Below are 57,671 nucleotides of genomic sequence, written 5' to 3'. Positions count from 1 at the left end.
TATATAGACTAAGGATTAAACTTTTACTTTTTTTATAAAAATTTGACCAGATTGCGAAACAAGGAAAAACGTTATTCGCATTTATCTCAAGTGGAAAAATGAAACATTAGTTTATATTTTCACATCACAATTATCGATAAGCAGTCAGTTATTGTATTTGTTTAGGATAACTGTGGTAACCTGAATATAACCAACTTAGGAAGAAGGTGATCCCATGCCAAACAAAAGTAAACCCAATAGATTAATCAATGAGAAATCACCATACCTACTCCAACACGCCCACAACCCTGTGGACTGGTTCCCTTTGGGAGAAGAAGCATTTGAGAAAGCGAAACGCGAAAACAAGCCGGTTCTGGTCAGCATCGGTTATTCGACTTGTCATTGGTGCCACGTGATGGCTCACGAAAGCTTTGAAGACGAAGAAATCGCGCGTCTTCTCAATGAACGGTTTGTGGCGATTAAAGTCGACCGGGAAGAGCGGCCTGATGTGGATTCTGTTTATATGAGAATCTGCCAGCTGATGACCGGGCAGGGCGGCTGGCCGCTGAATGTGTTTATCACGCCTGATCAAAAGCCGTTTTACGCGGGTACATATTTTCCAAAGACGAGCAAATTCAACCGTCCCGGTTTTGTTGATGTGCTTGAGCATCTGTCTGAGACATTTGCGAACGACCGCGAGCATGTCGAGGATATTGCGGAGAACGCCGCTAAACATTTGCAGACCAAAACAGCCGCCAAATCAGGCGAAGGCCTTAGCGAGTCAGCGATTCACCGGACATTCCAGCAGCTTGCCAGCGGGTTTGATACGATCTACGGCGGTTTCGGGCAGGCACCGAAATTTCCGATGCCCCATATGCTGATGTATTTGCTTCGTTATCATCACAATACGGGGCAGGAGAACGCTTTATACAACGTGACGAAAACGCTGGACAGCATGGCGAATGGCGGCATTTACGATCATATCGGCTATGGGTTTGCACGCTATTCGACCGATGACGAGTGGCTCGTTCCCCACTTTGAAAAAATGCTGTACGACAATGCGCTGTTGCTGACCGCTTATTCAGAAGCCTATCAGGTCACGCAAAACAGCCGCTATAAAGAGATTTGTGAGCAGATCATTACGTTCATTCAGAGGGAAATGACTCATGAAGACGGAAGCTTTTTCTCTGCTTTAGACGCGGATACAGAAGGAGAAGAAGGAAAGTACTACGTGTGGTCAAAGGAAGAGATTCTGAAAACGCTCGGGGACGATCTCGGAACGCTGTATTGCCAAGTGTATGACATCACTGAAGAAGGAAACTTTGAAGGCAAAAATATTCCTAACCTCATTCACACAAAGCGAGAACAAATCAAAGAGGATGCCGGGTTAACCGAAAAAGAGCTCAGTCTCAAACTCGAAGACGCAAGACAGCAGCTCTTGAAGACACGCGAGGAAAGAACCTATCCCCATGTCGATGATAAAGTGCTGACCTCATGGAACGCGCTGATGATCGCGGGTCTTGCGAAAGCGGCAAAGGTATACCAGGAACCGAAATATCTCAGCCTAGCGAAAGACGCCATCACATTTATTGAAAACAAATTAATCATCGACGGCCGTGTGATGGTCCGATATCGTGATGGCGAAGTGAAAAACAAAGGCTTTATCGACGATTACGCTTTTCTCCTATGGGCTTATCTGGATCTCTATGAAGCTTCGTTTGATCTTTCTTATTTACAAAAAGCGAAGAAACTGACAGACGATATGATCAGCTTATTTTGGGATGAGGAGCATGGCGGATTCTACTTCACCGGACACGATGCAGAAGCCTTAATCGTACGGGAAAAAGAAGTGTACGACGGCGCCGTGCCTTCCGGAAACAGTGTGGCAGCTGTTCAGCTGCTGCGTCTCGGGCAAGTCACAGGCGACTTATCACTGATCGAAAAAGCGGAAACGATGTTTTCCGTGTTCAAGCCAGACATCGACGCGTATCCGAGCGGCCATGCTTTCTTTATGCAAAGTGTGTTAAGGCATCTAATGCCTAAAAAAGAAATCGTTATTTTTGGCAGCGCAGATGATCCAGCCAGAAAACAAATCATAGCGGAGCTTCAAAAAGCCTTTAAGCCCAACGACTCCATTCTGGTAGCAGAGCTTCCTGATCAATGCAAAGACATTGCGCCATTCGCTGCAGACTACCGCATCATAGACGGCAAAACAACCGTTTATATTTGTGAAAACTTCGCCTGCCAGCAGCCGACAACGAATATCGAAGAAGCCATCCACACGTTAATAAGCAGCAGGGATTAAGACCCTTGCTGCTTACTTTTTGATTTCTTATGGTACCATAAAGCGATCCCCGCAAACACAAGGTTGACCGCTATCGTAAAGAAAGCCTCCCACATCGGGTTCCCCCGCGTAACCGTAAACAGAGAAGGAATTCCTCCATACACACTGTTTTTTTCTGTAATAAACATACACAAAAACATATTATTCGCGGCATGGGCGCCAAGTGATATTTCGATGCTTCCAGTTTTAATCGTGTAATAGGTCCACACAAAACCAAATGTTAAATACTCAATTCCTGCCCAGACAGCGCCATTGTTCATTTCTGGATTCGCAAAATGCAATACGCCAAACAATCCTCCGACAATCAGTGTCAAAAATAGAGGATTTTTCGTCAATCTCCCGAAAGCTTGAAGCAAAAATCCCCTGAAAAACAGTTCCTCAGCTGATGTCTGAATCGGAACCAAAATGAGGGCAGCCACTAGCAGCCAGATAAAGCGTGAGGCATCAAAGGCTTGCATTGAATAGCTATCAGGATGAATCGCAAAATCAATCAATTGTACGGCGATCATCAGCAAGAAATAAGCAATAAAACCAAAGGAAATTCTCCGCCAATTCATCTTTGAATTTGGTGTAATCACCGTTCGGAAAGGCCGCTTCAAAATAAAGCGCACAGCCAGCCAAACTCCCGGAATGGCGAATAAATAAATCACATGGGACAAATAAAGATCTACGAGGGGATCACTCAGTACAGCTTCATCCAAATCAAACGTGATATTGGGATTCACAATAACGGTGAACAATATAGCGAAAAGGTAAGCTATATTCCCGAATACATATAACCCTACCATCACCAAAAAAGCGAAAAAATATCTCCACAACGTATTGTTTCCTTCTATAGGACGGATAAATGAATTCATTCCTTCTATGTCTCTTCCTTTCAATGAGAATATTACTATATATTTGCATAAATTGGTCTATGAATCTACTGTTTTGGAAATCTTTTAAGCAACATTAAAATATAAAGTGTGAATTTAGTTCTTCCATCTAGTGATTTGAACTCTGTTGCCAATGAACCAAGATACTTATAATAGTCCCAAGAGGGGAATTTTCAGTCTTTTCTTACTACTAAAAGGGGGTTTTTTATGAATACGATCTTCAAACAAAAGAATACACATCCTTTCTCAAACGCAGCGAATCGTTTAGACCGCCTTCCGATTTCACGCGTTCATTTCCAAGTGTTAACCGCTCTCGGCATTGTTTATTTCTTTGATCTCGCAGATTTATTTACCCTCAGCAATGTAGCGCCGGCGCTGATCGAGCATTGGGGCATCCCGCTTTCAACTATTGCTAACGTAACGGCTGCTTCGTTTTTAGGCATGTTTTTAGGCGCTTCACTGGGCGGACGGCTGTCCGATCGAATCGGCCGCAAAAAAGCCTTAAATCTATTTGTCTTTGTTTTCTCAATCGCATCGCTATGCAATGCTGCGGCATGGGACATTCCATCTTTAATGACATTCCGTTTTCTCACCGGATTTGGCGTTGCAGCCGCCATGGTCATTACGAATAGCTATTTGGCGGAATTTTTCCCTTCAAGTGTACGTGGAAAATATATTTCTTTTTGTGCCATGATTGGATTGATCGGGGTGCCGATCACCAACATTGTGTCTGCCTTTGTCATTCCTCTTGGTTCATGGGGATGGAGGCTAGTATTTGTATGGGGTGCCGTCGGCCTTATTTATTTTTTCTTTATTCGACGGCTGGAAGAGTCGCCTCGCTGGCACGAAAATCGCGGGGAATATGCGAAAGCCGATGCGATCCTCAACCGAATTGAGGCACAGGTTGAAAAGGAGAAAGGCCCGCTTCCGGCAGCATCCCAGCCTAAAGTAAGCGAAACTGTTAAGCAGAATGCAGGTTATGCCGGCTTATTGAAAGGCAGAAACCTCAAAATCACCATCGTATTATCTGCTGTATGGATTTTTGAAACGTTTGGGTTTTACGGATTTGCCTCATGGGTTCCAAGCCTGCTAAAAAGCAATGGCGTCACCATGGAAAATACATTGTGGTATAACGTATTGCATTCCGTCGGCGCTCCGCTTGGCGCACTGCTCGGCTCCATGATTTCCGAAAGATTTCAAAGAAAATGGATTTTAGCTGCGAGTGCGTTTCTGACGGCCATCGCCGGGCTCTTATATGGTATGACTTTTATTCCCATCATGATCATTGTATTTGGTTTTATCGTGAATATCACAGAACGGGTCTTTACCTCGAACTTATACGCCTATACATCTGAACCTTATCCGACTGAATACCGCTCGTCTGGCAGCGGTTTAGCCTATGGTCTTGGCCGTTTTTCAAACATTTTTGGCTCATTGCTTGTTGGATTTATTGCCGTTCAGCTCGGCTATATCAGCGTCTTCTTATTTATTGGGGGCTGCTGGCTCGCATGCTCCTTGCTGTTAATCTTCTTCGGTCCTAATACGAATGCAAAACAGATTTAAAAAAGTCAGTGCGGATCTGCCGCACTGATCTCATTACAATTGCTTCAAAATCCTTGCGGGGTTTCCGCCTACAACAGTATTAGCGGGTACATCCTTAGTGACAACAGATCCAGAAGCAATCACTGCGTTATCACCGATTGTCACTCCCGGGTTAATCACCGCCCGGCCTCCAATCCAAACTTGATCTCCAATTGTCACAGGCTTACCGAACTCCTTCCCGGATTTCCTTTCGATCGGATCAAGAGGATGACCGGCCGTGTAGATATGTACACCTGGCGCAATCAAACAATGACGGCCGATACGCACCTCACACACATCTAAAATGACACAGTCAAAATTAACAAATGTATGATCTCCGATATGAATGTGATAGCCATAATCACAGCGGAATGTCGGCAAAATGGTGACTTGATCCCCAACCGAACCGAGCAGCTCCTTCAAAAGCTCTGTCCGCACTATATCATCTTCCGGTGTTTCGTTATATTGTCTAATCAGCTGTCTCGCATGCTTGCGTTCTAGTAATAGTTGTTGATCTTCCGAATTGTATAATTCTCCGGCTGCCATTTTTTCTTTTTCTGTCCTCAGCATTTAAGTCACTCCATGTCAGATTGTAATCTCGATCAAATTTCCTTCATCATCCTCAATCACACTTTCATAGTAGCCGTCTCCTGTTGTCCGCGGGCCGTTGACGACGGCAAAACCATCCGCCTTCAACCGAGCAGTCAGTTCATCCACTTTCTCCCGGCTCCCAACGGAAAAGGCAATATGTGCCCAGCCTGTCATTGTTTGTGAGGGCGGATCGGTCACATTTCCTTTTTTCATAATCTCCAGCCTTGCTCCGGAACCAAACGTAATAAAATAAGACTTAAAATCTTTTTTCTCATTATGATACAAATCATTCGCTTTGCCATTAAAATACGTTTCATAAAAAGACTTCATTCGCTCTAAATCATTAACCCAGATCGCTGTATGTTCAATCTGCATTTCTTCCTCCTCCTTCGCCTTCAATGAAGTTATAAGGTATGAAATGCATTTCAGTTCAAGCTTTTTTCTTAAATTTATGCTGAATTTTAATATCAGCGGGTTCATCCTGCAAAAATAGAGAAAATGCTGCGATGCCGAGCTGCTCAAGATTCAAATCAAGCGACGGAAAACCAAGAACACGGCTGATAGAAGTATTCCCCTCGCCTATGATTTCAACATCCCAATTATTCTTTTTGGCAAATAGATGAATTCCAGCTGCCACTTCATCACTATTTGCATAAATAGCAGTCGGAACCCGCCCGCTCATATAAAAATGTTCAGCTGCCAGCTCACCATCATTCATATCGTTGCATCCGGACAGCATATGGCGGTCTTCCAACCTTCCGCAGACAGCTTTATAGGCCGCAGCTTTATCAGCCGTGCTCGGGCTCCTATCAGCTCCTCTGACACACGTAAAAGCAATATTCTCATGTCCGCGGCTCTTTAAATAGCGAAAGCTCTCTGCATAAGCAGCTTTTCTGTCATTAAAAGCACAAGGTACATCAATATCTCCGGTATCCTCACAAGCGATGACCGGCCCATATTCCTGATAAGCTAAAATGCTGTCCCAATGATTGGCGCGGGAAGTAATGATGAGACCGTCTATTTTCTTCGTTCTTAACAGCTCTAAATATTTGATTTCAATATCGGGGTTATAATTGGTGGGGAGAAGGGTCGTTGCATACTCATGCTGAAAAGCCGCCTTGGTGATTCCGTTAACGATTTTATCAAAGCAGGGATGATCGCTATAAGGCAGAATCACACCGACCGTATGGGTTTTCCCGCGAATGAGATCGATTGCGGTTCGATTTGGTGTATAATCCAATTCCTTCATGACTTGATGAACAAGCTTTCTCTTTTCTTCAGACACATACGGATGATGATTCAATACACGCGAAACAGTCGAAACAGATACATTTGCCAGTCTTGCGATCTCTTTTATATTTGCCATCTCTTTCTCCTTTTTCATATAAAAAAAGCAGTAAGTGTAAAATCCTTACTGCTATCTCATCATATATTGATGATAAGTTCAACAGGACAATGGTCGGAACCCATGACATCCGCTGATATGCTGGCATCTTCAATCTGTTCCTTAAGGCTTTCAGAAACAACAAAATAATCAATGCGCCATCCAATATTTCTGTCCCGGGCACCAGCACGATACGACCACCAAGAATAAGCGCCTTCAAGATCAGGATAAACATGACGAAAAGAATCAACAAAGCCAGCTTCTAAGAAACGAGTGAATGCCTCTCTTTCTTGATCTGAAAATCCAGCGTTATTCCGGTTCGCCTTTGGATTTTTCAAATCAATCTCCTGATGGGCTACATTCAAATCACCGCATAAAATCACTGGTTTTTTCTGATCCAATTCAAGAATATAAGACAATAAAGCCTCTTCCCATTGCATGCGGTAATCAATCCGCTCTAATCCCCTTCTGGAATTGGGCGTGTAAACAGTCATCACATACACGTTTTCAAATTCCAGCGTAATCACTCTGCCTTCTTGGTCATGCTCTTCTACTCCGATACCGTAGATGACCTGCAGCGGTTCTTGCTTAGAAAAAACAGCTGTGCCGGAATATCCTTTTTTCACTGCATAATTCCAGTACACATGATAGCCTTCAGGCTGGAGATCAACCTGGCCGTCCTGTATCTTCGTTTCCTGAAGACATATAATATCTGCATCCTCTTCTTTCAAATAAGAGAGGAAATCCATTTTTCTCATCACAGCCCGCAGGCCGTTTACATTCCATGAAATCAACTTCATGTTTCATCCTCCCCCCTATAAAAAAGAGCAAGAACCCGAAGGTCCTTGCTCTTTACGCATCAGCTTACTCACCGCTTACGTATGGAAGTAAAGCCATTTGACGTGCGCGTTTGATCGCTGCAGTCAATTTACGTTGGTATTTAGCGTTTGTTCCAGTTACACGACGTGGTAAAATTTTACCGCGCTCAGAAACAAACTTTTTAAGAAGATCTACATCTTTGTAGTCGATGTGCGTGATACCGTTAGAAGTGAAATAACACACTTTACGGCGTTTCGCACGACCGCCTCTGCGTCCTCCTGCCATTGTCATTTCCCTCCTTTCTTTTTCATTTTAGGCGATAATCACATTAGAATGGAAGATCATCATCCGAGATGTCAATCGGTTTGCCGTCGTTGGCAAATGGGTCATCATTAAAGCTGTTCCCCTGATTGCGTCTCTGGTTGTTTTGATTTCCCCCAAATGGATTATCATTTTGGCCTCCGCCAAAGTACTGGCCTCCGCCGCTGTTTCCTTCGTTGTATCCACCTGAACCAGAACCGCCGCCGTTTTTCGGCTCAAGAAATTGAACACTTTCAGCTTGGACCTCTGTCACGAAGACACGCTGTCCTTGCTGGTTTTCATAGTTTCTTGTTTGTAAACGGCCATCTACGCCTGCAAGGCTTCCTTTTTTCAAGAAGTTTGCAACGTTTTCGGCTTGTCTTCTCCAAGTGACACAATTAATGAAATCGGCCTCACGTTCTCCGGACTGGTTCGTAAATGTACGATTCACAGCAAGAGTAAACGTAGCAACAGCCGCACCGTTTGGCGTATAACGAAGCTCTGGGTCTTTTGTCAGTCTTCCGACTAATACAACTCGGTTAAGCATAAGAAAGACCACCTTTTACCATTATATATTTCAAAATTGCTTATTCTTCTTCTTTAACAACAATGTGGCGAATGATATCGTCACTGATCTTAGCTAGACGGTCAAATTCTTGAACTGCCGCAGCGTCAGATTGAACGTTTACGATTTGGTAGAAACCGTCGCGGAAATCGTTGATTTCGTAAGCAAGACGACGTTTACCCCAATCCTTTGTTCCAGTGATCTCCGCACCGTTAGAAGTCAGAACGTTGTTGAAACGCTCGATAACTGCTTTTTTAGACTCTTCGTCAATGTTTGGGCGGATAATGTACATAACTTCGTACTTTCTCATCTGTTTGCACCTCCTTTTGGACTAAGCGGCCCATAATGGGCAAGGAGCAATAATTCTATTACTCACAATTTTATATTATACCAAAGCTCTTGTCCCTTTACAACTGCATCCTATACATTAAATCGGAAATGAATAACATCTCCGTCTTGGACCACATATTCTTTCCCTTCAAGGCGGACTTTTCCTGCCTCTTTAGCTCCTGCCATACCGCCGCCCGCAAGAAGATCCTCATAAGCAACTGTCTCAGCACGAATGAAGCCCCGCTCAAAGTCACTATGAATAATTCCTGCACACTCAGGGGCTTTCATGCCTTTTTTGAATGTCCAAGCTCTGACTTCCTGTTCTCCGGCTGTGAAATATGTTGCGAGGCCTAGAAGAGAGTAAGACGCTTTGATCAGCTGATCAAGACCTGATTCTTGAATGCCCAGCTCTTCCAAGAACATTTGCTTTTCTTCGCCTTCAAGCTCAGCGATTTCAGATTCGATTTTTGCACATACAACGATAACTTCTGCATTTTCGCCGGCAGCGTACTCGCGAATCTTCGCTACATTTTCATTGCCAGATGGATCAGCAACTTCATCTTCACTTACGTTGGCCACGTACAAAATAGGCTTCGAAGTCAGTAAATGGAGCTGCTTCACAAGCTTTTGCTGCTCTTCAGTGAATTCTACAGATCGAGCAGGCTTTTCACTCTCAAACGCTTCTTTCAGTTTAGATAAAATCTCAAACTCAAATACAGCGTCTTTATCTTTTTGCTTCGCAAGCTTGCTGACGCGTGTAATCCGCTTTTCAACCGTTTCCATATCAGCGAGGATCAGCTCAAGGTTGATCGTTTCAATGTCATCAATCGGATCAACCTTTCCGGAAACGTGTGTAATGTTGTCATCGGAAAAAGCACGGACAACGTGGCAAATCGCGTCAACTTGGCGAATATGAGATAGGAACTTGTTGCCGAGTCCTTCTCCTTTAGATGCGCCCTTTACAATCCCTGCAATATCAGTGAATTCAAAAGCAGTCGGCACAGTCTTCTTCGGGTTGACCAGCTCAGTCAGCTTTTGCAGACGATCATCCGGCACCTCTACAATTCCCACGTTCGGATCAATTGTACAGAACGGGTAGTTGGCTGATTCGGCACCGGCCTGTGTAATTGCGTTAAATAGTGTTGATTTTCCGACGTTCGGCAAACCAACAATTCCAGCTGTTAAAGCCATTCTTTCATCTCCTCTATATAAAACCGTCATTGTATGAGCGTATTTTGAACCTAGAGCAATTATAAGGAGGTTCACTGGAAAAGACAAGCTGACAAAAAAGCATTTTCAGCCTGCCAATCCCTTTGATTATGCTTTTTTCAAGCCTACTAAACAGTCAAAAAGCGTACTTCCCATTCCATTATCAGAATTTGTATCATTTGTCAGTGCATTGACTGACCCTCCAAAAGCCGCCCACATGCCTTCATCTATATTAATCGTCTTCGCATGAGCCTGTTTCATCACTTTCACCTTGCCCTTCAAGCGTCCGCGGTCATTAAAGATGACAACCTCGTCTCCATCCTGAAGATCCTGCTCAGCCGCTATATCTGGAGAAATATCGACCTGAACGTGCTGAAGCTTTTCAATAAACGGCACATGCTGTGAATGATTGGAACGCTGCGGATGAATGGATAAGAGCGTATAAGGGTACTTTCCAGCTAACTCCTCATTATGGAAAACAGATTCTTCGGGCACATTTAATTGAAGCGAGCCGCTAAATCCTTTTTGCTCAGCAAGCGACGAAGTAAATTCAAATTTTCCACTCGGCGTCAAAAACTGATAATCATCCCACGGCACCTGTTTTACTGGAAGAGGGAGGTGGCCTTTTTCTTTTAAACGCTCAAGTGTCACATCCTCTGCTTCCAATGAAGAAAGCCCCATCTCTAAAAATTCTTGAGTGCTGTATTCAAACAGCTCGCCAAACCCAAGACGTTTTGCAAGCTCTGACCAGATCCAGCTGTCCGATTTCGCTTCACCCTGCGGCTCCACAAGCTTCTTCCCGTACTGAACATAATGATGATACATACTGGAATAGTAGATATCTTCTTCTTCAAAAACAGTGGCAGTCGGCAAAACATAATCACACAGCTCTGCGGTATCCGTCATAATGGAATCAATCGCGACCGTCATTGGAACCTTTTCAAATGCTTGTCTCACCTTATTTGTATTCGGCACCTGAGTCAGCGGATTTCCGCACGTCACAATAATCATCTCAATCGCAGGATCAGCAGCGGTCAACACTTCTTCAGCCTGCGTCATCATTGAAAAAGAACGTGATGTTGTTTTTAATTCCGGCAACGTCAGCTTTGTTTTTGCAAAGCTCTCGCCAATCTGGACATTTCCGAAATTCGCGCCGCCGCCCTTAATTCCGACATTTCCGCTTGCCGCAACAAGTGCATCAATCCAACGAATCGTTCCCCCGCCGTTTTTATATCGCTGCATGCCAAGCCCCATAAAAGTAGACACCGGACCATCAGCATACAAACCGGCCAGATACTCCAGCTCCTCCATAGAAGTTTCTGTTTTCACAATAAACTCTTCCAGAGAAACAGTTTTCAAAAACTCTTTCACATCATCAAAACCGACAGAATGCTCAGAAATAAACGTTTCATCCGTTCTTCCCGTCTCAATCAGAACCTTCAAAACGGCTGCCGCAAGCCAGCCGTCCATTCCAGGCTTTACAGAGATATAGCGGTCAGCAAGCTTAGCAGTCGGGTTGAAGATCGGATCAATCACCGTAATCGTGGCGCCCTTCTTTTTCACCTGCTGCAAGTGGTGGTATAAGTGCATATTTGTTCTGGATACATTTCTTCCCCACACAACAACATGCTTGCTGTTGTAAATATCAAGCGGGCCGTGACCGTACGAACGGCCAAAATCCCAGCTTTGCGCCTCGATGCCGGAGCCCCAGCATATGCTTCCGACGATTTCGGTCACGCCGCCATATCCATTAAAAAAACGCTGATCAAGCGCTTTTAACAGACCGTTATTCGCATAATCATGGCTGTGCAAAACAGCAGTCGTCTCCGACGTTTCCTTGATTTCCCGAAGTTTATCGGCAATTTCATCAAGTGCCTGCTCCCAAGAAATCCGCACAAACTCGCCATTTTGTTTTTTCATTGGATAGCGAAGCCGATCAGGCGAATTTGTTTTTGTCTCAAGCATTCTGCCGCGGCCGCAGATTTTACCTTCCGTAATCGGATGGTTTGGATCTCCGTCCACTTTTGTTACCTTTCCATCATCAACAGTCACCAAAAAGCCGCAGCTGTCCCAACAATTCAGCGGACATGCCGACTGATGCACTTTGCTCATCGCCGTCTTCTCCTTACCTTCTATATGAAAAAGCATGAGTGTCGGCCTATTTATGAAGTAGGCTCCTCATGCTTGACTAGTACTTTTTTTAGTTTTCTTTCAAATTCTCTTCTCGGAATCATAACACTGTGAGAGCATCCCTCACACTTAATTCGAATATCCATTCCCATGCGTATAATTTTCCAGCTGTTCGCTCCGCATGGATGCGGTTTTTTCATTTCTACGATATCATTCAGGCCAAAGTCTTTATCCGCCAAGACCCTTCACCTCTTTTCCTAAACTGCTGTATCTATTGTACAAAAAAACTGATCATAAGAGCAATCAAGATACCCGAAAAGAAATACATCCTCTTATTTCCATTTACTCAAAATAGGATATAAGAGCAGACAAACTAACAAATACAAATTGAGCATCCCATATATCGGATACAAGAACGCGATCAAATCAGAAAATCCGAAAGAAGTAAAAGGTACCATTAAGACTAACAAAATCAACACAATCATCCATCTCGGCATATGAATAAACGCCATCAGCCGGCTGGACAGCCCCAGCAAACCAGCTACCGTCGTCGTGTAAATCGCCAGGCACAGCACCGCCGTCATACATAAAAAAAGGAAATAAGGCGCACCCTCCAGAACGGCAAACAGCGGTATTTCAAACTGAGAAAGGGAGCCCGCCAGCTCCACCAACGTTTCATTATAAACAAATGAGATCACGCCAAAAATAAGACCGCTTGCCACACTTGCGATTTTTGCTTCTCCGAGCCCTTTCATCTCTTTCCCAACAGAGGATAAAATCGCAACAACTGAAAGGATGTTTAAAGAGGTAAACGTAATGCTCGCAGGCCAGTTATACTGCTGGGACAAATCAATCGTCCACGTATGGTGATGTGTGCTCTGAAAGGAGATCAGCGCATATAAAAGCCCCGCTACTAACACAGGAATCAAAATACTATTTATAGATAATATTCCTTTCACATCCCACAAAAACAAACACACTGTCACGATGCAAATCAGCGTGATTCCCCACCAGAAAGGAAGCTTGTACATTTGCAGGGTCACACCGCCTCCGGCAATCATCACCATAGTCGTCGAAAACAAATAAAAAATGATGAGGACATCATAAATTTTCGCCAGCCATGGCCCCATTAAATGCTCCAGAACCGGCAGAAAATGAGTGGATTGAACCTTAAAACTGATTTTCATCACAATATAAGACGAGAAAATGAACATAATTGTAAACAGCACAATAGCAAGTCCGCTTTCCGCCCCAAAAAACTGCCATATCTCCTGACCGCTCGCATATCCGGCCCCGATCAGGCTCCCTAATATGAGCAGCATCCACTTCATTCCGGCTCTCCACAACACTATCACCTCATAGACAAAGTTCAGCTTGTTCCCGTTATTGTTACTATATAAATAAAGGAAAGCAAACATGCCATATTTTCATAGACATTTGAACACAAGGTGAAATTATCATACGAAATACACATAAAAAAAAGACTGCTAATGGAGGCAGTCTAAAAATATATCATTTTGCAGTGGAATGAAGGAATGAACCTCATTAACCATTCCTATCTATAAAGTGTTTCATAAGCAGACAATTGCTTGATCATGATCGAGGCAATGAGGGACAATACTTGTAATCGCCCACTAACCATTCATATCATGCCCTCTACTTTTTTAAAATCTCCGGTGCCATACACAAAGCATAAAAAACCATACTGCTGGATATACTGTAAACAACCTTACATAACTACACACACCATAGCAATTCTGTTACCTACTATAACAAGGAAGTGAAACCCATGAATCGAAAAGGCGGGCTTTTTTCCTCTCAGGAACGAGTAAAGCAATATGTTTCACATACAGATGCTGCAGCGGCAAAACAAATCCAAACCATCCTTTCTTCATCCTTACGTAAAGCTGCCGGCAAACCAATTGTCGTGGTTTGTATCGGAACAGACCGTTCAACCGGTGACTCATTAGGCCCGCTCGTAGGAATGAAACTCAAACAGATGCAGCTCACCAGATTCCATGTCTACGGAACCTTATCTGACCCCGTCCATGCTGTGAACATGAAGGATAAAATCAATGACATTCATAAATTACATAAAAACCCATTTATTATAGCAGTCGATGCATGCTTAGGCCGCGTTAAGAGTGTGGGTTCATTTCAAATCGGGGACGGGCCATTAAAGCCCGGCGCCGGTGTACAAAAAGACCTTCCTGAAGTGGGAGATCTTCATATTAACGGAATCGTGAATGTGAGCGGTTTTATGGAATATTTTGTATTGCAAAATACTAGACTCAACTTGGTCATGAATATGGCCAATGTTCTCGCGGAAGGATTGAGTTTAACAGATCGGACAGAGTGGAGGCAAGAACGCCTTAACCCGTTGCAAAGACTCACTGGGCGCATATAAAACAAAAACCATCTTTGCTTGAAAGATGGTTTCTTCATTTACGATTCTCGTTCAGACAAAAGCTCTAAAATCCGGTCAAGGTCTTCATTAGAGAAAAATTCAATTTCGATTTTGCCTTTTTTCTTCTGTCTTTTAATATTAACTGTTGTTCCAAAATAATTTTGGAGATAGGATTCCCGTTCTTTTAGAACCGCATCTTTCACAAGTTCTTTTTTCTTTGTTTCACGTGGAACATTCTGATTCAATTGCTGAATCAGCTGCTCAAGCTGGCGAACATTAAGCTGCTCCGCAATCACTTTTTGTACCAGCGGTTCAAGCTTATTTTTGTTTTTCAAGCCAAGGAGCGTGCGTCCATGTCCCATAGAAAGCGTACCTTCGGCAATAAGCTGCTGAATATTTTCTGGCAGTGTCAGCAGTCTTAAATGATTCGCAATATGCGGTCTGCTTTTCCCAAGACGTTTGGCGAGCTGCTCTTGTGTGAGATCTAAGTGTTTCAACAAGGAGTCATATGCCTGAGCCTCTTCAAGCGGAGATAAATCTTCACGCTGAAGGTTTTCTAATAGAGCAATTTCCCTCATTAACGCCTCTGATAATTCACGGACAATAGCCGGAACTGTATCTAAACCTGCCAGCTTTGCCGCTCGAAAACGCCGTTCACCCGCAACAATATCATAGCCTTTTAAAGATTTTCTGACGATAAGCGGCTGAAGAATGCCATGCTGCAGCACAGATTCTTTTAGTTCAGCTAATGCCTCGTCATCAAAGTGTTTTCTTGGCTGATAAGGATTAGGGCGTAAATCGGCAATTTTAATTTCTTCAACTGTCTCTTCAGACAAATCTACCTGATTAAATAACGCATTAATCCCTTTTCCAAGGCCTTTAGCCATTCGCAGCCACTTCCTTTGCTAAATCTAAATATACTTCCGCACCTCTTGACCGCGGATCGTATAAAATGATGGGTTTTCCGTGACTCGGTGCCTCACTCAGACGGACATTACGCGGAATAACTGTCTTATATACTTTATCCCTAAAATACTTTTTAACCTCTTCAATCACTTGAATGCCAAGGTTTGTCCGGGCATCAAGCATTGTCAGCAATACACCTTCAATCATTAAATCAGTATTCAAATGCTTTTGCACAAGACGTACTGTATTTAATAACTGGCTGAGACCCTCCAAGGCATAATATTCGCACTGTACAGGAATCACAACGGAATCCGAGGCTGTAAGGGCGTTAATCGTCAGCAAGCCCAATGACGGCGGACAATCAATGATAATATAATCATAATTTTGCTTTACTGCTTCAAGCGCTCTCTTCAATCTCACTTCTCTTGATATTGTAGGAACCAGCTCGATCTCAGCCCCTGCAAGCTGAATCGTCGCAGGAATCACATCCAAGTTCTCTACTGTCGTTGCTTTAATAATATCTATTACATCTGCATCATCTACTAAAATATCGTACACACACTGCTCTACATCGGCTTTTTCAATCCCTAATCCGCTTGTCGCATTTCCCTGCGGATCAATATCTACCAGCAGAACCCTTTTCCCTATGTAAGCCAAACATGCCCCAAGGTTGACAGACGTCGTTGTTTTGCCGACCCCGCCTTTTTGGTTCGTAATTGCTATGATTTTTCCCACGATGTCACCTACTTTCACATGAACATGTACTATCTTGCTTCTATTCTATCAAAAAAAGATTAAAGCGTTTCATTTTTTTCATCATTTTGTTCCGAATCAGAAGGGAAATAATTGAAAATTCAAGCACGCTTTATGCTTTCTCTTATAAATTCTGCAATTTCTATGTTTTTTTGACTTAAAAAAGGAATTTCTTAAAGAAAAAAAGAAGAAGTCACAGTACAGAACGTGGAAACAGGATGGTGAGAAAATGGTTTATCAAACGAAGAGAGATGTACCCGTTACGCTGATGATTGTGTTTCTCATATTACTGATACAAGCAGATGCCATTGTTCCTTTTGTGCTGGGAAATATGAGAGTTTCCGGCTGGATCATTTTTATTCTGCTGACTCTTTTAAATGGACTCATCATTTGGAGCTTTATTGACCTAAAATATGTATTGAAGGAACACCATCTGATCATTAAAGCCGGATTGATCAAACATCAAATTCCTTATGAAAAAATCGATAAAGTCGTTCAAAAAAAGAAACTATGGTCCGGTTTTCGTCTGATCGGCTCTCGCCATGCCATCACAATATATTATCAGGAGGGATGGGGACATGCAGTAATTTCACCGCAAAAATCTGAAGAGTTTATCCACAAACTCAAAGAAAAGAATTCTAATATAATAATTTTCACTAAAAGTAAGTGATTACCTTTTATTGAAAATATAAAAAGCTCTCCTGCTTTTCAGGAGAGCTTCTATTTTGGTATGCGAATCGTTAATTGAATATATTCTTCAAATTCTTCTTCTTCTGTATTCAATTTTACACCGCTGTCTTCCACCATTGATAGTGACTGGCGAATCGTGTTCATCGCAATTCTTGTATCTCTGCTGAATGCTTTGCGTCTCGGCTTTGGCTTTCTCTTGCCTTGCTCCAGCATTTTCACCACGCGGTCTTCCGTCTGCTTTACATTTAAACTTTTCTCAATAATCTCTGTGAGCAGTGTGACTTGGAGCTCAGGCTGTTTCAGCGGAATCAGCGCTCTGGCATGGCGCTCGGTGATTTTCTTCTCCATAATCGCCTCTTGGACCGGCTGAGGCAGCTTTAATAACCGAAGCTTATTCGCGATTGTAGACTGCCCTTTTCCTAAGCGCTGTGCGAGTGCCTCCTGTGTTAAATCATGCAGCTCAAGCAGCCTAGCATAAGCATGCGCTTCCTCAATAGAAGACAGTTCTTCCCGCTGCAAGTTTTCGATTAACGCCACAGAAGCGGTTTCCGTGTCGGAAAAATCCTTAATAATTGCCGGAATCTTTTCCCACTCAAGCGATTGCACCGCTCTCCAGCGTCTTTCACCTGCAATGAGTTCGTATTGGCCTTCTTCTTCTGTATGCCTAACAACAATCGGCTGAATAATGCCGTGTGTATGAATGGTCATTGCTAACTCTTTGATTTTTTCATCTGAGAAAATGGTGCGTGGCTGAAAACGGTTGGGAACGATAGCATTTACCGGTATTTCCAGAATCTCTTCTTTATTTGTATCATGTTCAGCAATCTCCGGCTCCTGTTCCTTCTCACCAAGCCCGAAGAAACGAGAGAATGAATGCTTCATGTACCTACACCACCTTTAAAAACTGCCATTTTTATAATTCTATTTTCTCATGGTTTTTCCTGCTGTACATCCATCAATTTTGATGAAAATATGATGGTATTGTCATATCAGGCTGTCTAAATTACCCTTCAATTGGCGATTTATTAGGAGTTCCCGGTTTTCTTGGATACTTCTTAGGTGTATTTTTTATTTTGCGTATCACCATAATATTACGATCGCTTTCTTCAATAGGCAGCTTAAAAGAATGGATATTCTCAAGTTCTCCTCCAAGCGTCGTGATTGCTTTTTTGCCTGCATTCAGTTCTTCTTCTGCTGATGCGGCTTTTAAAGCAACAAATAAACCGTTTTTCTTCACCAGAGGCAAGCAAAGCTCACTCAAAACAGATAATCTCGCAACTGCTCGCGCTGTCACAATATCATAGCTTTCACGCACGTCTTTCCGTTGCCCGAACGTTTCAGCTCTGTCATGGCAGAATGTTGTATTCTCCAATTGCAAAGCCTCAGATAACTTTTCTAAAAACGTGATCCGTTTGTTCAGTGAATCCACGATTGTGACATTGAGGTGCGGAAAGCATATTTTTATCGGCAGACTTGGAAAACCCGCTCCCGCTCCAACATCACAAATCGTGTTCACCTGATTGAAGTCGACATAAAAAGCAGCTGTAATGGAATCATAAAAATGCTTTAAATACACTTCTTTTTTCTCTGTTATTGAAGTGAGATTGATTTTTTCGTTCCATTCAACCAGCATGTCGTAATACAGCTCAAATTGCTCCAGCTGACGGGGAGAAAGGGAGATCCCTTTTTCCGCCAAACCAGAAGTGAATTCTTCAATATTCATGCCGTCATCCTTTCTATTCGGCTATCTTCGCAATGCGTCCCTGCTCTAAATACACCAATAGAATTGAAATGTCCGCCGGGTTTACACCGGAAATGCGGGAAGCCTGGGCAACAGACAAAGGCCGTACATTTTTCAGTTTTTGACGCGCCTCGGTCGCAATCCCCTTAATTGCGTCATAATCAATTCGGTCTGGAATTTTTTTATTTTCCATCTTCTTCAGTTTTTCCACTTGCTGAAGAGATTTTTCAATATATCCTTCATATTTCACTTGGATTTCTACTTGTTCTGCCACGTCTTGAGGAACCGGCACTTCTGGCGGCGCCAGTTTTGTGACTGTTTCATAGTTCATTTCAGGACGTTTCATCAAGTCTGTGCCGCGAACTCCATCTTTCAATTCGCTTCCGCCAAGAGAACGGATATATTCTTGATTTTCCGGAGACGGCTTGATAATTACAGAATGAAGACGTTTTTTCTCCGCCTCGATCGCCGCTTTTTTCTTCTCAAAAGCCGCATAGCGCTCATCAGAAATCAATCCAATGCGATGTCCGATTTCTGTCAGACGCAAATCAGCATTGTCATGGCGAAGCAGCAATCTGTATTCCGCACGTGATGTCAAAAGACGATATGGCTCATTGGTACCTTTTGTCACAAGGTCATCAATCAGAACACCAATATAGGCGTCAGAACGGCTTAAAATCACTTCTTCTTTTCCAAGCGCTTTTCGTCCTGCATTGATTCCCGCCATAATCCCTTGTCCCGCAGCTTCTTCATAACCGGAAGTTCCGTTAATTTGGCCTGCAGTGTAAAGGTTTGTGATTTTTTTTGTTTCAAGTGTCGGCCAGAGCTGTGTCGGTACGATTGCATCATACTCGATCGCATAGCCGGCTCTCATCATTTGCACGTTTTCAAGTCCAGGAATCGTTGCAAGCATTCTTTGCTGTACGTCTTCTGGAAGACTTGTAGATAAACCTTGGACATAGACTTCCTGTGTATTTCTGCCTTCCGGCTCAAGGAAGATTTGGTGACGCGGTTTATCATTAAATCGTACAACTTTATCTTCAATGGACGGGCAGTATCTTGGGCCCGTACCTTTGATCATACCGGAATACATCGGTGAACGGTGAAGGTTGCTGTCAATAATTTCATGTGTCTCAGGGCTTGTATATGTTAGCCAGCAAGGGAGCTGATCTGTGATATATTCCACTGTTTCATATGAGAAAGCGCGAGGCACATCGTCACCAGGCTGAATTTCCGTTTTGCTGTAATCAATCGTGTCGCTTTTAACGCGAGGCGGCGTACCTGTTTTAAAACGAACAAGGTCAAAACCAAGTTCCTCCAAATGCTCAGAAAGCTTAATAGAAGGCTGCTGGTTATTCGGGCCGCTTGAGTAAGACAGATCGCCAAGAATGATACGTCCTCTTAAATATGTCCCTGTCGTCATGACAACTGCTTTCGCACGATAATGTGCGCCGGTTTGTGTAATAACGCCTCGGCATTCGCCGTCTTCAACGATCAGCCGCTCCACAATTCCTTGCAGCAATGTTAAGTTTGGTTCTTTTTCAAGCGTATTTTTCATTTCGTGCTGATATTGGAATTTGTCTGCTTGCGCACGCAATGCACGAACCGCAGGACCTTTTCCTGTATTCAGCATTCTCATTTGAATATGCGTTTTATCGATGTTTCTTCCCATTTCTCCGCCGAGCGCGTCAATTTCGCGGACGACAATCCCTTTTGCGGGGCCGCCGACAGACGGATTACATGGCATAAATGCAACCATATCTAGGTTGATGGTCAAGACAAGCGTTTTGGCGCCTTGGCGTGCAGATGCGAGGGCAGCCTCAACACCGGCATGCCCGGCGCCAATCACAATCACATCGTATTGGCCTGCTTCATACCCCATGATTCTAGTTCCTCCTTTTATTATTTTCCTAAACAGAATTGTGAAAAGAGCTGATCAATTAAGCTTTCGTGGACAGAATCTCCAATGATTTCCCCTAAAAGCTCCCAGCATCTTGTAAGGTCAATTTGCACCATGTCGATCGGGACATCCTGTTCGATGCCGCTAAGCGCATCTTCAATGGCGCGTTTTGCTTGCTGTAAAATAGAGATGTGACGTGTGTTGCTGACATAAGTCAGATCACCGCTTTCAATGGCACCCGTGTAGAACAATGATTGAATCGCTTCTTCCAGATCATTGATGCCTTCCTCTTTTAAAAGAGATGTCGTAACAACTGGACGTCCATTGGCAAGCTCACGGACACGTTCAGTGTCAATCTTCGCCTCAAGGTCAGTCTTATTCAAAATCACGATAACATCCATGCCCTCAACGGTTTCAAAAAGCTTCACGTCTTCTTCAGAAAGCTCTTCACTATAATTAAGCACAAGTAAAATCAGGTCCGCTTCCTTTAGGACCTGGCGAGAACGTTCAACACCGATTCGCTCAACAATATCCTCTGTTTCACGAATACCTGCTGTATCAACCAGACGAAGCGGGACGCCCCTTACATTCACGTATTCCTCAATCACATCCCGCGTCGTTCCGGGAATATCGGTTACAATGGCTTTTGCCTCATGAACGAGGCTGTTCAGAAGAGATGATTTTCCTACGTTTGGCCGGCCAATAATGACGGTAGAAAGACCTTCACGCAAGATTTTTCCTTGCTCAGAAGTCCTCAGCAACGCCTCAATTTCCTTTTTCACGGCGGTTGCCTTTTCGACTAAAATCTGATGCGTCATTTCCTCTACATCATCATACTCCGGATAATCGATATTCACCTCAACATGGGCCAGTGTTTCTAAAATCTCACTGCGCAAACGGCGCACCAAAGCAGAAAGACGCCCTTCCATTTGATTCATAGCAACGTTCATTGCCCGGTCCGTTTTCGCTCTGATTAAGTCCATAACCGCTTCCGCCTGTGAAAGATCGATTCGGCCGTTTAAAAACGCACGTTTCGTAAATTCACCAGGCTCTGCCAGTCTCGCTCCCTCTCTCAATGCAAGCTGAAGCACTTGGTTCACAGTCACAATTCCCCCGTGACAGTTAATCTCGATGACATCTTCTCGTGTAAAAGTTCTCGGTGCTTTTAACACTGATACCATTACTTCCTCAACGACACGATCCGAAGGTCTGTCTACGATATGACCATAATGAATCGTATGTGATTCGACCGAGCTGAGTGTTTTCCCCTTCGGTCCCTTATAAATTTTATCTGCGATTTGAATGGCTTCTGGTCCGCTCAACCGTACAATCGCAATCGCGCCTTCTCCCATCGGTGTGGAAATTGCCGCAATTGTATCCATGTTGTTCACCTCTCTTTACTTATACTTCATCTATATAAAAAAATTTTTATTATGCCAAAACTAAAAGATAACATAGTTTGGTTCGAAGTGGAAGATTTGTTATCCACAGAAATAGAAATTCGTCCCTTATTACTTTAACTTATCCACATGTGAATAACAATTAATTTTATTTCCTGAACTTCCTTTTTATCAACAGGATACACCTAAAAAGAAAAAACTTAAACGGCAAAACCTTGATATTACTAGGAAAAGTAGATTTTTCGGATACAAAAAAACCGAAATCCAATTTTTATCGGACTTCGGTTTTATGCTATCTTTTATGGGAAATAACGAGATGACGATTTTCGCCTTCACCCATTGAATATGTTTTGATCTGGTGGTTTGCATATCCAGAAAGAGTATCGTGAATAATTTTTCTTTCGCTGGACGGCATGGGCTCAAGCTGGATGGATTTTTTCGTTTTCAAAACCTGGTCAGCAAGCTTGATGGCCAGCTGGCTCAGTGTTTCTTTTCTTTTCAAACGATAGTTTTCTGCATCCACCGTCACATTTTTATATTGGCCTGGATAACGGTTAAGGGCAAGCTGTGTCAAAGTTTCAAGGGCGTTTAAGGTTTGTCCTCTTTTCCCAATCAACAATGCTGCCTTTTCACCTGTTATATGATATCTCACTGTCTTTTTGCTTTCTTGAACAGTCACATCAGACTTCCCGGCAATGGCTTCGGCAATCGTTTGAAGATATAACTTCGCTTGCTGAATCGGATCAATCTTTTCAACCAGCTTTACGATCGCAGGCTTTTTACCGAAAATGCCGAGAAACCCTTTGTTTCCCTCTTCAATAACAGTAATTTCTACCTTATCCTTCGTTAATCCCAGCTCTTGCAATCCGGACTGTACTGCTTCATCGACATTTCGCCCTGCAGCAGTCACATTCCTCACTTTTTCTTTCCTCCGGCTTTTTGCGGCTCAGGATTTTTTTTAATATCAGGTCCTTTAATGAGGAAAGTTTGCGCAATCATAAACAAGTTACCAACTACCCAATAAAGAGAAAGAGCCGCCGGGAAGTTGATCGCAAATACGATAATCATAATTGGCATAATCCAAAGCATCATCGCCATTTGCGGATTTTGCTGCGCATTGCCAGCCATCATCAGTTTTTGCTGAACAAATGTAGCGACACCGGCAACGATAGGAAGAATATAGTAAGGATCTTTTTCTCCTAAGTCAAACCATAAGAAGCTATGCTCTGAAATCGCCTGGGTTCTCATGATCGCATGATAGAATCCAATTAAAATCGGCATCTGGATCAAAATCGGGAAACATCCCGCCAATGGATTGACACCATGCTTTTGGAATAAAGCCATTGTTTCCTGCTGAAGCTTTTGCTGCGTTTTTTGATCCTTTGAGCTGTATTTTTCTTTAAGCTTTTGCATTTCCGGCTGTAAAGCCTGCATCGCTTTCGAACTTCTCAGCTGCTTAATCATCAGCGGTAAAATTAATAAACGAATTAAAATGGTAACTAGAATTATTGAAAGCCCGTAGTTATCTCCCGTCAATTTCGCTACATACGTAATGAGCTCAGACAATGGATATACTACGTACTTGTCCCAGAAATGCGGACTATCTGCAGTGATCGGCTCTTTCACACTCGAGCATCCAGCCAAAAGCATGAATACGCCAACCATACTTAATAGCAACCCTATTCTCCTTTTCAACAACATTTCCTCCTATAATTAATCTTTACACTCTTTTATTGCAAAGCATACTTGTATGTATTTTAGCATCTTTCAGTTTTAAATGGTGTCTTTTTCTGATCAACCAGAAAGGAAGCGCTTTTAAAAGTTGTAAGAAAGCAGTGGTGATGCCTACTTTGACGAAGATTTCTTATATAATGAAGACTTTCTGAATAGATGCTGCAGACTTTTTTTCGTTTCCTCATATGTCAGCTGGCTCGCCGGTTTTCTGGCAATAATGATGTAATCCTTTTCCTTCAGTCTCTCTTTCTCCTCAAGAAAGGCCTGCCGAATCAAACGTTTGATCCGATTTCGCATCACAGCATTGCCAATTTTTTTGCTGACGGAAAGCCCGACACGCAGTTCATCATTTTCAGGCTGATCAAGCGTATATAAGACAAACTGGCGGTTTGCAACTGATGTCCCATGTTTAAACACTTTTTGAAAATCTTCATTTTTCTTTAAACGATTTCGCTTCTTCAAATGACTCACTCCGATACTGGCTGGCAGAAACTTTTAAAATTTATTATGAACATGAGATGCATCTGAACCAGGAAGCATGCCCCGGTTCATACGCATCACATCTATCTTTTCCCATAACGTGAAAAAAGACCACTGACATTATTCAGTGGCCTAAGCTGATAATACTTTTCTGCCTTTGCGGCGACGGCGTGCTAAAACTAGACGACCGTTTTTTGAACTCATACGGCTTCTGAAGCCATGAACTTTGCTGCGTTTACGGTTATTCGGTTGGAATGTTCTTTTCATTTATGACACCTCCCTCGAGGAATAGCTGTTAAAGACAGTCTTACTTATTATATTTGCGTTACCTATTCATTGTCAACTTCACTAGTGCTTTTATTTCTTGCAACCATAATAGGATACCATACCTTTTCAACTTTCGAAACCTTATTTTTTAGATTCCTTAATTTTACGGAAAAAAGACAAATTCAAACAATTTGCCCCTAAAATCACGCATGTGGATATCTTTTTCGGCTTTTTTTAGTATCCACAGAGGTTATCGACAACATTTTCACATTACCAACCCCTGTGGACAAGGTTTTTTCAACAGGTTGTCCGCTTTGTGGATAAGATTGTGACAACCATTGCAAGCTCTCGTTTATTTTGGTATTATATTTGTGTTTTAACTCTTGATTACTAATCCTACCTTTCCTCTTTATCCACAAAGTGTGGATAAGTTGTGGATTGATTTCACACAGCTTGTGTAGAAGGTTGTCCACAAGTTGTGAAATTTGTCGAAAAGCTATTTATCTACTATATTATATGTTTTCAACATTTAATGTGTACGAATGGTAAGCGCCATTTGCTCTTTTTTTGTGTTCTATAACAGAGAAAGACGCCATTTTCTAAGAAAAGGAGGGACGTGCCGGAAGATGGAAAATATATTAGACCTGTGGAACCAAGCCCTTGCTCAAATCGAAAAAAAGTTGAGCAAACCGAGTTTTGAGACTTGGATGAAGTCAACCAAAGCCCACTCACTGCAAGGCGATACATTAACAATCACGGCTCCCAATGAATTTGCCAGAGACTGGCTGGAGTCCAGATACTTGCATCTGATTGCAGATACTATATATGAATTAACCGGGGAAGAATTGAGCATTAAGTTTGTCATTCCTCAAAATCAAGATGTTGAGGACTTTATGCCGAAACCGCAAGTCAAAAAAGCGGTCAAAGAAGATACATCTGATTTTCCTCAAAATATGCTCAATCCAAAATATACTTTTGATACTTTTGTCATCGGATCCGGAAACCGATTTGCACACGCTGCTTCCCTCGCAGTAGCGGAAGCGCCCGCGAAAGCTTACAACCCTTTATTTATCTATGGGGGCGTCGGCTTAGGGAAAACGCACTTAATGCATGCGATCGGCCATTATGTAATAGATCATAATCCTTCTGCCAAAGTGGTTTATCTGTCTTCTGAGAAATTTACAAACGAATTCATCAACTCTATCCGAGATAATAAAGCCGTCGACTTCCGCAATCGCTATCGAAATGTTGATGTGCTTTTGATAGATGATATTCAATTTTTAGCGGGGAAAGAACAAACCCAGGAAGAATTTTTCCATACATTTAACACATTGCACGAAGAAAGCAAACAAATCGTCATTTCAAGTGACCGACCGCCAAAGGAAATTCCGACACTTGAGGACAGATTGCGCTCACGTTTTGAATGGGGACTTATTACAGATATCACACCGCCTGATCTAGAAACGAGAATTGCGATTTTAAGAAAAAAAGCCAAAGCAGAAGGCCTCGATATTCCGAACGAGGTTATGCTTTACATCGCGAATCAAATCGACAGCAATATTCGGGAACTCGAAGGAGCATTAATCAGAGTTGTCGCTTATTCATCTTTAATTAATAAAGATATTAATGCTGATCTGGCCGCTGAGGCGTTGAAAGATATTATTCCTTCCTCAAAACCGAAAGTCATTACGATAAAAGAAATTCAGAGGGTAGTAGGCCAGCAATTTAATATTAAACTCGAGGATTTCAAAGCAAAAAAACGGACAAAGTCAGTAGCTTTTCCGCGTCAAATCGCCATGTACTTATCAAGGGAAATGACTGATTCCTCTCTTCCTAAAATCGGTGAAGAGTTTGGAGGACGTGATCATACGACCGTTATTCATGCGCATGAAAAAATTTCAAAACTGCTGGCAGATGATGAACAGCTTCAGCAGCATGTAAAAGAAATTAAAGAACAGCTTAAATAGCAGGACCGGGGATCAATCGGGGAAAGTGTGAATAACTTTTCGGAAGTCATACACAGTCTGTCCACATGTGGATAGGCTGTGTTTCCTGTCTTTTTCACAACTTATCCACAAATCCACAGGCCCTACTATTACTTCTACTATTTTTTATAAATATATATATTAATACATTATCCGTTAGGAGGATAAAAATGAAATTCACGATTCAAAAAGATCGTCTTGTTGAAAGTGTCCAAGATGTATTAAAAGCAGTTTCATCCAGAACCACGATTCCCATTCTGACTGGTATTAAAATTGTTGCATCAGATGATGGAGTATCCTTTACAGGGAGTGACTCAGATATTTCTATTGAATCCTTCATTCCAAAAGAAGAAGGAGATAAAGAAATTGTCACTATTGAACAGCCCGGAAGCATCGTTTTACAGGCTCGCTTTTTTAGTGAAATTGTAAAAAAATTGCCGATGGCAACTGTAGAAATCGAAGTCCAAAATCAGTATTTGACGATTATCCGTTCTGGTAAAGCTGAATTTAATCTAAACGGACTGGATGCTGATGAGTATCCGCACTTGCCGCAGATTGAAGAGCATCATGCGATTCAGATCCCAACTGATTTGTTAAAAAATCTAATCAGACAAACAGTATTTGCAGTGTCCACCTCAGAAACACGCCCTATCTTGACAGGTGTAAACTGGAAAGTGGAGCAAAGTGAATTATTATGCACTGCAACGGATAGCCACCGTCTTGCATTAAGAAAGGCAAAACTTGATATTCCAGAAGACAGATCTTATAACGTCGTGATTCCAGGAAAAAGTTTAACTGAACTCAGCAAGATTTTAGATGACAACCAGGAACTTGTAGATATCGTCATCACAGAAACCCAAGTTCTGTTTAAAGCGAAAAACGTCTTATTCTTCTCACGGCTTCTGGACGGGAATTATCCAGACACAACCAGCCTGATTCCGCAAGACAGCAAAACAGAAATCATTGTGAACACAAAAGAATTCCTTCAGGCCATTGATCGTGCATCTCTTTTAGCTAGAGAAGGACGCAACAACGTTGTAAAACTGTCCGCAAAACCGGCTGAATCCATTGAAATTTCTTCCAACTCCCCGGAAATCGGTAAAGTTGTGGAAGCAATTGCTGCGGATCAAATTGAAGGTGAGGAATTAAATATCTCTTTTAGTCCAAAATATATGCTGGATGCACTAAAGGTGCTTGAAGGAGCAGAAATACGCGTAAGCTTTACAGGCGCAATGAGACCTTTCTTAATTCGCACGCCGAATGATGAAACGATTGTACAGCTTATCCTCCCTGTCAGAACCTATTAATCCGATACACTGCTGCCGACCCGTCGGCAGCTTTTCTATTCGGTATCTGCTCCGACAAGTTTTCCCTTTCCCTAATTCGTTTTTTTTTAGTACAATTAGATATTAGTGATATTTGAAAGAGGTCGATATAATGGCAAATCCGATTTCAATTGATACAGAGATGATTACACTCGGACAATTCTTAAAATTAGCCGATGTGATTCAGTCTGGCGGTATGGCGAAGTGGTTTTTAAGCGAGCATGAAGTGCTTGTGAACGATGAGCCGGACAACCGCCGGGGCAGAAAGCTGTATGTTGGAGATGTGGTAGAGATTGAAGGATTTGGTTCATTTCAAGTCGTCAATTAAAGCGGGTGACACTGATTGTATATCCAGAACTTAGAACTGACATCTTACCGCAACTACGACCATGCTGAACTTCAATTTGAAAATAAAGTAAATGTGATCATCGGAGAAAACGCCCAGGGGAAGACAAACCTCATGGAGGCGATCTATGTCTTGTCCATGGCGAAATCGCACCGGACATCAAATGACAAAGAACTTATACGGTGGGACAAAGACTATGCTAAAATAGAGGGAAGAGTGATGAAGCAAAACGGGGCGATCCCGATGCAGCTCGTCATCTCCAAAAAGGGTAAAAAGGGCAAGGTCAATCATATTGAACAGCAAAAGCTCAGCCAGTATGTCGGGGCCCTCAACACCATTATGTTCGCGCCGGAAGATTTAAATCTTGTAAAGGGAAGCCCTCAAGTGAGAAGGCGGTTTCTTGACATGGAAATCGGACAGGTTTCTCCCGTCTACCTTCATGATCTTTCTCTTTACCAGAAAATCCTTTCCCAGCGGAATCATTTTTTGAAACAGCTGCAAACAAGAAAACAAACTGACCGGACGATGCTCGATGTTCTGACCGATCAGCTTGTAGAAGTTGCAGCAAAAGTCGTCGTAAAACGCCTGCAGTTTACAGCACAGCTCGAGAAATGGGCGCAGCCCATCCATGCAGGCATTTCAAGAGGGCTTGAAGAACTGACCCTGAAATACCATACAGCTCTTGAGGTATCAGATCCCCTAGATTTGTCGAAAATAGGAGATAGCTATCAAGAAGCGTTTTCTAAATTAAGAGAAAAAGAAATTGAGCGTGGTGTGACGCTGTCAGGGCCACATCGCGATGATGTTCTTTTCTATGTGAACGGACGCGATGTGCAGACGTATGGTTCTCAAGGACAGCAGCGAACGACGGCGTTGTCCCTTAAGCTGGCGGAGATTGACCTGATCCATGAAGAAATCGGAGAATATCCCATTTTACTATTGGATGATGTACTGAGTGAACTGGATGATTATCGCCAGTCACACTTGCTTCATACGATCCAAGGCCGTGTACAAACGTTTGTCACAACGACAAGCGTTGATGGCATTGATCACGAAACCTTACGTCAAGCAGGAATGTTCCGTGTGCAAAATGGTGCGTTAGTGAAGTGAAGAAATGAGGTGAGCAATTGTATATTCATTTAGGTGATGACTTTGTGGTTTCAACACGAGATATTGTCGGCATTTTTGACTTTAAAGCCAACATGTCGCCTATTGTTGAAGAATTTCTGAAAAAACAGAAACACAAGGTGGTGCCTTCCGTAAACGGCACGCCCAAATCTATCGTAGTCACGGTTCAGAATATATATTACTCTCCCTTATCTTCCAGCACATTAAAAAAACGTGCGCAATTTATGTTTGAAATAGATTCTTAGAAATTTTTTATCACGAATATATCGTTTAGAAAAGTGTAGGTGAATGACGTGGCTATGGAACAGCAGCAAAACAGTTATGATGAAAATCAGATACAGGTACTAGAAGGATTGGAAGCTGTTCGTAAAAGACCGGGGATGTATATCGGTTCGACAAACAGCAAAGGCCTTCACCACCTGGTATGGGAAATTGTCGACAATAGTATTGACGAAGCCCTCGCCGGTTATTGTACGGATATCAATATCCAAATCGAAAAAGACAACAGTATCACGGTTGTAGATAATGGCCGCGGTATTCCAGTCGGTATTCATGAAAAAATGGGCCGTCCTGCGGTAGAAGTCATTATGACGGTACTTCATGCCGGAGGAAAATTTGACGGAAGCGGCTATAAAGTATCCGGAGGATTACACGGTGTAGGTGCGTCTGTCGTAAACGCACTATCAACAGAGCTTGATGTGACGGTTCACCGTGACGGTAAAATTCACCGCCAAACTTATAAACGCGGAGTTCCGGTTACAGACCTTGAAATCATTGGCGAAACGGATCATACAGGAACGACGACACATTTTGTCCCGGACCCTGAAATTTTCTCAGAAACAACCGAGTATGATTATGATCTGCTTGCCAACCGCGTACGTGAATTAGCCTTTTTAACAAAGGGCGTAAACATCACGATTGAGGATAAACGTGAAGGACAAGAGCGCAAAAATGAATACCATTACGAAGGCGGAATTAAAAGTTATGTAGAGTATTTAAACCGCTCTAAAGAGGTTGTCCATGAAGAGCCGATTTACATTGAAGGCGAAAAGGACGGCATTACGGTTGAAGTGGCTTTGCAATACAATGACAGCTACACAAGCAACATTTACTCGTTTACAAACAACATTAACACGTACGAAGGCGGTACCCATGAAGCTGGCTTCAAAACGGGCCTGACTCGTGTTATCAACGATTACGCCAGAAAAAAAGGGCTTATTAAAGAAAATGATCCAAACCTAAGCGGAGATGACGTAAGGGAAGGGCTGACAGCGATTATTTCAATCAAACACCCTGATCCGCAGTTTGAGGGCCAAACGAAAACAAAGCTGGGCAACTCAGAAGCACGGACGATCACCGATACGTTATTTTCTACGGCGATGGAAACATTTATGCTGGAAAATCCAGATGCAGCCAAAAAAATTGTCGATAAAGGCTTAATGGCGGCAAGAGCAAGAATGGCTGCGAAAAAAGCCCGTGAACTAACACGTCGTAAGAGTGCTTTGGAAATTTCAAACCTGCCCGGTAAGTTAGCGGACTGCTCTTCAAAAGATCCGAGCATCTCCGAGTTATATATCGTAGAGGGTGACTCTGCCGGAGGATCTGCTAAACAAGGACGCGACAGACATTTCCAAGCCATTTTGCCGCTTAGAGGTAAAATCCTAAACGTTGAAAAGGCCAGACTGGATAAAATCCTTTCTAACAACGAAGTTCGCTCTATGATCACAGCGCTCGGCACAGGTATTGGGGAAGACTTCAACCTTGAGAAAGCCCGTTACCACAAAGTTGTCATTATGACAGATGCCGATGTTGACGGCGCGCACATCAGAACACTGCTGTTAACGTTCTTTTACAGATATATGCGCCAAATTATCGAGAATGGCTACGTGTACATTGCGCAGCCGCCGCTCTACAAGGTTCAACAGGGGAAACGCGTTGAATATGCGTACAATGACAAGGAGCTTGAAGAGCTGTTAAAAACTCTTCCTCAAACCCCTAAGCCTGGACTGCAGCGTTACAAAGGTCTTGGTGAAATGAATGCCACCCAGCTATGGGAGACAACCATGGATCCTAGCTCCAGAACACTTCTTCAGGTAACTCTTGAAGATGCAATGGATGCGGACGAGACTTTTGAAATGCTTATGGGCGACAAGGTAGAACCGCGCCGAAACTTCATAGAAGCGAATGCGAGATACGTTAAAAATCTTGACATCTAATCATAAAAAGCCTTATTTCCAATAAGAAATAAGGCTTTTTTCTGAACAAGATCAGATGCAGCAATGCTTGCAGTACCTATATATTCTAGCAATTTAATGTGTATAATCATAAGTTTATTGATATAATGGAGAATAGTGAAATCGTATTGAAGGTCATAATGGACAATCTACTCCCACATATTTCATGTGATACTTCAGGGAGGTTTTTTAATGAGTGAACAAAACACACCACAAGTTCGTGAAATAAATATCAGTCAGGAAATGCGTACGTCCTTCTTGGATTACGCAATGAGCGTTATTGTGTCTCGTGCTCTTCCAGATGTTCGTGACGGTTTAAAACCGGTTCACAGACGGATTTTATACGCAATGAATGATTTGGGCATGACAAGTGACAAACCTTATAAAAAATCCGCGCGTATCGTTGGAGAAGTTATCGGGAAATACCACCCGCACGGTGATTCAGCGGTATATGAATCCATGGTCAGAATGGCTCAGGATTTCAACTACCGTTATATGCTCGTTGACGGTCACGGAAACTTCGGTTCTGTTGACGGAGACTCAGCGGCGGCCATGCGTTATACAGAAGCAAGAATGTCTAAAATCTCAATGGAGATTCTTCGTGACATCACAAAAGACACAATCGATTACCAGGATAACTATGACGGGTCAGAAAGAGAACCTGTCGTTATGCCTTCAAGGTTCCCGAATCTGCTCGTGAACGGTGCTGCCGGCATTGCGGTAGGTATGGCAACAAACATTCCTCCGCACCAGCTGGGAGAAATCATTGACGGTGTACTTGCTGTCAGTGAGAATCCGGACATTACAATTCCAGAGCTTATGGAAGTCATTCCAGGGCCTGATTTCCCGACCGCGGGTCAAATCTTGGGACGCAGCGGTATCCGGAAAGCATACGAATCAGGCCGAGGCTCTATCACGATCCGGGCAAAAGCTGAGATCGAACAAACATCTTCGGGTAAAGAAAGAATTATCGTTACAGAGTTACCTTACCAAGTAAATAAGGCGAAATTAATTGAGAAAATTGCTGATCTCGTAAGGGACAAAAAGATAGAGGGTATCACAGATCTGCGTGATGAGTCAGATCGTACAGGTATGAGAATTGTCATTGAAATCAGACGCGATGCCAATGCGAATGTCATCTTAAACAATCTGTACAAACAAACTGCTCTACAAACATCTTTTGGCATCAACCTGCTTGCACTTGTTGATGGCCAGCCGAAAGTTTTAACTCTTAAGCAATGTTTGGAGCATTACCTTGACCATCAAAAAGTGGTCATTAGACGCCGTACTGCTTATGAATTGCGTAAAGCAGAAGCGAGAGCTCATATCTTGGAAGGATTGAGAGTTGCACTGGATCATCTCGATGCAGTTATCTCCCTTATCCGTAATTCTCAAACGGCTGAAATTGCGAGAACAGGCTTAATTGAACAATTCTCACTGACAGAGAAGCAAGCACAAGCGATCCTTGACATGAGGCTCCAGCGTTTAACGGGACTGGAACGTGAAAAGATTGAAGAAGAATACCAATCTCTTGTTAAATTAATTGCAGAGCTAAAAGACATCTTGGCAAATGAATATAAAGTGCTTGAGATCATTCGTGAAGAACTCACGGAAATCAAAGAGCGTTTTAACGATGAAAGACGTACTGAGATTGTCACTTCTGGACTGGAGACAATTGAAGATGAAGATCTCATCGAGAGAGAAAATATCGTAGTTACTCTGACGCACAACGGATACGTCAAACGTCTTCCTGCATCAACTTACCGCAGTCAAAAACGGGGCGGAAAAGGTGTACAAGGTATGGGAACAAACGAAGATGATTTCGTTGAACATTTGATCTCTACGTCAACTCATGACACGATTCTCTTCTTCTCGAACAAGGGGAAAGTGTATCGTGCAAAAGGGTATGAAATCCCTGAATACGGCAGAACGGCAAAAGGAATCCCGATTATTAACCTGCTGGAGGTAGAAAAGGGTGAGTGGATCAACGCGATTATTCCAGTCACGGAATTCAATGCGGAGCTTTACCTTTTCTTCACTACAAAGCATGGGGTTTCAAAACGAACATCGCTATCTCAATTCGCTAATATCCGCAACAATGGTCTAATCGCTTTGGGTCTTCGTGAAGATGATGAACTGATGGGTGTACGTCTGACTGACGGCACAAAACAAATCATCATTGGAACGAAAAACGGTTTACTGATCCGTTTCCCTGAAACAGATGTCCGGGAGATGGGAAGAACTGCGGCGGGCGTAAAAGGCATCACCCTGACGGATGACGACGTTGTTGTCGGCATGGAGATATTAGAGGAAGAATCACACGTCCTTATCGTAACTGAAAAAGGGTACGGAAAACGAACTCCGGCTGAAGAGTACAGAACCCAAAGCCGGGGCGGAAAAGGACTCAAAACAGCGAAAATCACCGAGAACAACGGCCAACTAGTAGCAGTGAAAGCTACTAAAGGTGAAGAGGATCTAATGATTATTACAGCTAGCGGCGTACTCATCAGAATGGACATCAATGATATCTCCATCACCGGACGTGTCACTCAAGGTGTGCGTCTCATCAGAATGGCAGAAGAAGAGCATGTTGCTACAGTAGCTTTAGTAGAGAAAAACGAAGAAGATGAGAATGAAGAAGAACAAGAAGAAGTGTGAGAAAAAGCGCAGCTGAAATAGCTGCGCTTTTTTGTGTCATAACCCTTTACAGTCATAAAAATTATGGTATAATCATTTCTGTTGTCTTTTTAAAGACACAAACATGACCATTATGACTAGTAAAAACTTTTTCAAAAAAGTATTGACCTAGTTAACTAAAAATGTTACTATTAAGTAGTCGCTTCGAGAGAAGCACGCAAAGTTCTTTGAAAACTAAACAAGACAAAACGTACCTGTTAATTCATTTTTATAAATCGCACAGCGATGTGCGTAGTCAGTCAAACTAGGGCCTGCACGACGCAGGCCACACAGGTGTCGCCGCAGGATGCGGTGAACTTAACCTGTGATCCATTTATCGGAGAGTTTGATCCTGGCTCAGGACGAACGCTGGCGGCGTGCCTAATACATGCAAGTCGAGCGGACAGATGGGAGCTTGCTCCCTGATGTTAGCGGCGGACGGGTGAGTAACACGTGGGTAACCTGCCTGTAAGACTGGGATAACTCCGGGAAACCGGGGCTAATACCGGATGGTTGTTTGAACCGCATGGTTCAAACATAAAAGGTGGCTTCGGCTACCACTTACAGATGGACCCGCGGCGCATTAGCTAGTTGGTGAGGTAACGGCTCACCAAGGCAACGATGCGTAGCCGACCTGAGAGGGTGATCGGCCACACTGGGACTGAGACACGGCCCAGACTCCTACGGGAGGCAGCAGTAGGGAATCTTCCGCAATGGACGAAAGTCTGACGGAGCAACGCCGCGTGAGTGATGAAGGTTTTCGGATCGTAAAGCTCTGTTGTTAGGGAAGAACAAGTACCGTTCGAATAGGGCGGTACCTTGACGGTACCTAACCAGAAAGCCACGGCTAACTACGTGCCAGCAGCCGCGGTAATACGTAGGTGGCAAGCGTTGTCCGGAATTATTGGGCGTAAAGGGCTCGCAGGCGGTTTCTTAAGTCTGATGTGAAAGCCCCCGGCTCAACCGGGGAGGGTCATTGGAAACTGGGGAACTTGAGTGCAGAAGAGGAGAGTGGAATTCCACGTGTAGCGGTGAAATGCGTAGAGATGTGGAGGAACACCAGTGGCGAAGGCGACTCTCTGGTCTGTAACTGACGCTGAGGAGCGAAAGCGTGGGGAGCGAACAGGATTAGATACCCTGGTAGTCCACGCCGTAAACGATGAGTGCTAAGTGTTAGGGGGTTTCCGCCCCTTAGTGCTGCAGCTAACGCATTAAGCACTCCGCCTGGGGAGTACGGTCGCAAGACTGAAACTCAAAGGAATTGACGGGGGCCCGCACAAGCGGTGGAGCATGTGGTTTAATTCGAAGCAACGCGAAGAACCTTACCAGGTCTTGACATCCTCTGACAATCCTAGAGATAGGACGTCCCCTTCGGGGGCAGAGTGACAGGTGGTGCATGGTTGTCGTCAGCTCGTGTCGTGAGATGTTGGGTTAAGTCCCGCAACGAGCGCAACCCTTGATCTTAGTTGCCAGCATTCAGTTGGGCACTCTAAGGTGACTGCCGGTGACAAACCGGAGGAAGGTGGGGATGACGTCAAATCATCATGCCCCTTATGACCTGGGCTACACACGTGCTACAATGGACAGAACAAAGGGCAGCGAAACCGCGAGGTTAAGCCAATCCCACAAATCTGTTCTCAGTTCGGATCGCAGTCTGCAACTCGACTGCGTGAAGCTGGAATCGCTAGTAATCGCGGATCAGCATGCCGCGGTGAATACGTTCCCGGGCCTTGTACACACCGCCCGTCACACCACGAGAGTTTGTAACACCCGAAGTCGGTGAGGTAACCTTTTAGGAGCCAGCCGCCGAAGGTGGGACAGATGATTGGGGTGAAGTCGTAACAAGGTAGCCGTATCGGAAGGTGCGGCTGGATCACCTCCTTTCTAAGGATGTTATACGGAATATAAGACCTTGAGTCTTATAAACAGAACGTTCCCTGTCTTGTTTAGTTTTGAAGGAACTTTGTTCCTTGAATAAGTTAAGATGGGCCTGTAGCTCAGCTGGTTAGAGCGCACGCCTGATAAGCGTGAGGTCGGTGGTTCGAGTCCACTCAGGCCCACCATCTTATATAACGGGGCCTTAGCTCAGCTGGGAGAGCGCCTGCTTTGCACGCAGGAGGTCAGCGGTTCGATCCCGCTAGGCTCCACCAACGTGTTCTTTGAAAACTAGATAACAGTAGACATCACATTCAATTAGTAATACAAGATATCACATAGTGATTCTTTTTAACGGTTAAGTTAGAAAGGGCGCACGGTGGATGCCTTGGCACTAGGAGCCGATGAAGGACGGGACGAACACCGATATGCTTCGGGGAGCTGTAAGCAAGCTTTGATCCGGAGATTTCCGAATGGGGAAACCCACCACTCGTAATGGAGTGGTATCCATATCTGAATTCATAGGATATGAGAAGGCAGACCCGGGGAACTGAAACATCTAAGTACCCGGAGGAAGAGAAAGCAAATGCGATTCCCTGAGTAGCGGCGAGCGAAACGGGATTAGCCCAAACCAAGAGGCTTGCCTCTTGGGGTTGTAGGACACTCTGTACGGAGTTACAAAGGAACGAGGTAGATGAAGAGGTCTGGAAAGGCCCGCCATAGGAGGTAACAGCCCTGTAGTCAAAACTTCGTTCTCTCCTGAGTGGATCCTGAGTACGGCGGAACACGTGAAATTCCGTCGGAATCCGGGAGGACCATCTCCCAAGGCTAAATACTCCCTAGTGACCGATAGTGAACCAGTACCGTGAGGGAAAGGTGAAAAGCACCCCGGAAGGGGAGTGAAAGAGATCCTGAAACCGTGTGCCTACAAGTAGTCAGAGCCCGTTAACGGGTGATGGCGTGCCTTTTGTAGAATGAACCGGCGAGTTACGATTCCGTGCAAGGTTAAGCAGAAGATGCGGAGCCGCAGCGAAAGCGAGTCTGAATAGGGCGCATGAGTACGTGGTCGTAGACCCGAAACCAGGTGATCTACCCATGTCCAGGGTGAAGTTCAGGTAACACTGAATGGAGGCCCGAACCCACGCACGTTGAAAAGTGCGGGGATGAGGTGTGGGTAGGGGTGAAATGCCAATCGAACCTGGAGATAGCTGGTTCTCTCCGAAATAGCTTTAGGGCTAGCCTCAAGGTAAGAGTCTTGGAGGTAGAGCACTGATTGGACTAGGGGCCCCTACCGGGTTACCGAATTCAGTCAAACTCCGAATGCCAATGACTTATCCTTGGGAGTCAGACTGCGAGTGATAAGATCCGTAGTCGAAAGGGAAACAGCCCAGACCGCCAGCTAAGGTCCCAAAGTATACGTTAAGTGGAAAAGGATGTGGAGTTGCTTAGACAACCAGGATGTTGGCTTAGAAGCAGCCACCATTTAAAGAGTGCGTAATAGCTCACTGGTCGAGTGACTCTGCGCCGAAAATGTACCGGGGCTAAACGTATCACCGAAGCTGCGGACTGTTCTTCGAACAGTGGTAGGAGAGCGTTCTAAGGGCTGTGAAGCCAGACCGGAAGGACTGGTGGAGCGCTTAGAAGTGAGAATGCCGGTATGAGTAGCGAAAGAGGGGTGAGAATCCCCTCCACCGAATGCCTAAGGTTTCCTGAGGAAGGCTCGTCCGCTCAGGGTTAGTCGGGACCTAAGCCGAGGCCGAAAGGCGTAGGCGATGGACAACAGGTTGATATTCCTGTACCACCTCCTCACCATTTGAGTAATGGGGGGACGCAGGAGGATAGGGTAAGCGCGGTATTGGATATCCGCGTCCAAGCAGTTAGGCTGGGAAATAGGCAAATCCGTTTCCCATAAGGCTGAGCTGTGATGGCGAGCGAAATATAGTAGCGAAGTTCCTGATTCCACACTGCCAAGAAAAGCCTCTAGCGAGGTGAGAGGTGCCCGTACCGCAAACCGACACAGGTAGGCGAGGAGAGAATCCTAAGGTGATCGAGAGAACTCTCGTTAAGGAACTCGGCAAAATGACCCCGTAACTTCGGGAGAAGGGGTGCTCTGTTAGGGTGCAAGCCCGAGAGAGCCGCAGTGAATAGGCCCAGGCGACTGTTTAGCAAAAACACAGGTCTCTGCGAAGCCGTAAGGCGAAGTATAGGGGCTGACGCCTGCCCGGTGCTGGAAGGTTAAGAGGAGCGCTTAGCGTAAGCGAAGGTGCGAATTGAAGCCCCAGTAAACGGCGGCCGTAACTATAACGGTCCTAAGGTAGCGAAATTCCTTGTCGGGTAAGTTCCGACCCGCACGAAAGGCGCAACGATCTGGGCACTGTCTCAACGAGAGACTCGGTGAAATTATAGTACCTGTGAAGATGCAGGTTACCCGCGACAGGACGGAAAGACCCCGTGGAGCTTTACTGCAGCCTGATATTGAATGTTGGTACAGCTTGTACAGGATAGGTAGGAGCCTTGGAAACCGGAGCGCCAGCTTCGGTGGAGGCATCGGTGGGATACTACCCTGGCTGTATTGACCTTCTAACCCGCCGCCCTTATCGGGCGGGGAGACAGTGTCAGGTGGGCAGTTTGACTGGGGCGGTCGCCTCCTAAAAGGTAACGGAGGCGCCCAAAGGTTCCCTCAGAATGGTTGGAAATCATTCGCAGAGTGTAAAGGCACAAGGGAGCTTGACTGCGAGACCTACAAGTCGAGCAGGGACGAAAGTCGGGCTTAGTGATCCGGTGGTTCCGCATGGAAGGGCCATCGCTCAACGGATAAAAGCTACCCCGGGGATAACAGGCTTATCTCCCCCAAGAGTCCACATCGACGGGGAGGTTTGGCACCTCGATGTCGGCTCATCGCATCCTGGGGCTGTAGTCGGTCCCAAGGGTTGGGCTGTTCGCCCATTAAAGCGGTACGCGAGCTGGGTTCAGAACGTCGTGAGACAGTTCGGTCCCTATCCGTCGCGGGCGCAGGAAATTTGAGAGGAGCTGTCCTTAGTACGAGAGGACCGGGATGGACGCACCGCTGGTGTACCAGTTGTTCTGCCAAGGGCATCGCTGGGTAGCTATGTGCGGACGGGATAAGTGCTGAAAGCATCTAAGCATGAAGCCCCCCTCAAGATGAGATTTCCCATTCCGCAAGGAAGTAAGATCCCTGAAAGATGATCAGGTTGATAGGTCTGAGGTGGAAGTGTGGCGACACATGGAGCTGACAGATACTAATCGATCGAGGACTTAACCATATTTTTGAATGATGTCACACCTGTTATCTAGTTTTGAGAGAACACTCTCAATTTGTTTGGTGGCGATAGCGAAGAGGTCACACCCGTTCCCATACCGAACACGGAAGTTAAGCTCTTCAGCGCCGATGGTAGTCGGGGGTTTCCCCCTGTGAGAGTAGGACGCCGCCAAGCAAGTTTAAACCCAGCTCATTGAGCTGGGTTTTTTGTTTGTTAAAAATGAAGAAGAAACTGTGAAGCGTATTTAGGGAATTTCTTTTCTGATACTAATAAAAACTGCTGAATTAACACGTAGTCATCACTTATATGCTGTGTTAATAACTCATACCACCATTCTGTTTCATACCTTGCAATCATCCCAACGTTGTACAAAATCAAATAATGAATTGTCATTTCGGGAAGCCTCAGAAATTGCTCCCTTTGAGAAGGGATATAATATTGGTTCTTTTCCATGTCAAACAATAAGCTGGTCGATGTCCATGGCTCTTTGTCTTGTGGTGAAATTTCGAACAGCAGCCCTTGTTCATTTTTTTTTGTGAAAGACCATTGATAATGATGGGACATGTATTCAGCAAACCTTGAATCAGACATTTTGTAATTGATTACTACTTCCTCCGGTACAAAAATTTCGTTCTTATCCTTCTCAACTTTTGTCATAAATCGTTCTTTCTGCTGAAAGTAGAAAATATCGCTAAGTTCTGGAATGGCCATTAATAATTTTTTCATGGTATACCGTTCATCTACTATATCCGATTGTCCGAATAAATGTTTCATGAAATGTACGCATAGGCCATTCCGTTGTATTTTCACTTCATCGTCGCTAAAACAATAATTTTGTTTCTTTCGTTTTCTTGTTGTTACGCCATGTGCCAGTACTGATGTATGGCTTGGATAATGAGGATCACGTGTAATTAAGCATGCTTTGATAAGCTGTGCCATTCCATAAAATAAAAGAATCGGTTTGATTTCTAAGGGAGAATATGCGGCTTGTTTATAAAACGATTCGGCATGCTTTAAGAAATAAATAAACCGTTCACTGTTTTTAAAAGAGTTTTTTTTCGCATCGTCAATACCGTTTAAGATATAAACCTTTTCTAGAAATTTCTGGGTTGATTCAACGGAGTAAAATAGCGCTAAGTCTTTCCACTCATGATATGTCATGTATATTTCTTAATCCTTTCCGTTATCTAAATATTTCAACTCTTTCCCGCTTCCTTGACATGCTCTTGGCTAGTTGATAATCTACATATAATATTTTGCCGAAAAGAGGGGGATTTACTAATGTGGGAAAGTAAATTTTCAAAAGAAGGCTTAACGTTCGACGATGTGCTGCTTGTACCAGCAAAGTCTGAGGTACTTCCGCGTGATGTGGATTTATCTGTAGAACTTACAAAAACGTTAAAGCTAAATATTCCTGTCATCAGCGCAGGTATGGACACTGTAACAGAATCAGCAATGGCAATTGCAATGGCAAGACAGGGCGGCTTGGGCATCATTCACAAAAATATGTCCATTGAACAGCAGGCTGAACAAGTTGATAAAGTAAAGCGTTCTGAGCGCGGCGTTATCACAAATCCCTTCTTTTTAACTCCTGATCACCAAGTATTTGATGCGGAGCATTTGATGGGGAAATACAGAATTTCCGGTGTTCCGATTGTAAATAACGAAGAAGACCAGAAGCTTGTTGGAATTATAACAAACCGTGACCTTCGTTTTATTTCTGACTACTCAATGAAAATCAGCGACGTCATGACGAAAGAAGAGCTAGTTACTGCATCTGTAGGAACTACTCTGGATGAAGCTGAAAAGATTTTGCAGAAACATAAAATTGAAAAGCTTCCTCTCGTAGATGACCAGAATAAATTAAAAGGTCTTATCACAATTAAAGACATTGAAAAAGTCATTGAGTTCCCGAACTCATCTAAAGACATTCACGGCCGCCTGATCGTTGGCGCGGCAGTTGGTGTAACTGGCGATACAATGACTCGCGTCAAAAAGCTTGTTGAAGCCAATGTTGATGTGATTGTTATCGATACAGCTCACGGACACTCTCAAGGCGTTTTAAACACAGTCACAAAAATCCGTGAAACGTATCCCGAATTAAACATTATTGCTGGAAACGTGGCAACAGCTGAAGCGACAAGAGCGCTTATCGAAGCTGGAGCAGACGTTGTCAAAGTTGGAATAGGGCCTGGTTCAATTTGTACTACACGTGTTGTAGCCGGCGTGGGTGTTCCGCAAATTACAGCAATTTATGATTGTGCGACTGAAGCAAGAAAACACGGCAAAACAATCATCGCCGACGGTGGGATTAAATTCTCTGGCGATATCACTAAAGCATTGGCAGCCGGCGGACATGCTGTTATGCTCGGAAGCTTGCTTGCAGGCACATCAGAAAGCCCTGGTGAAACTGAAATCTACCAAGGCAGAAGATTTAAGGTATACCGCGGCATGGGATCAGTTGCTGCAATGGAAAAAGGAAGTAAAGACCGTTACTTCCAAGAAGAAAACAAAAAATTTGTTCCTGAAGGAATTGAAGGACGCACACCTTACAAAGGACCAGTTGAAGAAACCGTTTATCAGCTAGTCGGAGGCCTTCGTTCTGGTATGGGGTATTGCGGGTCCAAAGATCTGCGTGCGCTAAGAGAAGAAGCTCAGTTCATTCGCATGACAGGCGCAGGACTTCGCGAAAGCCATCCGCATGACGTACAGATTACAAAAGAATCACCTAACTATACAATTTCATAATAAATTGTTACAAATTAAAAACATTTGACAGGGTCTCTGACTCTGTCTATTTTTTTTATACTGATTATGATAAAATTTATACTGTTGTGCATTGAAAATGTCCTTAACGGCTTAATTATAGATGAAGAAAATGAAATACGGAGGTCGTACGATTGAACATCAAGAAATGTAAACAGCTACTGATGTCATTGGTTGTGTTAACTCTAGCTGTCACGTGTCTGGCTCCAATGTCAAAAGCAAAAGCAGCCAGCGATCCAATTGATATCAATGCATCTGCTGCTATTATGATCGAAGCTTCTTCAGGTAAAATTCTTTACAGTAAAAATGCAGATAAGAGACTGCCAATTGCGAGTATGACAAAAATGATGACAGAGTATCTGTTATTGGAAGCAATTGATCAAGGTAAAGTGAAATGGGACCAAACCTATACGCCTGATGACTATGTGTATGAAATTTCCCAAGATAACAGCTTATCAAACGTTCCTCTTCGGAAAGACGGGAAATACACAGTAAAAGAATTATATCAAGCTACAGCAATTTATTCTGCAAATGCTGCTGCTATTGCGATTGCAGAAATCGTTGCCGGTTCTGAAACTAAGTTTGTTGAAAAAATGAATGCAAAAGCAAAAGAACTAGGCTTAACAGATTACAAATTTGTTAACGCAACAGGTCTTGAAAACAAAGATCTTCACGGGCATCAGCCTGAGGGGACAAGCGTAAATGAAGAAAGTGAAGTTTCTGCAAAGGATATGGCGATTCTTGCGGATCACTTGATTACTGATTACCCTGAGATACTGGAGACTTCCAGTATCGCCAAAACGAAATTCAGAGAAGGCACCGATGATGAAATGGACATGCCGAACTGGAATTTTATGCTGAAGGGGCTTGTCAGCGAGTATAAAAAAGCGACTGTAGACGGACTGAAAACAGGTTCTACTGACTCTGCGGGTTCATGCTTTACAGGAACAGCTGAACGTAACGGTATGCGTGTCATCACTGTTGTATTAAACGCAAAGGGCAACCTTCATACAGGCCGTTTCGATGAAACGAAAAAAATGTTTGATTATGCTTTCGACAATTTCTCCATGAAAGAAATTTATGCTGAAGGCGATCAAGTAAAAGGCCATAAAACAATTTCAGTTGATAAGGGTAAAGAGAAAGAAGTAGGCATTGTGACAAACAAGGCGTTCTCTCTTCCTGTCAAAAATGGTGAAGAAAAGAATTACAAAGCGAAGGTCACACTGAATAAAGACAACTTAACTGCTCCTGTGAAAAAAGGAACCAAGGTTGGGAAGCTGACTGCGGAATACACAGGTGATGAAAAGGATTACGGATTCCTTAACAGCGATCTGGCTGGCGTAGACCTTGTTACAAAAGAAAATGTAGAAAAAGCAAACTGGTTTGTTTTGACAATGCGCAGTATCGGCGGATTTTTTGCCGGAATTTGGGGAAGCATTGTTGATACGGTAACCGGCTGGTTTTAATCAATTGAAAGAGCTCTGATGGATGTTAGGGCTCTTTCGCGTAATATACTGAAAAAACCCAATTTTTAATAAAAAATGATTTTCAAAGCGCTAAAAACCGAATAAAATAGTATATATCCATATGAATTATTGGATTTCTAAGATACAATAAGAATTAGAAATCATATAACTATACCTTGATTAGGGGGACCAAGAAATGGCTCAAACAGGTACTGAACGTGTAAAACGCGGAATGGCAGAAATGCAAAAAGGCGGCGTCATCATGGACGTCATCAATGCGGAACAAGCGAAAATCGCTGAAGAAGCTGGAGCTGTCGCTGTAATGGCGCTAGAACGTGTGCCAGCAGATATTCGCGCGGCTGGAGGAGTTGCCCGTATGGCTGACCCTACAATCGTGGAAGAAGTAATGAATGCAGTATCTATCCCGGTAATGGCAAAAGCGCGTATCGGACATATTGTTGAAGCGCGTGTGCTTGAAGCTATGGGTGTTGACTATATTGATGAAAGTGAAGTTCTGACGCCGGCTGACGAAGAATTTCATTTAAATAAAAATGAATATACAGTTCCTTTTGTCTGTGGCTGCCGTGATCTTGGTGAAGCAACACGCCGTATTGCGGAAGGTGCTTCTATGCTTCGCACAAAAGGTGAGCCTGGAACAGGTAATATTGTTGAGGCTGTTCGCCATATGCGCAAAGTTAACGCTCAAGTGCGCAAAGTAGTTGCGATGAGTGAGGATGAGCTAATGACAGAAGCGAAAAACCTAGGTGCTCCTTACGAGCTTCTTCTTCAAATTAAAAAAGACGGCAAGCTTCCTGTCGTTAACTTTGCCGCTGGCGGCGTAGCAACTCCAGCTGATGCTGCTCTCATGATGCAGCTCGGTGCTGACGGAGTATTTGTTGGTTCTGGTATTTTCAAATCAGACAACCCTGCTAAATTTGCGAAAGCAATTGTGGAAGCAACAACTCACTTTACTGATTACAAATTGATCGCTGAGCTATCAAAAGAGCTTGGTACTGCAATGAAAGGGATTGAAATCTCAAACTTACTTCCAGAACAGCGTATGCAAGAACGCGGCTGGTAAGAACATAGGAGCGCTGCTGACATGTTAACAATAGGTGTACTAGGACTTCAAGGAGCAGTTAGAGAGCACATCCATGCGATTGAAGCATGCGGCGCGGCTGGTCTTGTCGTAAAACGTCCGGAGCAGCTGAACGAAGTTGACGGGTTGATTTTGCCGGGCGGTGAGAGCACAACGATGCGCCGTTTGATCGATACGTATCAATTCATGGAGCCGCTTCGTGAATTCGCTGCTCAGGGCAAACCGATGTTTGGAACATGTGCCGGATTAATTATATTAGCAAAAGAAATTGCCGGTTCAGATAATCCTCATTTAGGTCTTCTGAATGTGGTTGTAGAACGTAATTCATTTGGCCGGCAGGTTGACAGCTTTGAAGCTGATTTAACAATTAAAGGATTGGACGAGCCTTTTACAGGGGTATTCATCCGTGCTCCGCATATTTTAGAAGCTGGTGAAAATGTTGAAGTTTTATCGGAGCATAATGGTCGTATTGTAGCCGCGAAACAGGGGCAATTCCTTGGCTGCTCATTCCATCCGGAGCTGACAGAAGATCACCGAGTGACAAAGCTGTTTGTTGAAATGGTTGAGGAATACAAGCAAAAGGCACTTGTATAAAACAGTTGAAAGCTGTGGAAACTTATAGTACATTATAAGCACAAATAAAGATCGAAAAGCGTTGATAGGAACTAGTAGGGAGCCTCTCTTTCTAAGAGAGCCGATGGTTGGTGCGAATCGGTGAAAGATGCTGTCTGAATCCATCCTTGAGCGAAATGCTGAAACAAGTAGGCATTTACGGGATAACCGTTATGTTTGAAAGTGGAAAACGAGTCTTTGATTTGTTTTCAATCAGGGTGGCAACGCGAGAGCTCTCGTCCCTTTATGGGGATGAGGGCTCTTTTTATTTTCGACAAATCAATAAAAAAAGGAGTGTTTCGCATGCTTGATACGAAAATGCTGAGAGCAAATTTTCAAGAAATTAAAGCAAAGCTTGTACACAAAGGCGAAGACTTAACTGATTTTGATAAGTTTGAGGCGCTGGATGATAGACGAAGAGAGCTTATCGGCAAGGTTGAAGAGTTAAAAGGAAAACGAAATGAAGTTTCTCAGCAGGTTGCTGTGCTGAAGCGTGAGAAAAAAGACGCGGATCACATTATTAAAGAAATGCGTGAAGTCGGCGAGGAAATTAAAAAGCTCGATGAAGAATTACGGACAGTGGAAGCTGAGCTTGATACAATCCTGCTCTCAATCCCGAATATTCCGCATGAGTCTGTACCTGTCGGTGAAACAGAAGACGACAACGTAGAAGTGCGTAAATGGGGTGAAAAGCCTTCATTTGCTTATGAGCCGAAGCCGCACTGGGATATTGCGGATGAGCTGGGTATTCTGGATTTTGAACGTGCTGCCAAAGTAACAGGAAGCCGTTTCGTGTTCTATAAAGGCTTAGGTGCTCGTCTGGAGCGTGCGCTTTATAACTTTATGCTTGATCTGCATGTGGATGAGTATAACTACACTGAAGTGATCCCGCCATATATGGTAAACCGCGCAAGCATGACGGGAACGGGGCAGCTTCCTAAATTTGAAGAGGATGCATTTAAAATCAGAGAAGAAGATTATTTCTTAATTCCAACGGCGGAAGTGCCGATTACAAACATGCATCGCGATGAAATCCTTTCAGGTGACAGCCTGCCGATCAACTATGCGGCATTCAGTGCTTGCTTCCGTTCTGAAGCTGGTTCAGCAGGACGTGACACACGCGGATTAATTCGTCAGCACCAATTTAATAAAGTTGAGCTTGTAAAGTTTGTGAAGCCTGAAGATTCTTATGAAGAATTAGAGAAACTTACAAACCAAGCAGAACGGGTTCTTCAGCTGCTTGAGCTTCCATACCGTGTCATGAGCATGTGTACGGGTGACTTAGGCTTTACGGCTGCGAAAAAATACGATATCGAAGTTTGGATTCCAAGCCAAGACACATATCGAGAAATCTCTTCTTGCAGCAACTTCGAAGCGTTCCAGGCGAGACGTGCGAATATTCGTTTCAGACGTGAAGCGAAAGGCAAGCCTGAGCATGTACACACACTGAACGGTTCAGGACTGGCGGTTGGAAGAACAGTTGCTGCTATCTTAGAAAATTATCAGCAGGAAGACGGAAGCGTTGTGATTCCGAAAGTGCTTCGTCCTTATATGGGGAATAGAGAAGTAATGAAACCGTAAATTATGGAAAGGCGTGCCTGACAAGGTGCGCCTTTTTGCTTATGTAAACACGGCATTTTCATAAAAACAAAAAAAGTTTTTAAAAATGCTTGACCACACGAGAACATACGTGATATAGTAAGTCTTGTCGATACGGAGGAATACCCAAGTCCGGCTGAAGGGATCGGTCTTGAAAACCGACAGGGGTGTCAAAGCCCGCGGGGGTTCGAATCCCTCTTCCTCCGCCATATTGATTTTAATTCTAATGAAACACAAGCATATATTGGAGATTGTTTTGTCCGTTGCATTCGGTGCGGCGGATTTTTTATTTTAAAGAAAAAGTGAATCTCGACTGAGATTCACTTTTTTTGATTATCATGAATAACTGAAGCAATTTGATCTACAATATTTTCAATCGAGTTTTCGTCGTTAAGAAGATCATAATCTTCAATGCGAAGTTTTAAAACAGGGCAGGCATTAAAACCGCTTATCCAGTTCTCGTAGCGTGTATGCATTTCTTCCCAATAAGACCTGCTTGTCTGAAGCTCCATCTCACGGCCGCGTTGTTCAATCCGGTTTAAAATGTTCTCCAGATCTCCTTCTAAATAGATCAGCACATCTGGGTGTGGGAAATACGGTGTCATTACCATTGCTTCGAAAAGGCTTGTGTAAGTCTTATAATCAACCTTTGACATTGTCCCTTTATCAGCATGCATTTTTGCGAAAATTCCTGTATCTTCATAAATCGAACGATCCTGTACAAAACCTCCGCCGGCTTCAAAAATTGTTTTCTGTTCTTTGAAGCGTTCAGCTAAGAAGTAAATTTGAAGGTGAAAGCTCCAACGTTCAAAATCATGATAGAACTTTTCCAAATATGGATTATGATCGACTTCCTCCAAAGATGTTTTAAATCCAAGCCGTTTAGCTAAAGTTTTTGTTAAAGTCGATTTTCCGACACCTACTGTTCCTGCTACTGTAATAATTGAATTCTTAGGGATATGATGTTCCTTCATACGATAAGCTCCTTTACATGGGCGGCAATGCGTTCAAAGTCGCTCTTATTCAAAACGAAATCCTTTGAATCACCATCTACGGTTAACACTGTAAGTTCAGGGTCTGCTTCCTGCAGCTGCTTGATGGCGACTTCATAATCTGAAATCAGCTGCTCCAAATAGCTAGTTTCAATTTTTTTCTCAAAGGGGCGCCCGCGTTTTTCAATGCGGTGTAGCAATGTAGGCAGACTGGCCTTTATGTAAATGATGAAATTCGGCTTTGGCAGATCATCCGTTAGCAGGTGATATATCTTTTTGTATTTTTCCAGCTGATGTGGAGACAAGGTGCGTTCCGCAAAAATCACATTTTTATAAATATGATAATCAGCTATTACAGGCTGTCCCTTTTTTAAAAAGTGATCACTGGTGTCTTCAAGCTGTTTGTATCTGTGACAAAGAAAAAACATCTCGAGCTGGAAGCTCCATTCCTCTATATTGTCATAAAACTTATCAAGGTACGGGTTATCCTCTACAATCTCATTGATCATAGGGAATCCGAATTCTTGTGAGAGCATCGTTGCGAGAGTTGTTTTTCCTGCCCCGATAGGACCTTCTATTGCAATAAAAGGGGCTGTATTCATCGGAATCCTCCTTATATCTGAAAAACGTGCGTCAGTTACCGACCTTCATATTGTATCACAACCCTTGGGTGCCCCCATGAAAAAAAGACGTTTCCAAATTATCGAAACGTCTTTTTGACAACATTAAATTGATCAGACAGCAGCAGCCAGTTTTGTGGAAAGGAAAGACCCAACTTCCAATAGCTGATGCCTCTTAAATTCAGCTCTTTAATCAGATTGAATTTTGCTTGAATCGAGCGGGCATCCTCGAACCATACCTCGTGCCTTCTGTTTTCTGCATCAGTATAGCGGAAGAAAGGAGCTTGAGCGGTTTGGTCATACTGAATGGAAGCATTGTTCTGATCAGCTATGACAATTGCTTGCTGAGGGCTTACTGCTCTTGCTGGAGTTCCCCCTGCTGTATATGGCAGCGTCCAGTCATATCCATATAAATTCTGGCCCATGACAATTTTGTTCGCAGGCATTTCAGTCAAAGCATATTCTATGACATCACGGACAGGTCCAATTGGAGAAACCGCTTGAGGCGGCCCGCCGCTATAGCCCCATTCATATGTCATGAGAACAACAAAGTCGACAATTTGGCCATGTGCCCTGTAATCATGAGCTTCATACCATCTGCCCTGCTGTGTTGCACTTGTTTTAGGAGCAAGTGCCGTAGAAATTTCTAAGCCCTCTCGATGAAAAAGATCCCTTGCTTCGCGGAGAAATTGATTATAGGCCTCTCTATCCTGGGGCCGCAAATATTCAAAGTCGAAATGAATGTCACGGAAGCCATATCTCTTGGCATTCTCCACTATTTCATTTAGAAGCCTTCTTTTTACAGTTTCGTCGTTCAAAAGGATCCGGCCAAGTTCATCACTAAATGCCTGGTTTTCTAGGTTCGTTATAATCATCATCAATGTTGTATTTTGACTTTCTGTAATGCTCCTTAAATTCGTTAAAGGCGGTGCGACTAAGGTTCCGTTCCGCTGTGCCTGGAAGCTGAATGCGCCAAGGTACGTTAAGTAGGGCGACGCTTCTCTGGCCGCCTGCTGGAGATTTTCGCTGACTTGATTTCCTCGGGGCTCCAAATAAGCATTTGATTCGATGTCTCGTTTAGGAGCTGGAGGGATGTATAAACGGAAACCAATCTGAAGCACGGTATTTAACTGGATGCGGTTAACCCTTGCGAGCTCGGCTGCTGTTGTATTGAACTGCCGGGCGATGGATGTCAGGGTATCACCTCGCTTCACATCATAGAACTGGCCGGCTATTGGAATGACAATGGTTTGTCCGACAACAAGGCTGTCGGGATTCGGTATTTCATTCGTTTCAGTGATCTCACTTACGGTTGTTCTGTATTGTGAAGCGATAGCAGAAAGAGTGTCGCCTTGTTTTACCACATAAATTTGAATGAAAAACGCCTCCTTTCATATCGATATCAATGTATGAAAGAAAAGCGCTGATCATGTTTATTTTTCTGTAATTTGTTCTTCCGTCGTAATTTCTGCGAAAAGAACATTCTCCATCATAGTTAAGGCGAATTCGTTATCTTCGTCACTGTTTGACGCGATACAGTCCTTAGGAATCGTGATGCTGTATTCCCTCATATAAGCGTCATTAGCGGTAAACAGCACACATATATTGCCGGCTATACCTGTTAAGATAATATGTCTCACCTGCAACTCAGTAAGAAGGGTGTGAAGTGCAGTTTCGTAGAAAGCGGAATGTTTTGGTTTGATTAAAAAATAATCAGCATCTTCCGGGGCTATCTTTGTGATGATATCCTTGCTTCTTTCATTTGTGCATTCTTGCTGAATGTTTTTAATGTCAGCTTGCCAAAGTCCATAATGATCATTGATGTAAATAATCGGCCATTCATTTTGTCTCGCGTGCTCCTTTAATGATAAAATATGAGGAACGATTTTTTCTGTTTTTTTAGCGAGGGTTTCTCCCATATCGAATTCAAAATTATTGATCATGTCTACAATGAGAAGGGCTGTATCTGCTTTGGACAATCGACAGTCTCCTTTCCGTTTCAGTTATAGTTAATATGTAGCCTTTTTAGGCAATGAAAAAACTTTGAAAAGAGAGCTTATCCTTATGACACAAGATGAACTTTATATGAAAGAAGCAATTAAAGAAGCGAAAAAGGCTGAAGAGAAAGGTGAAGTGCCAATAGGTGCGGTGCTTGTCGTTAATGATGAAATTATAGCGCGTGCACATAATTTAAGAGAGACTGAGCAACGATCTATTGCCCATGCAGAAATGCTTGTGATTGATGAAGCGTGTAAGGCACTGGGAACATGGCGGTTGGAAGGTGCGACTCTTTATGTGACGCTTGAGCCTTGTCCAATGTGTGCTGGTGCAGTCGTACTTTCTCGAGTGGAAAAAGTGGTTTTTGGCGCATTTGATCCGAAAGGCGGCTGTTCAGGCACGCTAATGAACCTTCTCCAGGAGGAACGCTTTAATCATCAGGCTGAAGTGGTGAGCGGTGTACTTGAGGAAGAATGCGGCGGAATGCTCAGTGCGTTTTTCAGAGAACTAAGAAAAAAGAAGAAAGCTGCCAGGAAAAACTTGTCTGAATAGTACGGTTGCAATTTTTAGGGGAAACAGATATACTTAAGTGTGCATCGTAATAGATGCAACATAAAATTTGATATTTATTTTGCCGTGCTAAGCGGGGAGGTAGCGGTGCCCTGTACCTGCAATCCGCTCTAGCAGGGCCGAATCCCTTCTCGAGGTTCGTTTACTTTAAGGCCTGCCTTAAGTAAGTGGTGTTGACGTTTGGGTCCTGCGCAATGGGAATTCATGAACCATGTCAGGTCCGGAAGGAAGCAGCATTAAGTGAAACCTCTCATGTGCCGCAGGGTTGCCTGGGCCGAGCTAACTGCTTAAGTAACGCTTAGGGTAGCGAATCGACAGAAGGTGCACGGTAAATCAATCATCAAATTTTCAGACTCACCTAATATTAGGTGAGTTTTTTGTTATGTAAAAAGAGCTTTTGGAATCGAAACAAGGTTCATGTATAATGGGAATGATGAATAACGGAGGAGGGCAAACCCGTGAGTTACCAAGCTTTATATCGAGTATTCAGGCCTCAGCGCTTTGAAGATGTGGTCGGACAAGAACACATTACAAAAACGCTGCAAAATGCCCTTTTGCAAAAAAAGTTTTCTCACGCCTATCTGTTTTCCGGGCCAAGAGGAACCGGAAAAACCAGTGCAGCCAAAATATTTGCTAAGGCTGTCAACTGTGAACATGCTCCTGTTGATGAGCCATGCAACGAATGTGCGGCCTGTAAAGGGATAACAAACGGGTCAATATCCGATGTCATAGAAATTGACGCCGCTTCTAATAACGGTGTTGATGAGATTCGTGACATTCGCGATAAAGTGAAGTTTGCCCCATCGGCCGTAACATATAAGGTATATATCATAGATGAGGTGCATATGCTTTCTATCGGCGCTTTTAATGCATTACTAAAAACATTAGAAGAGCCGCCTGAGCATTGTATTTTCATATTAGCAACAACTGAACCGCACAAAATTCCTTTAACCATTATCTCTAGATGTCAGCGTTTTGACTTTAAACGAATTACCTCCCAAGCGATTGTAGGCCGCATGAATAAAATTGTTGATGCTGAACAGCTGCAAGTGGAGGAAGGATCGCTGGAAATCATCGCGAGTGCTGCAGACGGAGGGATGAGGGATGCCCTGAGCCTTCTTGATCAGGCCATATCATTCAGCGGCGATATCCTGAAAGTCGAAGATGCGCTTTTAATTACGGGTGCTGTTTCTCAATTATATATCGGGAAGCTTGCAAAATCCCTGCATGATAAAAACGTTTCTGACGCACTGGAAACATTAAATGAATTGCTTCAGCAAGGAAAAGATCCAGCTAAGCTGATAGAAGATATGATTTTCTATTTCAGGGACATGCTGCTGTACAAAACAGCCCCTGGCTTAGAGGGAGTGCTTGAGAAAGTAAAAGTCGATGAAACGTTCCGGGAACTAAGTGAACAAATTCCGGCTCAGGCCCTATATGAAATGATTGATATTCTGAACAAGAGCCATCAGGAAATGAAATGGACAAATCATCCGCGTATCTTTTTCGAAGTGGCCGTTGTGAAGATTTGCCAAACCTCACATCAATCTGCTGCTGATCTCCCGGAAGTGGATATGCTGATGAAAAAAATCCAGCAGCTCGAACAGGAAGTAGAGCGGCTCAAAACAACGGGCATAAAAGCAGCTGCGGAAAGCCCGAAAAAAGAAGCGCCGCGTGTGCCAAAGGGCGGGAAATCCAATTACAAAGCGCCAGTAGGCAGAATTCATGAGATTTTGAAGGAAGCCACAAGACCGGATCTTGATCTGCTCAGAAACAGTTGGGGCAAGCTTCTTGCTCATCTCAAACAGCAAAACAAAGTATCACATGCCGCTTTACTGAATGACAGTGAACCTGTGGCTGCCGGATCGGCGGCATTTGTTCTGAAATTCAAATATGAAATTCATTGTAAAATGGTCGCTGAGGATAACAACGGAGTCCGGACTAATCTTGAGCAGATTTTAGAATCGATGCTCGGAAAAAGAATGGATTTGATTGGCGTTCCAGAAGCACAATGGGGTAAAATAAGAGAAGAATTTTTAGAAGATCATCAGCAGGAAAATGAAGGATCAAATGAACCGGCTGAAGAAGACCCGCTTATTGCCGAAGCGAAAAAGCTTGTTGGAGCGGATTTAATTGAAATAAAAGACTAACAAAATGAAAGAGAGTGAATGCTATGCGTGGCGGAATGGGTAATATGCAAAAAATGATGAAACAAATGCAAAAAATGCAAAAGGACATGGCGAAGGCTCAAGAAGAGCTTGCAGAAAAGGTTGTTGAAGGAACTGCAGGCGGCGGTATGGTAACAGTAAAAGCAAACGGCCAAAAAGAAATCCTGGATGTTATCATCAAAGAAGAAGTCGTTGATCCTGAAGATATTGATATGCTTCAAGATTTAGTGCTTGCTGCAACGAATGAAGCTTTGAAAAAAGTTGACGAAATCACAAACGAAACAATGGGTCAATTTACAAAGGGAATGAACATGCCAGGTTTATTCTAGGGGGATAAAAGAACATGCAATATCCTGAACCAATATCAAAGCTGATTGACAGCTTTATGAAATTGCCAGGGATCGGACCGAAAACAGCGGTTCGTCTGGCTTTTTTTGTTCTAGGTATGAAAGAAGATGTAGTATTAGATTTTGCGAAAGCATTAGTAAATGCGAAACGCAACCTGACATATTGTTCAGTTTGCGGGCATATTACAGATCAGGACCCTTGCTATATATGTGAAGATACGCGCAGGGATAAGTCTGTTATCTGTGTTGTGCAAGACCCTAAGGATGTTATCGCTATGGAGAAAATGAAGGAATACAACGGACAGTATCACGTTCTTCACGGCGCTATTTCTCCAATGGACGGCATCGGACCGGAGGATATTAAAATACCAGAATTGTTAAAACGATTACAGGATGATCAAGTGACAGAAGTGATCCTCGCGACAAACCCTAATATAGAAGGGGAAGCAACGGCGATGTATATATCAAGGCTCCTCAAGCCGTCTGGTATTAAGCTCTCCCGTATTGCCCACGGACTGCCCGTCGGCGGTGACTTGGAATATGCTGACGAGGTCACTCTTTCTAAAGCACTTGAAGGAAGACGTGAATTGTAAGGAGGAAAAAGCGATCCATGGGTTTTCTTCGCAAGAAAACATTAAGAAGAGAGTTTGATGAAAAACTAACCGAGCAGCTTTTTAAGCAAAAGGAAGAGTGGAACAGGCAAAAAAAGCTGGTTGAAAAAAGCTTAGAACCGTCTGCTGAAGTGTTATACGAACTGAAAGTAGCTGAAGCGAAGTATTTTTTTTACTTAAGGGAAGCGAAGCAGCGAAATTTAAAAATCAGCCGGTGGAAGTAAGTGGTCTAAACTCCTGGATCTTCTCATAAGCTTGTACTAGAACAAGCGAAGGAGATGAGAAGATTCATGGAGCCTATTTTTATTATTGGGATTATTTTAGGACTGGTTATTCTTCTTTTTTTATCAGGTTCATCTGCGAAGCCTTTAAAGTGGATTGGCATCACAGCTGTTAAATTTGTGGCAGGTGCTTTGCTGCTGGTTTGTGTAAATATGTTTGGCGGCAGTCTTGGCATTCATGTGCCGATTAATCTGGTTACAACAGCTATCAGCGGAATTTTAGGGATACCCGGAATAGCTGCGTTAGTCGTCATTAAGCAATTTATCATTTAATTGATATTATGTATTGACTTAGACAACTGAAGGTGTTATTCTAATATACGTCGCTGATGACGAACAGCTTTTTTGAAAAGAAAATGCTAAAAAGTTGTTGACAGTAACGACGGTAAATGTTATGATAATAAAGTCGCTTAAACGAGCGGTAAACAAAGTTCTTTGAAAACTAAACAAGACAAAACGTACCTGTTAATTCAGTTTTTAAAAATCGCACAGCGATGTGCGTAGTCAGTCAAACTACTTTATCGGAGAGTTTGATCCTGGCTCAGGACGAACGCTGGCGGCGTGCCTAATACATGCAAGTCGAGCGGACAGATGGGAGCTTGCTCCCTGATGTTAGCGGCGGACGGGTGAGTAACACGTGGGTAACCTGCCTGTAAGACTGGGATAACTCCGGGAAACCGGGGCTAATACCGGATGGTTGTTTGAACCGCATGGTTCAAACATAAAAGGTGGCTTCGGCTACCACTTACAGATGGACCCGCGGCGCATTAGCTAGTTGGTGAGGTAACGGCTCACCAAGGCAACGATGCGTAGCCGACCTGAGAGGGTGATCGGCCACACTGGGACTGAGACACGGCCCAGACTCCTACGGGAGGCAGCAGTAGGGAATCTTCCGCAATGGACGAAAGTCTGACGGAGCAACGCCGCGTGAGTGATGAAGGTTTTCGGATCGTAAAGCTCTGTTGTTAGGGAAGAACAAGTACCGTTCGAATAGGGCGGTACCTTGACGGTACCTAACCAGAAAGCCACGGCTAACTACGTGCCAGCAGCCGCGGTAATACGTAGGTGGCAAGCGTTGTCCGGAATTATTGGGCGTAAAGGGCTCGCAGGCGGTTTCTTAAGTCTGATGTGAAAGCCCCCGGCTCAACCGGGGAGGGTCATTGGAAACTGGGGAACTTGAGTGCAGAAGAGGAGAGTGGAATTCCACGTGTAGCGGTGAAATGCGTAGAGATGTGGAGGAACACCAGTGGCGAAGGCGACTCTCTGGTCTGTAACTGACGCTGAGGAGCGAAAGCGTGGGGAGCGAACAGGATTAGATACCCTGGTAGTCCACGCCGTAAACGATGAGTGCTAAGTGTTAGGGGGTTTCCGCCCCTTAGTGCTGCAGCTAACGCATTAAGCACTCCGCCTGGGGAGTACGGTCGCAAGACTGAAACTCAAAGGAATTGACGGGGGCCCGCACAAGCGGTGGAGCATGTGGTTTAATTCGAAGCAACGCGAAGAACCTTACCAGGTCTTGACATCCTCTGACAATCCTAGAGATAGGACGTCCCCTTCGGGGGCAGAGTGACAGGTGGTGCATGGTTGTCGTCAGCTCGTGTCGTGAGATGTTGGGTTAAGTCCCGCAACGAGCGCAACCCTTGATCTTAGTTGCCAGCATTCAGTTGGGCACTCTAAGGTGACTGCCGGTGACAAACCGGAGGAAGGTGGGGATGACGTCAAATCATCATGCCCCTTATGACCTGGGCTACACACGTGCTACAATGGACAGAACAAAGGGCAGCGAAACCGCGAGGTTAAGCCAATCCCACAAATCTGTTCTCAGTTCGGATCGCAGTCTGCAACTCGACTGCGTGAAGCTGGAATCGCTAGTAATCGCGGATCAGCATGCCGCGGTGAATACGTTCCCGGGCCTTGTACACACCGCCCGTCACACCACGAGAGTTTGTAACACCCGAAGTCGGTGAGGTAACCTTTTAGGAGCCAGCCGCCGAAGGTGGGACAGATGATTGGGGTGAAGTCGTAACAAGGTAGCCGTATCGGAAGGTGCGGCTGGATCACCTCCTTTCTAAGGATATTATACGGAATATAAGACCTTGGGTCTTATAAACAGAACGTTCCCTGTCTTGTTTAGTTTTGAAGGAACTTTGTTCCTTGAATAAGTTAAGATGGGCCTGTAGCTCAGCTGGTTAGAGCGCACGCCTGATAAGCGTGAGGTCGGTGGTTCGAGTCCACTCAGGCCCACCATCTTATATAACGGGGCCTTAGCTCAGCTGGGAGAGCGCCTGCTTTGCACGCAGGAGGTCAGCGGTTCGATCCCGCTAGGCTCCACCAACGTGTTCTTTGAAAACTAGATAACAGTAGACATCACATTCAATAGTAATACAAGATATCACATGGTGATTCTTTTTAACGGTTAAGTTAGAAAGGGCGCACGGTGGATGCCTTGGCACTAGGAGCCGATGAAGGACGGGACGAACACCGATATGCTTCGGGGAGCTGTAAGCAAGCTTTGATCCGGAGATTTCCGAATGGGGAAACCCACCACTCGTAATGGAGTGGTATCCATATCTGAATTCATAGGATATGAGAAGGCAGACCCGGGGAACTGAAACATCTAAGTACCCGGAGGAAGAGAAAGCAAATGCGATTCCCTGAGTAGCGGCGAGCGAAACGGGATTAGCCCAAACCAAGAGGCTTGCCTCTTGGGGTTGTAGGACACTCTGTACGGAGTTACAAAGGAACGAGGTAGATGAAGAGGTCTGGAAAGGCCCGCCATAGGAGGTAACAGCCCTGTAGTCAAAACTTCGTTCTCTCCTGAGTGGATCCTGAGTACGGCGGAACACGTGAAATTCCGTCGGAATCCGGGAGGACCATCTCCCAAGGCTAAATACTCCCTAGTGACCGATAGTGAACCAGTACCGTGAGGGAAAGGTGAAAAGCACCCCGGAAGGGGAGTGAAAGAGATCCTGAAACCGTGTGCCTACAAGTAGTCAGAGCCCGTTAACGGGTGATGGCGTGCCTTTTGTAGAATGAACCGGCGAGTTACGATCCCGTGCAAGGTTAAGCAGAAGATGCGGAGCCGCAGCGAAAGCGAGTCTGAATAGGGCGCATGAGTACGTGGTCGTAGACCCGAAACCAGGTGATCTACCCATGTCCAGGGTGAAGTTCAGGTAACACTGAATGGAGGCCCGAACCCACGCACGTTGAAAAGTGCGGGGATGAGGTGTGGGTAGGGGTGAAATGCCAATCGAACCTGGAGATAGCTGGTTCTCTCCGAAATAGCTTTAGGGCTAGCCTCAAGGTA

At 43.9% G+C, this 57,671-nt stretch carries 49 protein-coding genes, 5 tRNA genes, 5 rRNA genes, 1 other RNA gene and 1 other annotated feature (1 of these 61 running past the window's edge); of the genes, 33 read left to right on the top strand and 27 right to left on the bottom strand.

The window, feature by feature from the left end; genetic code table 11:
• The first annotated feature begins 214 nt into the window (after positions 1–214).
• Positions 215–2,284, top strand: a complete 2,070-nt coding sequence (locus BGM23_RS01185; RefSeq protein ID WP_046664042.1) for a thioredoxin domain-containing protein — start codon at positions 215–217, stop codon at positions 2,282–2,284.
• Here BGM23_RS01185 and BGM23_RS01180 read toward each other — a convergent pair.
• Positions 2,281–3,180 (bottom strand): CPBP family intramembrane glutamic endopeptidase, encoded by a 900-nt coding sequence (locus tag BGM23_RS01180; RefSeq protein WP_032722824.1) that lies wholly within the window; start codon positions 3,178–3,180, stop codon positions 2,281–2,283. The two genes, BGM23_RS01185 and BGM23_RS01180, sit on opposite strands and share 4 nt — an antisense overlap.
• 225 nt (positions 3,181–3,405) lie before the next feature.
• On the opposite strand from BGM23_RS01180, the gene BGM23_RS01175 reads away from it, so the two are divergent.
• Positions 3,406–4,761 (top strand): MFS transporter, encoded by a 1,356-nt coding sequence (locus BGM23_RS01175; RefSeq protein ID WP_029318525.1) that lies wholly within the window; start codon positions 3,406–3,408, stop codon positions 4,759–4,761.
• A 33-nt stretch (positions 4,762–4,794) separates the two neighbouring features.
• Here BGM23_RS01175 and BGM23_RS01170 read toward each other — a convergent pair whose 3' ends face one another.
• From BGM23_RS01170 to BGM23_RS01120, 11 genes are all read right to left on the bottom strand, one after another.
• Positions 4,795–5,349 carry a sugar O-acetyltransferase gene (locus tag BGM23_RS01170; protein WP_015250785.1) on the bottom strand — a complete coding sequence of 185 codons (555 nt, stop codon included), beginning with the start codon at positions 5,347–5,349 and terminating at the stop codon, positions 4,795–4,797.
• Positions 5,350–5,364: 15 nt separating this feature from the next.
• Entirely contained in the window at positions 5,365–5,745 is a 381-nt protein-coding gene (locus BGM23_RS01165; RefSeq protein ID WP_015250784.1) for a VOC family protein, read from the bottom strand.
• Between the two features lie 55 nt (positions 5,746–5,800).
• Positions 5,801–6,736 (bottom strand): transcriptional regulator CcpB, encoded by a 936-nt coding sequence (gene ccpB / locus BGM23_RS01160; RefSeq protein WP_041337894.1) that lies wholly within the window; start codon positions 6,734–6,736, stop codon positions 5,801–5,803.
• Positions 6,737–6,795: 59 nt separating this feature from the next.
• Positions 6,796–7,554, bottom strand: a complete 759-nt coding sequence (xth, locus tag BGM23_RS01155; RefSeq protein WP_041336712.1) for an exodeoxyribonuclease III — start codon at positions 7,552–7,554, stop codon at positions 6,796–6,798.
• A 64-nt stretch (positions 7,555–7,618) separates the two neighbouring features.
• Positions 7,619–7,858 carry a 30S ribosomal protein S18 gene (rpsR, locus tag BGM23_RS01150; protein WP_003219224.1) on the bottom strand — a complete coding sequence of 80 codons (240 nt, stop codon included), beginning with the start codon at positions 7,856–7,858 and terminating at the stop codon, positions 7,619–7,621.
• A gap of 43 nt (positions 7,859–7,901) precedes the next feature.
• Entirely contained in the window at positions 7,902–8,420 is a 519-nt protein-coding gene (gene ssbA / locus BGM23_RS01145) for a single-stranded DNA-binding protein SsbA (protein ID WP_003219228.1), read from the bottom strand.
• Positions 8,421–8,460: 40 nt separating this feature from the next.
• Complete coding sequence (gene rpsF / locus BGM23_RS01140) at positions 8,461–8,748, bottom strand: 30S ribosomal protein S6 (RefSeq protein ID WP_003244064.1); 288 nt, start codon at positions 8,746–8,748, stop codon at positions 8,461–8,463.
• Between the two features lie 110 nt (positions 8,749–8,858).
• A complete protein-coding gene (gene ychF / locus BGM23_RS01135; protein ID WP_003242727.1) occupies positions 8,859–9,959 on the bottom strand; it encodes a redox-regulated ATPase YchF in 1,101 nt (366 codons plus the stop codon).
• Positions 9,960–10,085: 126 nt separating this feature from the next.
• Entirely contained in the window at positions 10,086–12,089 is a 2,004-nt protein-coding gene (locus BGM23_RS01130; protein ID WP_029726086.1) for a molybdopterin-dependent oxidoreductase, read from the bottom strand.
• A gap of 50 nt (positions 12,090–12,139) precedes the next feature.
• Positions 12,140–12,346, bottom strand: a complete 207-nt coding sequence (locus BGM23_RS01125) for a DUF951 domain-containing protein (protein WP_003226838.1) — start codon at positions 12,344–12,346, stop codon at positions 12,140–12,142.
• A gap of 93 nt (positions 12,347–12,439) precedes the next feature.
• On the bottom strand, positions 12,440–13,456 hold the full coding sequence (locus BGM23_RS01120; protein WP_010886647.1) for a YkvI family membrane protein: 1,017 nt from the start codon (positions 13,454–13,456) through the stop codon (positions 12,440–12,442).
• A gap of 440 nt (positions 13,457–13,896) precedes the next feature.
• Between BGM23_RS01120 and yyaC the strand changes: the two genes are divergently transcribed.
• On the top strand, positions 13,897–14,514 hold the full coding sequence (yyaC, locus tag BGM23_RS01115) for a spore protease YyaC (protein WP_015715079.1): 618 nt from the start codon (positions 13,897–13,899) through the stop codon (positions 14,512–14,514).
• A 38-nt stretch (positions 14,515–14,552) separates the two neighbouring features.
• Here the strand turns inward: yyaC and spo0J are convergent, their stop codons facing one another.
• The gene (gene spo0J, locus BGM23_RS01110) at positions 14,553–15,401 is read right to left on the bottom strand and encodes a stage 0 sporulation protein Spo0J (protein ID WP_015715080.1); all 849 of its coding nucleotides are present in this window, start codon (positions 15,399–15,401) and stop codon (positions 14,553–14,555) included.
• The gene (soj, locus tag BGM23_RS01105) at positions 15,394–16,155 is read right to left on the bottom strand and encodes a sporulation initiation inhibitor protein Soj (RefSeq protein WP_003219244.1); all 762 of its coding nucleotides are present in this window, start codon (positions 16,153–16,155) and stop codon (positions 15,394–15,396) included. Before soj ends, spo0J begins: the two co-directional genes overlap by 8 nt.
• Positions 16,156–16,402: 247 nt before the next feature.
• Between soj and BGM23_RS01100 the strand changes: the two genes are divergently transcribed.
• Positions 16,403–16,843, top strand: a complete 441-nt coding sequence (locus BGM23_RS01100; RefSeq protein ID WP_015715081.1) for a PH domain-containing protein — start codon at positions 16,403–16,405, stop codon at positions 16,841–16,843.
• A gap of 50 nt (positions 16,844–16,893) precedes the next feature.
• Here BGM23_RS01100 and noc read toward each other — a convergent pair whose 3' ends face one another.
• The 8 genes from noc to rpmH form a co-directional block, all read right to left on the bottom strand.
• The gene (gene noc / locus BGM23_RS01095) at positions 16,894–17,745 is read right to left on the bottom strand and encodes a nucleoid occlusion protein (RefSeq protein WP_015250778.1); all 852 of its coding nucleotides are present in this window, start codon (positions 17,743–17,745) and stop codon (positions 16,894–16,896) included.
• Between the two features lie 121 nt (positions 17,746–17,866).
• Entirely contained in the window at positions 17,867–18,586 is a 720-nt protein-coding gene (gene rsmG, locus BGM23_RS01090) for a 16S rRNA (guanine(527)-N(7))-methyltransferase RsmG (RefSeq protein WP_015250777.1), read from the bottom strand.
• Positions 18,587–18,599: 13 nt separating this feature from the next.
• The gene (mnmG, locus tag BGM23_RS01085) at positions 18,600–20,486 is read right to left on the bottom strand and encodes a tRNA uridine-5-carboxymethylaminomethyl(34) synthesis enzyme MnmG (RefSeq protein ID WP_003226825.1); all 1,887 of its coding nucleotides are present in this window, start codon (positions 20,484–20,486) and stop codon (positions 18,600–18,602) included.
• 20 nt (positions 20,487–20,506) lie between these two features.
• A complete protein-coding gene (mnmE, locus tag BGM23_RS01080) occupies positions 20,507–21,886 on the bottom strand; it encodes a tRNA uridine-5-carboxymethylaminomethyl(34) synthesis GTPase MnmE (RefSeq protein ID WP_029726085.1) in 1,380 nt (459 codons plus the stop codon).
• A gap of 310 nt (positions 21,887–22,196) precedes the next feature.
• Positions 22,197–22,823, bottom strand: a complete 627-nt coding sequence (gene jag, locus BGM23_RS01075) for an RNA-binding cell elongation regulator Jag/EloR (protein WP_003243764.1) — start codon at positions 22,821–22,823, stop codon at positions 22,197–22,199.
• Positions 22,820–23,605, bottom strand: a complete 786-nt coding sequence (gene spoIIIJ / locus BGM23_RS01070) for a YidC family membrane integrase SpoIIIJ (RefSeq protein ID WP_010886648.1) — start codon at positions 23,603–23,605, stop codon at positions 22,820–22,822. The genes jag and spoIIIJ overlap by 4 nt, the downstream gene beginning before the upstream one ends.
• 144 nt (positions 23,606–23,749) lie before the next feature.
• Positions 23,750–24,100, bottom strand: a complete 351-nt coding sequence (gene rnpA / locus BGM23_RS01065; RefSeq protein ID WP_003242628.1) for a ribonuclease P protein component — start codon at positions 24,098–24,100, stop codon at positions 23,750–23,752.
• A 150-nt stretch (positions 24,101–24,250) separates the two neighbouring features.
• The gene (gene rpmH, locus BGM23_RS01060; protein ID WP_003178075.1) at positions 24,251–24,385 is read right to left on the bottom strand and encodes a 50S ribosomal protein L34; all 135 of its coding nucleotides are present in this window, start codon (positions 24,383–24,385) and stop codon (positions 24,251–24,253) included.
• Positions 24,386–25,011: 626 nt separating this feature from the next.
• On the opposite strand from rpmH, the gene dnaA reads away from it, so the two are divergent.
• The 12 genes from dnaA (at position 25,012) to rrf (ending at position 39,409) form a co-directional block, all read left to right on the top strand.
• A complete protein-coding gene (dnaA, locus tag BGM23_RS01055) occupies positions 25,012–26,352 on the top strand; it encodes a chromosomal replication initiator protein DnaA (RefSeq protein WP_003242674.1) in 1,341 nt (446 codons plus the stop codon).
• 188 nt (positions 26,353–26,540) lie between these two features.
• Positions 26,541–27,677 carry a DNA polymerase III subunit beta gene (gene dnaN, locus BGM23_RS01050; RefSeq protein WP_003226811.1) on the top strand — a complete coding sequence of 379 codons (1,137 nt, stop codon included), beginning with the start codon at positions 26,541–26,543 and terminating at the stop codon, positions 27,675–27,677.
• A 130-nt stretch (positions 27,678–27,807) separates the two neighbouring features.
• Complete coding sequence (gene rlbA / locus BGM23_RS01045; protein WP_003226810.1) at positions 27,808–28,023, top strand: ribosome maturation protein RlbA; 216 nt, start codon at positions 27,808–27,810, stop codon at positions 28,021–28,023.
• 15 nt (positions 28,024–28,038) lie between these two features.
• Entirely contained in the window at positions 28,039–29,151 is a 1,113-nt protein-coding gene (gene recF / locus BGM23_RS01040) for a DNA replication/repair protein RecF (RefSeq protein ID WP_003226809.1), read from the top strand.
• A 17-nt stretch (positions 29,152–29,168) separates the two neighbouring features.
• Positions 29,169–29,414, top strand: coding sequence for an extracellular matrix regulator RemB (gene remB, locus BGM23_RS01035; protein ID WP_003219266.1), 246 nt, complete (start codon positions 29,169–29,171; stop codon positions 29,412–29,414).
• Between the two features lie 54 nt (positions 29,415–29,468).
• The gene (gene gyrB, locus BGM23_RS01030; RefSeq protein ID WP_003226808.1) at positions 29,469–31,385 is read left to right on the top strand and encodes a DNA topoisomerase (ATP-hydrolyzing) subunit B; all 1,917 of its coding nucleotides are present in this window, start codon (positions 29,469–29,471) and stop codon (positions 31,383–31,385) included.
• 210 nt (positions 31,386–31,595) lie between these two features.
• On the top strand, positions 31,596–34,061 hold the full coding sequence (gyrA, locus tag BGM23_RS01025) for a DNA topoisomerase (ATP-hydrolyzing) subunit A (protein ID WP_014475555.1): 2,466 nt from the start codon (positions 31,596–31,598) through the stop codon (positions 34,059–34,061).
• 352 nt (positions 34,062–34,413) lie between these two features.
• A 16S ribosomal RNA gene (locus tag BGM23_RS01020) occupies positions 34,414–35,963 on the top strand.
• 102 nt (positions 35,964–36,065) lie between these two features.
• Positions 36,066–36,142, top strand: a tRNA-Ile gene (locus BGM23_RS01015).
• A gap of 11 nt (positions 36,143–36,153) precedes the next feature.
• A tRNA-Ala gene (locus BGM23_RS01010) sits at positions 36,154–36,229 on the top strand.
• Between the two features lie 81 nt (positions 36,230–36,310).
• Positions 36,311–39,238: ribosomal RNA gene (locus BGM23_RS01005) — 23S ribosomal RNA — on the top strand.
• A 55-nt stretch (positions 39,239–39,293) separates the two neighbouring features.
• Positions 39,294–39,409, top strand: a 5S ribosomal RNA gene (gene rrf / locus BGM23_RS01000).
• The 16S, 23S and 5S rRNA genes sit together here with 2 tRNA genes alongside, the layout of an rRNA operon.
• A 39-nt stretch (positions 39,410–39,448) precedes the next feature.
• Here the strand turns inward: rrf and BGM23_RS00995 are convergent.
• A complete protein-coding gene (locus BGM23_RS00995; RefSeq protein ID WP_003226805.1) occupies positions 39,449–40,396 on the bottom strand; it encodes a YaaC family protein in 948 nt (315 codons plus the stop codon).
• Positions 40,397–40,516: 120 nt separating this feature from the next.
• Here BGM23_RS00995 and guaB point away from each other — a divergent pair, with 120 nt between their 5' ends.
• The 6 genes from guaB (at position 40,517) to BGM23_RS00965 (ending at position 46,986) form a co-directional block, all read left to right on the top strand.
• Positions 40,517–41,983: an IMP dehydrogenase gene (gene guaB, locus BGM23_RS00990; protein ID WP_003226803.1), complete on the top strand. Its 1,467-nt coding sequence runs from the start codon at positions 40,517–40,519 to the stop codon at positions 41,981–41,983.
• 152 nt (positions 41,984–42,135) lie between these two features.
• Positions 42,136–43,467, top strand: a complete 1,332-nt coding sequence (dacA, locus tag BGM23_RS00985; protein ID WP_015482683.1) for a D-alanyl-D-alanine carboxypeptidase — start codon at positions 42,136–42,138, stop codon at positions 43,465–43,467.
• Between the two features lie 196 nt (positions 43,468–43,663).
• Entirely contained in the window at positions 43,664–44,548 is an 885-nt protein-coding gene (gene pdxS, locus BGM23_RS00980; protein WP_003247145.1) for a pyridoxal 5'-phosphate synthase lyase subunit PdxS, read from the top strand.
• A 21-nt stretch (positions 44,549–44,569) separates the two neighbouring features.
• The gene (pdxT, locus tag BGM23_RS00975) at positions 44,570–45,160 is read left to right on the top strand and encodes a pyridoxal 5'-phosphate synthase glutaminase subunit PdxT (protein ID WP_029726364.1); all 591 of its coding nucleotides are present in this window, start codon (positions 44,570–44,572) and stop codon (positions 45,158–45,160) included.
• Positions 45,161–45,212: 52 nt separating this feature from the next.
• Positions 45,213–45,425, top strand: a binding site (T-box leader).
• Between the two features lie 56 nt (positions 45,426–45,481).
• Positions 45,482–46,759: a serine--tRNA ligase gene (serS, locus tag BGM23_RS00970; RefSeq protein WP_003247131.1), complete on the top strand. Its 1,278-nt coding sequence runs from the start codon at positions 45,482–45,484 to the stop codon at positions 46,757–46,759.
• A 134-nt stretch (positions 46,760–46,893) separates the two neighbouring features.
• A tRNA-Ser gene (locus BGM23_RS00965) sits at positions 46,894–46,986 on the top strand.
• A 111-nt stretch (positions 46,987–47,097) separates the two neighbouring features.
• On the opposite strand, the gene dck is transcribed toward BGM23_RS00965, so the two are convergent.
• The 4 genes from dck to BGM23_RS00945 form a co-directional block, all read right to left on the bottom strand.
• Positions 47,098–47,751 carry a deoxyadenosine/deoxycytidine kinase gene (dck, locus tag BGM23_RS00960; protein WP_003226792.1) on the bottom strand — a complete coding sequence of 218 codons (654 nt, stop codon included), beginning with the start codon at positions 47,749–47,751 and terminating at the stop codon, positions 47,098–47,100.
• The gene (gene dgk, locus BGM23_RS00955) at positions 47,748–48,371 is read right to left on the bottom strand and encodes a deoxyguanosine kinase (protein WP_003226790.1); all 624 of its coding nucleotides are present in this window, start codon (positions 48,369–48,371) and stop codon (positions 47,748–47,750) included. Before dgk ends, dck begins: the two co-directional genes overlap by 4 nt.
• 98 nt (positions 48,372–48,469) lie before the next feature.
• Entirely contained in the window at positions 48,470–49,753 is a 1,284-nt protein-coding gene (locus tag BGM23_RS00950) for a glycoside hydrolase family 18 protein (RefSeq protein WP_024572658.1), read from the bottom strand.
• Positions 49,754–49,822: 69 nt separating this feature from the next.
• On the bottom strand, positions 49,823–50,368 hold the full coding sequence (locus BGM23_RS00945; protein ID WP_003226786.1) for a cysteine hydrolase family protein: 546 nt from the start codon (positions 50,366–50,368) through the stop codon (positions 49,823–49,825).
• 85 nt (positions 50,369–50,453) lie between these two features.
• Between BGM23_RS00945 and tadA the strand changes: the two genes are divergently transcribed.
• From tadA to BGM23_RS00890, 11 genes are all read left to right on the top strand, one after another.
• Positions 50,454–50,939 carry a tRNA adenosine(34) deaminase TadA gene (tadA, locus tag BGM23_RS00940; protein WP_003226784.1) on the top strand — a complete coding sequence of 162 codons (486 nt, stop codon included), beginning with the start codon at positions 50,454–50,456 and terminating at the stop codon, positions 50,937–50,939.
• A gap of 82 nt (positions 50,940–51,021) precedes the next feature.
• An RNA gene (gene ffs / locus BGM23_RS00935) (signal recognition particle sRNA large type) lies at positions 51,022–51,286 on the top strand.
• A gap of 129 nt (positions 51,287–51,415) precedes the next feature.
• Positions 51,416–53,107, top strand: a complete 1,692-nt coding sequence (gene dnaX / locus BGM23_RS00930) for a DNA polymerase III subunit gamma/tau (protein WP_003247135.1) — start codon at positions 51,416–51,418, stop codon at positions 53,105–53,107.
• Positions 53,108–53,130: 23 nt separating this feature from the next.
• The gene (locus tag BGM23_RS00925; RefSeq protein WP_003225427.1) at positions 53,131–53,454 is read left to right on the top strand and encodes a YbaB/EbfC family nucleoid-associated protein; all 324 of its coding nucleotides are present in this window, start codon (positions 53,131–53,133) and stop codon (positions 53,452–53,454) included.
• Between the two features lie 14 nt (positions 53,455–53,468).
• Positions 53,469–54,065 carry a recombination protein RecR gene (gene recR / locus BGM23_RS00920; protein ID WP_003225425.1) on the top strand — a complete coding sequence of 199 codons (597 nt, stop codon included), beginning with the start codon at positions 53,469–53,471 and terminating at the stop codon, positions 54,063–54,065.
• 17 nt (positions 54,066–54,082) lie between these two features.
• The gene (locus tag BGM23_RS00915; protein ID WP_003242387.1) at positions 54,083–54,307 is read left to right on the top strand and encodes a YaaL family protein; all 225 of its coding nucleotides are present in this window, start codon (positions 54,083–54,085) and stop codon (positions 54,305–54,307) included.
• Between the two features lie 66 nt (positions 54,308–54,373).
• Positions 54,374–54,637, top strand: coding sequence for a sigma-K factor-processing regulator BofA (gene bofA / locus BGM23_RS00910; protein ID WP_046664352.1), 264 nt, complete (start codon positions 54,374–54,376; stop codon positions 54,635–54,637).
• 245 nt (positions 54,638–54,882) lie between these two features.
• Positions 54,883–56,432: ribosomal RNA gene (locus tag BGM23_RS00905) — 16S ribosomal RNA — on the top strand.
• Between the two features lie 102 nt (positions 56,433–56,534).
• Positions 56,535–56,611, top strand: a tRNA-Ile gene (locus tag BGM23_RS00900).
• An 11-nt stretch (positions 56,612–56,622) separates the two neighbouring features.
• Positions 56,623–56,698 (top strand) — tRNA-Ala (locus BGM23_RS00895).
• Between the two features lie 80 nt (positions 56,699–56,778).
• Positions 56,779–57,671 (top strand): 23S ribosomal RNA (locus BGM23_RS00890) (it continues 2,035 nt past the right edge of the window).

Origin of the sequence: Bacillus sp. FJAT-14266 (assembly GCF_001719225.1) — a bacterium.
GTDB lineage: Bacteria > Bacillota > Bacilli > Bacillales > Bacillaceae > Bacillus > Bacillus subtilis.
The sequence above is the reverse complement of the archived record's forward strand: the minus strand, read 5'-3'. Positions and strand labels throughout refer to the sequence as shown.

Bases quoted from the DNA above. Each gene is read 5' to 3' on its own strand.
- serS (WP_003247131.1), top strand. From the start codon at position 45,482: ATGCTTGATACGAAAATGCTGAGAGCAAATTTTCAAGAAATTAAAGCA.
- mnmG (WP_003226825.1), bottom strand. From the start codon at position 20,486: ATGGGGTATGAAGCAGGCCAATACGATGTGATTGTGATTGGCGCCGGG.
- rpsF (WP_003244064.1), bottom strand. From the start codon at position 8,748: ATGAGAAAGTACGAAGTTATGTACATTATCCGCCCAAACATTGACGAA.
- ccpB (WP_041337894.1), bottom strand. From the start codon at position 6,736: ATGGCAAATATAAAAGAGATCGCAAGACTGGCAAATGTATCTGTTTCG.
- guaB (WP_003226803.1), top strand. From the start codon at position 40,517: ATGTGGGAAAGTAAATTTTCAAAAGAAGGCTTAACGTTCGACGATGTG.
- BGM23_RS01130 (WP_029726086.1), bottom strand. From the start codon at position 12,089: ATGAGCAAAGTGCATCAGTCGGCATGTCCGCTGAATTGTTGGGACAGC.
- yyaC (WP_015715079.1), top strand. From the start codon at position 13,897: ATGAATCGAAAAGGCGGGCTTTTTTCCTCTCAGGAACGAGTAAAGCAA.
- BGM23_RS00995 (WP_003226805.1), bottom strand. From the start codon at position 40,396: ATGACATATCATGAGTGGAAAGACTTAGCGCTATTTTACTCCGTTGAA.
- tadA (WP_003226784.1), top strand. From the start codon at position 50,454: ATGACACAAGATGAACTTTATATGAAAGAAGCAATTAAAGAAGCGAAA.
- BGM23_RS01180 (WP_032722824.1), bottom strand. From the start codon at position 3,180: ATGAATTCATTTATCCGTCCTATAGAAGGAAACAATACGTTGTGGAGA.
- BGM23_RS01185 (WP_046664042.1), top strand. From the start codon at position 215: ATGCCAAACAAAAGTAAACCCAATAGATTAATCAATGAGAAATCACCA.
- bofA (WP_046664352.1), top strand. From the start codon at position 54,374: ATGGAGCCTATTTTTATTATTGGGATTATTTTAGGACTGGTTATTCTT.
- gyrB (WP_003226808.1), top strand. From the start codon at position 29,469: ATGGAACAGCAGCAAAACAGTTATGATGAAAATCAGATACAGGTACTA.
- BGM23_RS00915 (WP_003242387.1), top strand. From the start codon at position 54,083: ATGGGTTTTCTTCGCAAGAAAACATTAAGAAGAGAGTTTGATGAAAAA.
- ychF (WP_003242727.1), bottom strand. From the start codon at position 9,959: ATGGCTTTAACAGCTGGAATTGTTGGTTTGCCGAACGTCGGAAAATCA.
- gyrA (WP_014475555.1), top strand. From the start codon at position 31,596: ATGAGTGAACAAAACACACCACAAGTTCGTGAAATAAATATCAGTCAG.
- ssbA (WP_003219228.1), bottom strand. From the start codon at position 8,420: ATGCTTAACCGAGTTGTATTAGTCGGAAGACTGACAAAAGACCCAGAG.
- dnaA (WP_003242674.1), top strand. From the start codon at position 25,012: ATGGAAAATATATTAGACCTGTGGAACCAAGCCCTTGCTCAAATCGAA.
- recR (WP_003225425.1), top strand. From the start codon at position 53,469: ATGCAATATCCTGAACCAATATCAAAGCTGATTGACAGCTTTATGAAA.
- dnaN (WP_003226811.1), top strand. From the start codon at position 26,541: ATGAAATTCACGATTCAAAAAGATCGTCTTGTTGAAAGTGTCCAAGAT.
- BGM23_RS01165 (WP_015250784.1), bottom strand. From the start codon at position 5,745: ATGCAGATTGAACATACAGCGATCTGGGTTAATGATTTAGAGCGAATG.
- BGM23_RS00925 (WP_003225427.1), top strand. From the start codon at position 53,131: ATGCGTGGCGGAATGGGTAATATGCAAAAAATGATGAAACAAATGCAA.
- spo0J (WP_015715080.1), bottom strand. From the start codon at position 15,401: ATGGCTAAAGGCCTTGGAAAAGGGATTAATGCGTTATTTAATCAGGTA.
- rlbA (WP_003226810.1), top strand. From the start codon at position 27,808: ATGGCAAATCCGATTTCAATTGATACAGAGATGATTACACTCGGACAA.
- rpmH (WP_003178075.1), bottom strand. From the start codon at position 24,385: ATGAAAAGAACATTCCAACCGAATAACCGTAAACGCAGCAAAGTTCAT.
- mnmE (WP_029726085.1), bottom strand. From the start codon at position 21,886: ATGGATACAATTGCGGCAATTTCCACACCGATGGGAGAAGGCGCGATT.
- rpsR (WP_003219224.1), bottom strand. From the start codon at position 7,858: ATGGCAGGAGGACGCAGAGGCGGTCGTGCGAAACGCCGTAAAGTGTGT.
- BGM23_RS01175 (WP_029318525.1), top strand. From the start codon at position 3,406: ATGAATACGATCTTCAAACAAAAGAATACACATCCTTTCTCAAACGCA.
- pdxS (WP_003247145.1), top strand. From the start codon at position 43,664: ATGGCTCAAACAGGTACTGAACGTGTAAAACGCGGAATGGCAGAAATG.
- BGM23_RS01170 (WP_015250785.1), bottom strand. From the start codon at position 5,349: ATGCTGAGGACAGAAAAAGAAAAAATGGCAGCCGGAGAATTATACAAT.
- xth (WP_041336712.1), bottom strand. From the start codon at position 7,554: ATGAAGTTGATTTCATGGAATGTAAACGGCCTGCGGGCTGTGATGAGA.
- noc (WP_015250778.1), bottom strand. From the start codon at position 17,745: ATGAAGCATTCATTCTCTCGTTTCTTCGGGCTTGGTGAGAAGGAACAG.
- dck (WP_003226792.1), bottom strand. From the start codon at position 47,751: ATGAAGGAACATCATATCCCTAAGAATTCAATTATTACAGTAGCAGGA.
- dgk (WP_003226790.1), bottom strand. From the start codon at position 48,371: ATGAATACAGCCCCTTTTATTGCAATAGAAGGTCCTATCGGGGCAGGA.
- rsmG (WP_015250777.1), bottom strand. From the start codon at position 18,586: ATGAATATTGAAGAATTCACTTCTGGTTTGGCGGAAAAAGGGATCTCC.
- BGM23_RS01100 (WP_015715081.1), top strand. From the start codon at position 16,403: ATGGTTTATCAAACGAAGAGAGATGTACCCGTTACGCTGATGATTGTG.
- spoIIIJ (WP_010886648.1), bottom strand. From the start codon at position 23,605: ATGTTGTTGAAAAGGAGAATAGGGTTGCTATTAAGTATGGTTGGCGTA.
- pdxT (WP_029726364.1), top strand. From the start codon at position 44,570: ATGTTAACAATAGGTGTACTAGGACTTCAAGGAGCAGTTAGAGAGCAC.